Annotated in this window: 58 protein-coding genes, 2 tRNA genes and 1 rRNA gene; 3 read left to right on the forward strand and 58 right to left on the reverse strand. The window is 41.4% G+C overall.

What is annotated here, in order from left to right; genetic code table 11:
- Nucleotides 1-426: 426 nt before the first annotated feature.
- The 16 genes from lysS to spoIIE form a co-directional block, all read right to left on the reverse strand.
- Nucleotides 427-1,920 carry a lysine--tRNA ligase gene (gene lysS, locus ACZ9AO_RS23680; protein ID WP_161798638.1) on the reverse strand — a complete coding sequence of 498 codons (1,494 nt, stop codon included), beginning with the start codon at nt 1,918-1,920 and terminating at the stop codon, nt 427-429.
- A 192-nt stretch (nt 1,921-2,112) separates the two neighbouring features.
- The gene (dusB, locus tag ACZ9AO_RS23685; protein WP_251543753.1) at nt 2,113-3,111 is read right to left on the reverse strand and encodes a tRNA dihydrouridine synthase DusB; all 999 of its coding nucleotides are present in this window, start codon (nt 3,109-3,111) and stop codon (nt 2,113-2,115) included.
- A 24-nt stretch (nt 3,112-3,135) separates the two neighbouring features.
- Nucleotides 3,136-3,348: a helix-turn-helix domain-containing protein gene (locus tag ACZ9AO_RS23690; protein WP_034316283.1), complete on the reverse strand. Its 213-nt coding sequence runs from the start codon at nt 3,346-3,348 to the stop codon at nt 3,136-3,138.
- Nucleotides 3,300-3,827, reverse strand: coding sequence for a 2-amino-4-hydroxy-6-hydroxymethyldihydropteridine diphosphokinase (gene folK / locus ACZ9AO_RS23695; RefSeq protein ID WP_251543752.1), 528 nt, complete (start codon nt 3,825-3,827; stop codon nt 3,300-3,302). The genes ACZ9AO_RS23690 and folK overlap by 49 nt, the downstream gene beginning before the upstream one ends.
- A 2-nt stretch (nt 3,828-3,829) precedes the next feature.
- A complete protein-coding gene (gene folB / locus ACZ9AO_RS23700) occupies nt 3,830-4,189 on the reverse strand; it encodes a dihydroneopterin aldolase (protein WP_034316287.1) in 360 nt (119 codons plus the stop codon).
- Nucleotide 4,190: 1 nt separating this feature from the next.
- The gene (gene folP, locus ACZ9AO_RS23705; RefSeq protein ID WP_476110796.1) at nt 4,191-5,027 is read right to left on the reverse strand and encodes a dihydropteroate synthase; all 837 of its coding nucleotides are present in this window, start codon (nt 5,025-5,027) and stop codon (nt 4,191-4,193) included.
- A gap of 163 nt (nt 5,028-5,190) precedes the next feature.
- Nucleotides 5,191-6,117: a cysteine synthase A gene (gene cysK, locus ACZ9AO_RS23710; RefSeq protein ID WP_048690037.1), complete on the reverse strand. Its 927-nt coding sequence runs from the start codon at nt 6,115-6,117 to the stop codon at nt 5,191-5,193.
- Nucleotides 6,118-6,247: 130 nt separating this feature from the next.
- The gene (locus tag ACZ9AO_RS23715; protein ID WP_476110797.1) at nt 6,248-7,144 is read right to left on the reverse strand and encodes a peptidyl-prolyl cis-trans isomerase; all 897 of its coding nucleotides are present in this window, start codon (nt 7,142-7,144) and stop codon (nt 6,248-6,250) included.
- An 18-nt stretch (nt 7,145-7,162) separates the two neighbouring features.
- A complete protein-coding gene (gene hslO / locus ACZ9AO_RS23720) occupies nt 7,163-8,044 on the reverse strand; it encodes an Hsp33 family molecular chaperone HslO (protein WP_034316295.1) in 882 nt (293 codons plus the stop codon).
- Between the two features lie 26 nt (nt 8,045-8,070).
- A complete protein-coding gene (locus tag ACZ9AO_RS23725; protein WP_048690032.1) occupies nt 8,071-8,850 on the reverse strand; it encodes a type III pantothenate kinase in 780 nt (259 codons plus the stop codon).
- Between the two features lie 166 nt (nt 8,851-9,016).
- On the reverse strand, nt 9,017-11,077 hold the full coding sequence (ftsH, locus tag ACZ9AO_RS23730; protein WP_081088801.1) for an ATP-dependent zinc metalloprotease FtsH: 2,061 nt from the start codon (nt 11,075-11,077) through the stop codon (nt 9,017-9,019).
- A gap of 117 nt (nt 11,078-11,194) precedes the next feature.
- Nucleotides 11,195-11,734 (reverse strand): hypoxanthine phosphoribosyltransferase, encoded by a 540-nt coding sequence (gene hpt, locus ACZ9AO_RS23735; RefSeq protein ID WP_048690059.1) that lies wholly within the window; start codon nt 11,732-11,734, stop codon nt 11,195-11,197.
- Nucleotides 11,735-11,765: 31 nt separating this feature from the next.
- Entirely contained in the window at nt 11,766-13,160 is a 1,395-nt protein-coding gene (gene tilS, locus ACZ9AO_RS23740; RefSeq protein WP_476110800.1) for a tRNA lysidine(34) synthetase TilS, read from the reverse strand.
- Nucleotides 13,161-13,253: 93 nt separating this feature from the next.
- Nucleotides 13,254-14,252 carry a protein kinase domain-containing protein gene (locus ACZ9AO_RS23745; RefSeq protein ID WP_311294575.1) on the reverse strand — a complete coding sequence of 333 codons (999 nt, stop codon included), beginning with the start codon at nt 14,250-14,252 and terminating at the stop codon, nt 13,254-13,256.
- Nucleotides 14,218-14,955, reverse strand: a complete 738-nt coding sequence (locus ACZ9AO_RS23750; protein WP_034316300.1) for a VWA domain-containing protein — start codon at nt 14,953-14,955, stop codon at nt 14,218-14,220. Before ACZ9AO_RS23750 ends, ACZ9AO_RS23745 begins: the two co-directional genes overlap by 35 nt.
- A 191-nt stretch (nt 14,956-15,146) precedes the next feature.
- Nucleotides 15,147-17,621 (reverse strand): stage II sporulation protein E, encoded by a 2,475-nt coding sequence (gene spoIIE, locus ACZ9AO_RS23755; RefSeq protein ID WP_251543744.1) that lies wholly within the window; start codon nt 17,619-17,621, stop codon nt 15,147-15,149.
- Between the two features lie 328 nt (nt 17,622-17,949).
- On the opposite strand from spoIIE, the gene ACZ9AO_RS23760 reads away from it, so the two are divergent.
- Both ACZ9AO_RS23760 and ACZ9AO_RS23765 read left to right on the forward strand, forming a co-directional pair.
- A tRNA-Met gene (locus tag ACZ9AO_RS23760) sits at nt 17,950-18,023 on the forward strand.
- Between the two features lie 20 nt (nt 18,024-18,043).
- Nucleotides 18,044-18,115, forward strand: a tRNA-Glu gene (locus ACZ9AO_RS23765).
- A 165-nt stretch (nt 18,116-18,280) separates the two neighbouring features.
- Here ACZ9AO_RS23765 and ACZ9AO_RS23770 read toward each other — a convergent pair.
- The 30 genes from ACZ9AO_RS23770 to metG form a co-directional block, all read right to left on the reverse strand.
- Nucleotides 18,281-18,736: a S1 domain-containing RNA-binding protein gene (locus tag ACZ9AO_RS23770; protein ID WP_034316303.1), complete on the reverse strand. Its 456-nt coding sequence runs from the start codon at nt 18,734-18,736 to the stop codon at nt 18,281-18,283.
- An 81-nt stretch (nt 18,737-18,817) separates the two neighbouring features.
- Nucleotides 18,818-19,204 carry an FtsB family cell division protein gene (locus ACZ9AO_RS23775; RefSeq protein ID WP_034316305.1) on the reverse strand — a complete coding sequence of 129 codons (387 nt, stop codon included), beginning with the start codon at nt 19,202-19,204 and terminating at the stop codon, nt 18,818-18,820.
- 13 nt (nt 19,205-19,217) lie between these two features.
- Nucleotides 19,218-19,850: a spore cortex biosynthesis protein YabQ gene (gene yabQ / locus ACZ9AO_RS23780; protein ID WP_048690026.1), complete on the reverse strand. Its 633-nt coding sequence runs from the start codon at nt 19,848-19,850 to the stop codon at nt 19,218-19,220.
- Complete coding sequence (gene yabP, locus ACZ9AO_RS23785) at nt 19,847-20,155, reverse strand: sporulation protein YabP (protein WP_476110805.1); 309 nt, start codon at nt 20,153-20,155, stop codon at nt 19,847-19,849. The genes yabQ and yabP overlap by 4 nt, the downstream gene beginning before the upstream one ends.
- Nucleotides 20,156-20,231: 76 nt before the next feature.
- Nucleotides 20,232-20,495 (reverse strand): RNA-binding S4 domain-containing protein, encoded by a 264-nt coding sequence (locus ACZ9AO_RS23790; RefSeq protein WP_034316386.1) that lies wholly within the window; start codon nt 20,493-20,495, stop codon nt 20,232-20,234.
- Between the two features lie 23 nt (nt 20,496-20,518).
- Entirely contained in the window at nt 20,519-21,991 is a 1,473-nt protein-coding gene (gene yabN / locus ACZ9AO_RS23795) for a bifunctional methyltransferase/pyrophosphohydrolase YabN (protein ID WP_251543742.1), read from the reverse strand.
- Nucleotides 21,984-23,606: a putative polysaccharide biosynthesis protein gene (locus ACZ9AO_RS23800; protein WP_476110806.1), complete on the reverse strand. Its 1,623-nt coding sequence runs from the start codon at nt 23,604-23,606 to the stop codon at nt 21,984-21,986. Before ACZ9AO_RS23800 ends, yabN begins: the two co-directional genes overlap by 8 nt.
- A gap of 222 nt (nt 23,607-23,828) precedes the next feature.
- The gene (gene spoVT / locus ACZ9AO_RS23805; RefSeq protein WP_034316314.1) at nt 23,829-24,365 is read right to left on the reverse strand and encodes a stage V sporulation protein T; all 537 of its coding nucleotides are present in this window, start codon (nt 24,363-24,365) and stop codon (nt 23,829-23,831) included.
- Nucleotides 24,366-24,552: 187 nt separating this feature from the next.
- A complete protein-coding gene (mfd, locus tag ACZ9AO_RS23810; RefSeq protein WP_323599549.1) occupies nt 24,553-28,089 on the reverse strand; it encodes a transcription-repair coupling factor in 3,537 nt (1,178 codons plus the stop codon).
- Between the two features lie 155 nt (nt 28,090-28,244).
- On the reverse strand, nt 28,245-28,475 hold the full coding sequence (locus ACZ9AO_RS23815; protein ID WP_034316319.1) for an anti-sigma-F factor Fin family protein: 231 nt from the start codon (nt 28,473-28,475) through the stop codon (nt 28,245-28,247).
- Between the two features lie 105 nt (nt 28,476-28,580).
- Entirely contained in the window at nt 28,581-29,141 is a 561-nt protein-coding gene (pth, locus tag ACZ9AO_RS23820; RefSeq protein ID WP_034316321.1) for an aminoacyl-tRNA hydrolase, read from the reverse strand.
- Between the two features lie 264 nt (nt 29,142-29,405).
- Nucleotides 29,406-30,044 (reverse strand): 50S ribosomal protein L25/general stress protein Ctc, encoded by a 639-nt coding sequence (locus ACZ9AO_RS23825; RefSeq protein WP_476110809.1) that lies wholly within the window; start codon nt 30,042-30,044, stop codon nt 29,406-29,408.
- 161 nt (nt 30,045-30,205) lie between these two features.
- On the reverse strand, nt 30,206-30,958 hold the full coding sequence (locus ACZ9AO_RS23830) for an ATP-binding cassette domain-containing protein (protein WP_476110811.1): 753 nt from the start codon (nt 30,956-30,958) through the stop codon (nt 30,206-30,208).
- Between the two features lie 13 nt (nt 30,959-30,971).
- The gene (ssuC, locus tag ACZ9AO_RS23835; protein WP_251543731.1) at nt 30,972-31,745 is read right to left on the reverse strand and encodes an aliphatic sulfonate ABC transporter permease SsuC; all 774 of its coding nucleotides are present in this window, start codon (nt 31,743-31,745) and stop codon (nt 30,972-30,974) included.
- Complete coding sequence (ssuD, locus tag ACZ9AO_RS23840; protein ID WP_476110813.1) at nt 31,720-32,886, reverse strand: FMNH2-dependent alkanesulfonate monooxygenase; 1,167 nt, start codon at nt 32,884-32,886, stop codon at nt 31,720-31,722. The genes ssuC and ssuD overlap by 26 nt, the downstream gene beginning before the upstream one ends.
- Before the next feature lie 13 nt (nt 32,887-32,899).
- Nucleotides 32,900-33,883: a sulfonate ABC transporter substrate-binding protein gene (locus ACZ9AO_RS23845; RefSeq protein ID WP_476110815.1), complete on the reverse strand. Its 984-nt coding sequence runs from the start codon at nt 33,881-33,883 to the stop codon at nt 32,900-32,902.
- A 307-nt stretch (nt 33,884-34,190) separates the two neighbouring features.
- Nucleotides 34,191-35,144, reverse strand: coding sequence for a ribose-phosphate diphosphokinase (locus ACZ9AO_RS23850; RefSeq protein WP_034316329.1), 954 nt, complete (start codon nt 35,142-35,144; stop codon nt 34,191-34,193).
- Nucleotides 35,145-35,159: 15 nt separating this feature from the next.
- Nucleotides 35,160-36,533: a bifunctional UDP-N-acetylglucosamine diphosphorylase/glucosamine-1-phosphate N-acetyltransferase GlmU gene (gene glmU / locus ACZ9AO_RS23855; protein ID WP_034316331.1), complete on the reverse strand. Its 1,374-nt coding sequence runs from the start codon at nt 36,531-36,533 to the stop codon at nt 35,160-35,162.
- 579 nt (nt 36,534-37,112) lie between these two features.
- The gene (gene spoVG / locus ACZ9AO_RS23860; RefSeq protein WP_034316332.1) at nt 37,113-37,409 is read right to left on the reverse strand and encodes a septation regulator SpoVG; all 297 of its coding nucleotides are present in this window, start codon (nt 37,407-37,409) and stop codon (nt 37,113-37,115) included.
- Between the two features lie 191 nt (nt 37,410-37,600).
- Nucleotides 37,601-37,975, reverse strand: a complete 375-nt coding sequence (locus tag ACZ9AO_RS23865; RefSeq protein ID WP_034316334.1) for a RidA family protein — start codon at nt 37,973-37,975, stop codon at nt 37,601-37,603.
- A gap of 13 nt (nt 37,976-37,988) precedes the next feature.
- Complete coding sequence (gene purR / locus ACZ9AO_RS23870) at nt 37,989-38,813, reverse strand: pur operon repressor (protein WP_048690004.1); 825 nt, start codon at nt 38,811-38,813, stop codon at nt 37,989-37,991.
- A gap of 61 nt (nt 38,814-38,874) precedes the next feature.
- Nucleotides 38,875-39,744, reverse strand: a complete 870-nt coding sequence (gene ispE / locus ACZ9AO_RS23875) for a 4-(cytidine 5'-diphospho)-2-C-methyl-D-erythritol kinase (RefSeq protein ID WP_048690002.1) — start codon at nt 39,742-39,744, stop codon at nt 38,875-38,877.
- 323 nt (nt 39,745-40,067) lie between these two features.
- A complete protein-coding gene (locus ACZ9AO_RS23880) occupies nt 40,068-40,244 on the reverse strand; it encodes a small, acid-soluble spore protein, alpha/beta type (protein WP_034316340.1) in 177 nt (58 codons plus the stop codon).
- Nucleotides 40,245-40,395: 151 nt separating this feature from the next.
- A complete protein-coding gene (gene veg / locus ACZ9AO_RS23885) occupies nt 40,396-40,647 on the reverse strand; it encodes a biofilm formation stimulator Veg (RefSeq protein ID WP_034316343.1) in 252 nt (83 codons plus the stop codon).
- Nucleotides 40,648-40,961: 314 nt separating this feature from the next.
- A complete protein-coding gene (gene yabG / locus ACZ9AO_RS23890; RefSeq protein WP_048689999.1) occupies nt 40,962-41,840 on the reverse strand; it encodes a sporulation peptidase YabG in 879 nt (292 codons plus the stop codon).
- Nucleotides 41,841-42,041: 201 nt separating this feature from the next.
- Nucleotides 42,042-42,920 carry a 16S rRNA (adenine(1518)-N(6)/adenine(1519)-N(6))-dimethyltransferase RsmA gene (gene rsmA / locus ACZ9AO_RS23895; RefSeq protein ID WP_251543725.1) on the reverse strand — a complete coding sequence of 293 codons (879 nt, stop codon included), beginning with the start codon at nt 42,918-42,920 and terminating at the stop codon, nt 42,042-42,044.
- Entirely contained in the window at nt 42,913-43,476 is a 564-nt protein-coding gene (gene rnmV, locus ACZ9AO_RS23900; protein ID WP_048689993.1) for a ribonuclease M5, read from the reverse strand. The genes rsmA and rnmV overlap by 8 nt, the downstream gene beginning before the upstream one ends.
- Nucleotides 43,477-43,730: 254 nt before the next feature.
- The gene (locus ACZ9AO_RS23905) at nt 43,731-44,885 is read right to left on the reverse strand and encodes a ubiquitin-like domain-containing protein (RefSeq protein ID WP_476110820.1); all 1,155 of its coding nucleotides are present in this window, start codon (nt 44,883-44,885) and stop codon (nt 43,731-43,733) included.
- Between the two features lie 279 nt (nt 44,886-45,164).
- Nucleotides 45,165-45,932, reverse strand: coding sequence for a TatD family hydrolase (locus ACZ9AO_RS23910; RefSeq protein ID WP_034316352.1), 768 nt, complete (start codon nt 45,930-45,932; stop codon nt 45,165-45,167).
- A gap of 209 nt (nt 45,933-46,141) precedes the next feature.
- Nucleotides 46,142-48,103: a methionine--tRNA ligase gene (gene metG / locus ACZ9AO_RS23915; RefSeq protein WP_476110822.1), complete on the reverse strand. Its 1,962-nt coding sequence runs from the start codon at nt 48,101-48,103 to the stop codon at nt 46,142-46,144.
- Between the two features lie 618 nt (nt 48,104-48,721).
- Here metG and ACZ9AO_RS23920 point away from each other — a divergent pair.
- A complete protein-coding gene (locus ACZ9AO_RS23920) occupies nt 48,722-49,006 on the forward strand; it encodes an AbrB/MazE/SpoVT family DNA-binding domain-containing protein (RefSeq protein WP_048689982.1) in 285 nt (94 codons plus the stop codon).
- 43 nt (nt 49,007-49,049) lie between these two features.
- Here the strand turns inward: ACZ9AO_RS23920 and rsmI are convergent, their stop codons facing one another.
- The 12 genes from rsmI to rrf all read right to left on the reverse strand — a co-directional run.
- Nucleotides 49,050-49,934 carry a 16S rRNA (cytidine(1402)-2'-O)-methyltransferase gene (gene rsmI, locus ACZ9AO_RS23925; RefSeq protein ID WP_048689979.1) on the reverse strand — a complete coding sequence of 295 codons (885 nt, stop codon included), beginning with the start codon at nt 49,932-49,934 and terminating at the stop codon, nt 49,050-49,052.
- A 1-nt stretch (nt 49,935) separates the two neighbouring features.
- Nucleotides 49,936-50,196 (reverse strand): GIY-YIG nuclease family protein, encoded by a 261-nt coding sequence (locus ACZ9AO_RS23930; protein ID WP_251543715.1) that lies wholly within the window; start codon nt 50,194-50,196, stop codon nt 49,936-49,938.
- A complete protein-coding gene (locus ACZ9AO_RS23935) occupies nt 50,183-50,926 on the reverse strand; it encodes a tRNA1(Val) (adenine(37)-N6)-methyltransferase (RefSeq protein WP_251543713.1) in 744 nt (247 codons plus the stop codon). The genes ACZ9AO_RS23930 and ACZ9AO_RS23935 overlap by 14 nt, the downstream gene beginning before the upstream one ends.
- 178 nt (nt 50,927-51,104) lie before the next feature.
- On the reverse strand, nt 51,105-51,443 hold the full coding sequence (gene yabA / locus ACZ9AO_RS23940) for a DNA replication initiation control protein YabA (protein WP_476110836.1): 339 nt from the start codon (nt 51,441-51,443) through the stop codon (nt 51,105-51,107).
- A gap of 50 nt (nt 51,444-51,493) precedes the next feature.
- Complete coding sequence (locus ACZ9AO_RS23945; RefSeq protein WP_476110826.1) at nt 51,494-52,324, reverse strand: PSP1 domain-containing protein; 831 nt, start codon at nt 52,322-52,324, stop codon at nt 51,494-51,496.
- A gap of 1 nt (nt 52,325) precedes the next feature.
- Nucleotides 52,326-53,330 (reverse strand): DNA polymerase III subunit delta', encoded by a 1,005-nt coding sequence (holB, locus tag ACZ9AO_RS23950; RefSeq protein WP_476110828.1) that lies wholly within the window; start codon nt 53,328-53,330, stop codon nt 52,326-52,328.
- Between the two features lie 8 nt (nt 53,331-53,338).
- Nucleotides 53,339-53,779, reverse strand: coding sequence for a YaaR family protein (locus ACZ9AO_RS23955; protein WP_476110829.1), 441 nt, complete (start codon nt 53,777-53,779; stop codon nt 53,339-53,341).
- A 24-nt stretch (nt 53,780-53,803) separates the two neighbouring features.
- A complete protein-coding gene (locus ACZ9AO_RS23960; RefSeq protein WP_034316369.1) occupies nt 53,804-54,133 on the reverse strand; it encodes a cyclic-di-AMP receptor in 330 nt (109 codons plus the stop codon).
- 85 nt (nt 54,134-54,218) lie between these two features.
- Nucleotides 54,219-54,860, reverse strand: coding sequence for a dTMP kinase (tmk, locus tag ACZ9AO_RS23965; RefSeq protein WP_476110831.1), 642 nt, complete (start codon nt 54,858-54,860; stop codon nt 54,219-54,221).
- Between the two features lie 39 nt (nt 54,861-54,899).
- Nucleotides 54,900-56,354 (reverse strand): aminotransferase class I/II-fold pyridoxal phosphate-dependent enzyme, encoded by a 1,455-nt coding sequence (locus tag ACZ9AO_RS23970; RefSeq protein WP_476110833.1) that lies wholly within the window; start codon nt 56,352-56,354, stop codon nt 54,900-54,902.
- Between the two features lie 239 nt (nt 56,355-56,593).
- Entirely contained in the window at nt 56,594-56,812 is a 219-nt protein-coding gene (locus ACZ9AO_RS23975; RefSeq protein ID WP_081088802.1) for a sigma factor G inhibitor Gin, read from the reverse strand.
- A gap of 210 nt (nt 56,813-57,022) precedes the next feature.
- Nucleotides 57,023-57,123, reverse strand: a 5S ribosomal RNA gene (rrf, locus tag ACZ9AO_RS23980); the annotation flags it as partial.

Consider the following 57,123-nt stretch of genomic DNA (forward strand, 5'->3'; position numbering starts at 1 on the left):
GAAATGTTTGACTTGCTCATTTGCTTTTTTGATAGTGTGTGCTCACTTAAAATTTAACGTTGGCGCTTTGTTTTGTTCAGTTTTCAAAGAGCAATGTCTTTCGGAACAGCTTATTTATAATAACATTTCCTTTACTCTGAGTCAACAACTTTTTTAAAAACTTTTTAAAGTTTGTAATCTGTTTGCAACTCGTTCGTAACGACAGATATAAATATAACACCATTACGTTAACTGTGCAATACCTTTTATAAAGTTTTTTTGAGATAATGTTGTTTTTCTTTCAAACCCCAGAATTCGTACTATATAAAAGATATGAAATTATAATTAAAAAACAAAAACCGAATTGGACTTACCAGGATCAGAGGTTGCCCCCAATGATCCCAGCCATCCGAATTCGGCATGCAATCAAAACTCATTTTACTTATATTAGCGATGTCTCATTAAAGGGAATAGCAGGACGTCACGTATGGAAGGAGAATTGGTCAATAGCATAACCAAACGGTCAACACCAATTCCGAGTCCGCCAGTAGGCGGCATTCCGTACTCTAACGCCTCCAGGAAATCTTCATCCATTTCATGAGCTTCATCATTACCTTGCTCTCGTTCTTTTAATTGAGCTTCAAAGCGTTGACGTTGATCAATCGGGTCATTAAGTTCAGTGAACGCATTTGCATGCTCCCTACCTACAATGAATAACTCAAAACGATCTGTGAAACGGGAATCTTCCGGATTTTTCTTTGCTAAAGGAGAGATTTCCACTGGATGTCCATAGATGAATGTAGGTTGAATTAACTTATCTTCCACCTTTTGTTCAAAGAATTCATTTACGATATGGCCGAATTCCATGGATTCCTTAATTTCAATCCCATTTTCTTTAGCAAGCTGCTGGGCTTCTTCTTTACTCATTTCATTCCAGAAGTCCACACCGGTATATTCTTTTACAGCGTCAACCATGTGAAGTCGTTTCCATTCCGGTTTTAACTCTATCTCATACTCCCCATACTGGATGGTAGTCGTGCCCAGAACTTCCTGAGCAATATGGGCAATCAGGTTTTCCGTTAAACTCATGATATCTTGGTAATCCGCATAAGCCTCGTATAATTCAATCAATGTGAATTCAGGGTTGTGTCTTGTGGATACCCCTTCATTTCTGAAAACCCGGCCAATTTCATAAACTTTCTCCAATCCGCCAACGATCAAGCGTTTTAGATGAAGTTCAATGGCAATCCTTAAATTCAAAGGCATATCCAAAGCATTATGGTGAGTAAGGAATGGGCGTGCAGCTGCTCCACCAGCAACAGAGTGCAATAGCGGCGTCTCCACTTCAAGGTACCCATGATCATCCAAATACCTTCTCATGGCTTGTACAATGCGACTGCGCATGATCAACGTATTTTTGCTTTCCTCATTTGTAATTAAATCGACATAACGTTTTCGGTAACGCTCTTCAACATCCTTTAGGCCATGAAATTTATCAGGCAACGGGCGAAGCGCTTTAGCAAGGAAAACATATTCTTTAGCTTTAATGGAAAGTTCCCCGACTTTAGTTTTGAAAATAACGCCAGTTACTCCTACGATGTCGCCAAGATCCGTTTGATTGAAAATTTGGTAAGAATCTTCACCTATGTTATCTAAACGGACGTAGATTTGGATTTGACCGCTAATATCCTGGATATGGGCAAATCCCGCTTTCCCTTTTCCTCGCTTCGTCATGACACGGCCAGCGATCGTAACTTCAATTTCTTTTTCTTCAAGATCTTCCTTTTCTAATTCACCATAAGCACTGATTATCTCTTGAGTGTTATGTGTGCGCTCGAATCTGCTCCCGAAAGGGTCTTGTCCATTATCCATCATAGCCTGCATTTTATCGCGCCTTACCTGCAGTTGGTCATTCAATTCTTCATGACTCACGAAAATCATCTCCATCTTTATTAATAAATGCTTTATATAATTAATCAGAAATTCTTTTGCATACATATTTATTCTTACATAAAGTTAAGGAATTCAACAGCTTTTTATCATAAAACATTGTTTATGTACATATAAAAACTGCCAGGATTACTGGCAGTTAAGATAAGCGTATTATAGGAAAATAGGAAGGTGATGTCAAATTCAGACCATTTGGATATTTTGTTGCTTCGCTTCCACTTCATCAACAAGTCCATAAAGAAGCGTAACAACATCTTCCCTTGTTTCACAATCATTAATTCCTTTGCGAGCCGTAGCATTCCCTTTAACACCCTTTAAATACCAAGAAGCATGCTTACGCATTTCGCGAACGGCGACATTTTCATTTTTCAACGCAATCAGACGATCCATATGAAGCACGCAAACATCCATCTTTTCACGAACTGAAGGCTCATCCATCAGTTGACCGGTTTCAAGATATTTTACAGTCCGGTAAATCATCCACGGGTTACCTAGAGCTGCACGGCCGATCATGACTCCATCAACACCCGTTTCCTTCAGCATTCTTTCCGCATCCTGTGGAGTTTCCACATCACCGTTACCGATAAGGGGGATATTAATCGATTTCTTCACTTCACGTATGATGTCCCAGTTAGCTTTTCCTTCATACATTTGAACACGTGTTCTGCCATGCATGGAAACAGCTTTACCACCTGCGCGTTCAACAGCCTGAGCATTTTGAATCGCAAAAACGTGTTCATCATCCCAGCCTATGCGCATTTTTACCGTTACCGGCTTTTCAACTGCATCAACCACCGCTGAAACCATCTCATAAATTTTGTTTGGATCGAGAAGCCACTTCGCACCCGCATCACATTTAGTGATTTTAGGGACAGGACAGCCCATGTTGATATCGATGATGTCAGCAGTTGTATTTTTATCTACAAATTGCGCAGCTTCAACCAAAGATTTCTTCTCACCGCCAAAGATTTGCAAACTTAACGGCTTTTCTCTTTCATCTATATAAAGCATATTCATCGTTCTAGCATTTTTAAGAACGATTCCCTTGTCACTGACCATCTCCGCACAAACAAGACCAGCTCCAAATTCCTTGACAGTCAAGCGGAATGCCGAGTTACAGACTCCCGCCATCGGTGCCAGCACTACCTGGTTCTTCATTTCTATATCGCCTATTCTTAACACCTTGTGACCCCCTATAACATTCTTTCATTTATCCTCAGGTGGCTGAAGCTCCTCAATGGAAATATGAAGAATTTCCGCCACTTCCAGTAAAAATGCTTCTGAAGGGTTACGGTTCCCTCGTTCAACTTCTCCCAGCAAGGAAACGGAAACACCTATCTCCCTCGCAAACCCTTCCTGGGTATAACCCTTTAACTTTCGAAAAGCGCGAATACGCCTTCCCCATTTTTCACCTTCCATAATCGAACTCCTTCTTTATCCGAAATCTGTTCAAGCAGGTCGCTCAAAGGTGCATGCATTTGTGGAAGTGATATATCTGGGTCCACTTCCATTAAAGGCACGATAACAAAAGCCCTCTCGTGCATACGAGGGTGCGGGACTGACAGAATCTCTGTCTCAATATTTTCATGATTATATAACAAAATGTCAAGGTCTAAAGTACGAGGACCCCACCTAATTTCCCTTTTTCTCCCTAAATCCTGTTCAATTTTCATACAAGCGTGAAGTAATTGTTCGGCTTCTAAATCGGTTTTCACTTTAAGGACAGCATTTAAAAAACAGTCCTGGTCTTCATATCCTATCGGGTCCGTTTCATAAAATGAGGAGCATGACACCAATTTGATATGCGGGCTTTCAGACAATAATTGGAAAGCCTTTCTGAATGTTTCAAGGCGATCACCTAAATTCGACCCTATTGAAAGGTAAGCAATATTTCTCACAATCAGCGTCCCCTTACAATCTCTATAGCAACCGAATCATAGTGACCCGCTATTGGAGGATCTGGTTTATAAACCTTGACGGTGCATGTCTCGATGGAAGAATATTTATTAAGCAGTTCAGAGGCGATTTTTTCAGCGACAGCTTCCACTAACTTAAAAGGTTCTCCCTCAACAACATTTTTACACACTTCATATAACTCGCCATAGTTGATTGAGTCTTCAAGGTTGTCACTCTTTCCTGCCTTGGCTAAATCAGTCTGGACGATTAAATCCACTTTAAATCGCTGACCAAGCTTCGTTTCTTCCGGAAAAACTCCATGATAACCGTAAAACTCCATTTTATTCACATATATCTTATCCATATCATTCACCTTTTCCTAAAAGAGCATCCATCATCTTTGCAGTCCGTGCCATTTCCTTCACATCATGTACGCGAACCATTTGACAGCCTTGTTGAATGCCATGACAGATTGTGGCGGCCGTTCCTTCCATTCGCTCACTAGGCGGCAGGTCCAGAACATGTCCAATCATGGACTTTCTTGATGTGGCTAACAGAACTGGATAACCTAACGATACCAGCTTATCAAGATTCCTCATCATTTCTAAATTTAACTTTAAATCTTTCGCAAAGCCAATTCCTGGATCGAGTATGATGTTTTCATCCTTGACACCTGCATCCTTCACCAACATGATGCTTTCGAATATATCTTGAAGTACATCCCGAACAAAATGTCCATATTCCATATTACCCCTGTTATGCATCAAGATGATCGGCACCTTATATTCCGCAGCAACCTTCGACATCAAGGAATCGGCTTTACCTCCCCAAATGTCATTTAATATATGGGCTCCTGCTTTTACCGCCGCTTCCGCCACTCTTGATTTATACGTATCGACCGATATTGGAACCTCAATATTACGGGATATGGCCTCTATAATCGGGGCGACTCTCTCTATCTCCTCTTCCTCCGATATCCTCTCATAATTAGGTCGGGTGGACTCTCCGCCTACATCCAATATATCCGCTCCATCGTTGACCATCCGTTCGGCATGCTTCAAAGCAGCATCTATCCGATTATATTTCCCGCCATCCGAAAAGGAGTCCGGGGTAACATTCAAAATCCCCATAATTAAGGTTTTATTGCTGTAATCCAAATCAAATGAACCGCATTTTATTTTTGACGCTCCAGCTAATGACATCCAACGTTCTCCTTCACTTAAAGAAATCTATATATACGAGTTTACCCATTTACACAGGCATAGTGCAAGCTCCATGAAGATTCGGAACACCTCTGCAGACATTACTGCAAAAAGAAAAGCAAAGCCCCTAAGGAACTTCGCTTCTCATTTTTAGCGTCTTGTCTTACTCAAAGTTATATAATGGCGTACTTAAGTAGCGTTCACCATTACTTGGTATGATGGCAAGTACCTTTTTGCCTTTTCCCAGTTTGTCAGCCACTTTAATGGCAGCTGCGATTGCACCTCCAGAAGAAATTCCGCCAAGGATTCCTTCTTCTTTTGCTGCGCGGCGTGCATAATCAAAAGATTCCTCTGTATTGACTTGAATGATTTCGTCATAGAGATCTGTATTCAATATACTTGGAATGAAGCCTGCTCCGATTCCTTGGATTTTATGAGGTCCTGGAGTCCCGCCCGATAATACTGGGGAATCGGCAGGTTCAACAGCGTAAATTTTAATGTCAGGGAATTTCTGACGCAGGACTTCACCGGCACCTGTAATGGTTCCGCCAGTACCGATTCCGGCAACGAATGCATCCAGTCCTTCATCTCCAAAGGCTTCAACGATTTCAGGGCCTGTAGTGTTCCGATGTACTTCAGGGTTGGCTTCATTTTCGAATTGCTGTGGAATGAAGTAACCTTTTTCTTTAGAAAGCTCAGTCGCCTTTGCGATTGCACCCTTCATTCCTTCAGGCCCAGGAGTAAGAACTAATTCTGCGCCATAAGCGCGAAGCAAGTTACGGCGTTCCAAGCTCATCGTCTCCGGCATAACCAGAATTGATTTATAGCCCTTTGCCGCAGCTACCATCGCCAGGCCTATTCCAGTATTTCCGCTTGTAGGTTCAATGATCGTATCACCTGGCTTAAGGGTACCATTTTTTTCTGCCGCTTCGATCATCGCAAGGGCGATACGGTCTTTTACACTGCTGCCTGGGTTAAAGTACTCAAGTTTCAAATAAATATCTGCACTGTTTTCATTTTGAAGCTTGTTTAACTTAACAATAGGTGTTTGTCCAATTAAATCGATTACAGAATTAGCTATACGTGCCATTTTCTCCACTCCCTTATCATTTCAATACCGAGTATGTTTATTGGTTTTATAATTTTAAAGTTACCAGTTTTAATAGTTCATTGTCAATGATTATATACTATATTCTAAATTTTCTCACACAACCATTGACCTACTTTTCTTCCTTCAATCCATAAAACCATTCTACATCAAATTCGTCCCAGAAAATTTTCCCTGAGACCGGTGCCTGAATCTGTTCAAGAGCTATTTGGCGGTGAATCTTGTCTTTAACTTCTTCATATTCATATTGTTTGCCCTCTATTCTTTCATGCAGGTAGAGAACGGCCCAGCCATCCTCCGTTTGGATTGCATCACTCCACTTTTTCACCTTCAATTTCTCAGCAGCGGTAATGTATTCCTTGGATACTTGCTCGTTATCCTGTGATATATAACCCATGTCGCCCCCTTGATTGGCAGTAAATTCATCAAGGGACTTTTCCATCGCCAAGACATCAAAGGAGACACCTTTCTCCAGTTCACGTATGACTTGGTCTGCCTGCTTTTTTGTAGACGTGGTAATATGGGAAATATGGAAAGCAGTAGGGATTTTATAGATATCCTTATTATTATCATAATAATTCCGCATTGCCGTTTTGGAAACCGAAACGTCCCTGGTGAGGAGCTTCTCGAGGAGGAGACTCGACTGAATTTCCTGCCTCAATTGATCGTTACTTTTATTAAGGTTCTGACCGGCAGTCCCATACATCGTTTTCATCATTTTAAGTTCCCGATCTAGCTCTTCATCCGAAATTTTCACTTTGTATTTTTCAGCTGCCTGTTTCACTACCTCTTTATCGACCATTTCCTCAAGTACATCTTCCCCATATCTTTTTTCGAGCTCATTCATCCATGCGTCCCGGGAAATATCCTTCGACCCGACCTTCGCGGCCGTTTCTTCCCCAATGACGGTTTTTGAAATGATTAGTGGTTTTATGACAAAGATAATGATAGTCAATAGGTTCAACAAGGCAAGGCCAGCAATAATTGCCCGAAGCTTGTGTTTTGGCAAACCCTTATCCCCCGTACATTATTTTTTGGTTTCCGCTTCCAGTTCCTCAAGTTGTTCCTTAGAGAATTGGTAGGTCTGATTACAAAAATGACAATGCGCCTCCGCTTGTCCGTCTGTCTCAATAATATCCCGAATCTCAGCCTGCCCCAGGCTGATCAATGCATTCGCTATTCTTTCCCTTGAACATTGACAGGAGAACTGGACATCCACTTTTTCTAATATATTCACATTGCCCTCACCTAAAATTTCGGTTAGGATTTCTTCAGGAGTCATGCCGTTTTGAATCATCTTGGAAACTGGAGTAATCGTGCTTAGTCTTTTTTCGATTTTGGAAATCGTATCATCGGATGTACCCGGCATCAACTGAATGATAAATCCGCCCGCTGCAAGGATTGAATTATCCGGATTTACCAGGACTCCAACCCCCACTGAAGAAGGCACCTGTTCGGAAGTAACAAAGTAATAAGTGAAATCTTCACCCAGTTCTCCCGATACAAGCGGTACTTGCCCTGAAAAGTAATCACGAAGACCAATATCTTTCACAACAGTCAACAATCCATCGGTACCCACTGCTTTCCTGACATCCAGCTTACCTTGCTCATTCAAATCAAAGTGGGTTTGCGGATGAGTGACATACCCGCGGACTTCTCCCTTTGCATTGCTGTCGACCAGGATGGATCCAATTGGACCACCGCCCTCGATTTTAATCGTCAGCTTTTCTTCACCTTTTAACATTCCACCCATCATAACGCCTGCCGTCATAGCCCGTCCAAGGGCAGCCGAAGCAGTAGGCCATGTATAATGGCGTCGCTGAGCTTCTCCTACGGTGTCTGTTGTTGAAACAGCATATGCACGAACCTGTCCTTCATAACCTAACGCCTTTATTAGATAATCCTTCATTTATATTGCTCCTTTCATGCTTTATGTTACTTCTTCACTTGCTCACGATTACGTTTATAAATCAGCTGCAACCCCTTCAAGGTCAAAAATGGCTCCACAACGTCAATAACAGTAGACTCGTTAGCAATTAAGGTAGCCAGTCCACCTGTCGCTATTACCGTTGGTTCTAGATTACTTTGCGCTTTAATTCGATTAACGATTCCTTCTACCTGCCCAACATACCCATACAAAATACCAGCCTGCATGGCGGACACCGTGTTTTTCCCAATAATTCCTTCCGGCCGGCTGATTTCTATTCTCGGAAGTTTGGCTGCCTTTGAATAAAGCGCCTCAGTAGAAATATTTATACCCGGGGCAATGGCTCCGCCCATGTATTGTTTATCCTCATTTATGTAGCAATATGTCGTTGCCGTACCAAAATCCACGATAATGAGAGGGCTTCCATATTCCTGAATGCCAGCAACAGCATTAACGATTCGGTCCGCTCCCACCTCACGGGGATTTTCGTATTTAATATTCAATCCAGTTTTTATTCCAGGTCCAACTATAAGCGGTTTAATTCCAAAGTATTTTTTGCACATGCGTTCAAGTGCAAACATAATTGGCGGAACTACCGAAGAAATAATGATTCCATCAAATTGATCAAACGTAAGACTTTCATGCTGCAGCAAAGACTTTATGATCATTCCATACTCATCTTCTGTCTTATGACGGTTAGTCTCAATTCGCCAATGATATTTTAAAATATCTTCATCGTATACGCCTAATACGGTATTCGTATTCCCAACATCCAATACAAAAATCATCGTTTCATCACTCCGGTAAATTATTCTCCAACATCATACCACACTGTTATTTCCCACGCTATTAGTCGCACTTTTCGAAAGGTATCCCAGGAACTTTATCATAATTAATTTAAGAGTTAAGAAAAGGGTATTTCCGAGGCGGAAATACCCTTTTGAATTTAGTCGATTAAGACTTTTTATTGTCGTCTTCGTTCGGGAAGGAAAGCGGCTGATCTTGAGGTGCACCTTCTTTGATTGGAGGAGTATTCAATCCTTCCTCCGTTATTTCAAGGTCCTCAGGTCCTCTCTTATCCAATGGATCCAATAGGGCCTCTTTTTCTTCCTTCTTCTTATTGATGTTCACCTTGACATTCTCATCAGTGGTTAAATTCCCATTCAGGGCCGTATAATCCCGATCTGGTAATTTACCATTATGGAATAAACCTTTGATTTGTTCCGCATCAAGTGTTTCCACTTCAAGCAGGGTTTTTGCAACCAAATCAAGTTTTTCACGATTTTCAGTAAGGATCTTCTTACATCTTTCGTATGCTTCCTTGATGATACGTTGAATTTCAAGATCGATTTCATATGCTATTGCATCTGAATAGTTTTGATCATTGTTGAAATCGCGGCCTAGGAAGACCTGACCTTGAGAATTACCGAATTGAAGCGGTCCGAGCTTACTCATTCCATATTCCATAACCATGCTACGAGCTATGCCCGTTGCACGCTGGAAGTCGTTATGCGCACCGGTACTCACTTCTCCGAATGTAACTTCTTCGGCTACACGGCCACCCAATAGTCCTACGATTTTATCTTTTAGCTCAGGTTCCGTCATGAAGAAACGATCTTCTTTCGGCAGCATAACTGCATAACCGCCAGCTTGACCACGAGGGACAATCGTAACTTTATGAACGACTTCGGCATCATCCAGAACCAGCCCAATAATGGTATGGCCCGCTTCATGCCACGCTACGATATTTCTTTCCTTTTTGGAAATGACACGGTTTTTCTTGGCAGGTCCTGCGATAACGCGATCCGAAGCTTCATCCAAATCGGACATATCGATCTTCTTCTTATCTTGACGGGCAGCAACAAGAGCCGCTTCATTCAGTAAGTTTTCAAGATCTGCACCAGAAAATCCTGGAGTACGCTGAGCGATCGCTTTCAAATCGACTGTTTCTGCTAATGGTTTATTGCGTGCATGCACTTTCAGCACTTCTTCACGGCCCTTAACATCAGGGCGGCCTACCGTTATTTGACGGTCAAAACGTCCCGGACGCAATAATGCCGGATCCAATACATCAGCACGGTTAGTCGCAGCGATGATTATGATTCCTTCATTACCACCGAAACCATCCATTTCCACTAGTAATTGGTTCAATGTCTGTTCACGTTCATCGTGACCGCCACCTAGACCTGCGCCACGTTGACGACCGACTGCATCAATTTCATCGATGAAGATGATACATGGTGCATTCTTCTTAGCATTTTCAAACAAATCACGAACACGGGATGCACCGACACCCACAAACATTTCAACAAAATCAGAACCACTGATTGAGAAGAAAGGAGTTCCGGCTTCACCAGCTACTGCTCGTGCAAGTAAAGTTTTACCTGTACCAGGAGGCCCAACTAAAAGTACCCCTTTAGGAATACGGGCTCCAAGCTCGGCATATTTGCGAGGATCTTTCAAGAATTCAACGACCTCGACAAGTTCCTGCTTTTCTTCGTCCGCCCCGGCAACATCATTGAAGCGAACTTTTTTCTTATCATCATTATACAATTTCGCCTTACTTTTCCCGAAGTTCATGACGCGGCCACCACCGCCGCCCTGAGCTTGGTTAAGTAAAAAGAAGAAGAGGATAAAAATGATTACAAATGGAATGATGGAAGTGAAAAATGTCACCCAGCCACTTGTTTTTTCTGGAGGTTCCACAGTGATGATGTCCTTATCCAACTTGGTTACGGCATCATTTATCCGACTTTGCGAATATTCACTGAAAGGCACGTACGTCACAAAGAATTTGTTTTCCTCATAACCTTTGAGCTTTCCTGTGATTTCAAATACACTGCTTTCGGGCTGCATCGTCAGTGCAGTAACGTCCCCATTCTCCAAATGCTTATAGAATTCATCTTGGGTCATTTTCTCCGTTGGTTCATTGTTATTATTAAAAATGCTTACAATCCCAATGATGACCAAAAAGATCAGTAAATAAAATATGGTATTACGGAAGATCCGATTCATCCCTTACCTCCTCCCACGGGTAAACAAACTATAGTAAATACTATCATACAAAATTAATGAATTACAATAATTTAACACCGCTGTTTTTATCTGGTCTTCCCTTTCAAACAGGTACGATTAATTCGAGTAAATTTCAGGCTTCAATATGCCAATATACGGGAGATTACGATACTTTTCCGCAAAATCAAGACCATATCCGACAACAAATGCATCCGGAACGATGAACCCGGCATAGTCCGGAGTGATATCCGCTTTCCTGCCTGTTGGTTTATCCAATAAGGTAACGATTTTAATTGATTTTGCTTTGCGATAACGGAAAAGTTCCGCAAGATAGCTAAGAGTCAAACCGCTGTCGATAATATCTTCGATGATTAAAATATCCCGGCCTTCAACGGATGTATCAAGATCCTTGATGATTTTCACTTCACCGGAAGATACAGTGGAGTTACCATAGCTCGAAACATCCATAAAGTCCATTTCAAGATGTGTATCCACACGTTTCAGTAAATCTGACATAAATGGCATGGCGCCTTTCAGCACTCCGATGGCCAACGGGAACTTACCTTGGTAATCAGCTTCAAGCTGCGCACCCAATTCCCTTATTTTCAATTGAAGTTCTTCCTCTGTTATTAAAACTTTTTCAATGTCGTTTTGCATGGTCATTGTAATTATTGCCCCCCATGAAGAATTAAGCTTTTTTATATTCTAAGTAAATTAAAGATTTTTCATCAGAAATTATATCCGGCTCAACATTCGACTTCTTTAAACCAGGCAGCCAAATCGCCGTACCCGTTTGATCGATGATGACCGGCCACACATTTCTTTCTAGCATCGGGATCTTTTCATTAATAAAAATATCCTTTAACTTTTTAGTTCCACCTAATCCCTTGACGGCCATCCGTTCACCTTCATTCCTGGTTCGGACTGTAAGCGGAAACTGAACAGCTGATTCGGGAAGAATAAAAGAATGATTTCCCCTAAGTACCGGAATTTCTTCTTTTATATAGTGCGCTTTAATCTTATATCCATTCGGAAGAATAGTCTCACCGGGAATTTGTAATTTTAGGGAATATTCACGGCTTTTTTGCCGGAAAAATCTAAACGTGCAAGTTTGATATGATTTTTCCGCAATAAGGCCCTCCGGAAGATGCAATTCTGCAGATGGTTGAGGATTCAAAAACAAAACTAAAAGTTGGTCAATATGTAATGCCGAAAGCGATGAAGGTCTCTCCAAATAAAGATAGTTTAATATTAGTTGAATCGCCCTTCTTTGTAAAGGTTTAGGCATCGCAAGAACCTTATCAATCTGAATAACCGCTTGATCTTTATCCTGCTGGATCCAAACCTCGGACATTTTGCTTGAAACCAGGTTCAAAAAAAACTCTTCATCTTCATATAGCTCTTCACTGAATCGTTGAAAATGCTCATGAACCTTTCTATTTTCTTTCTTTAAAAACGGAAGAACTTCATGTCTAAAACGATTTCTTGCATAGACACCCGTTTCATTGCTCGGATCAAACCTTGGTTCAATATCATGGAGGCCTGCATATTCGATTATTTGGCTTTTCGTGATTTCAAGAAAAGGCCTGATCAGATTCCCTGTATGAAAACGTCTCTTTATGGGGATACCCGCTCTTGCCTTGCCTGTCGCCCCTCTTGTTAAACGCATGAGCATCGTTTCTATTTGATCATCTCCATGATGCCCCAGGACAAGCGTGGAGGCTTGATGCTTATCCATGACTTCCTTATAGAAAGCAAAACGCAGCTTTCTTGACGTTATTTGTGAACTTTCCCCCGTCTGCTCCATCTGGGCAGGAACATCGATCCTTTTTCCCTCAAATGTAATGCCCCACCGTTCACAAATATGCTCGACATATTTATAATCCCCATAGGATTCTTCACCACGAAACATATGGTCAACACTTGCTACGATCATCTCGTAATGAAAAAGAGGCTGAATTTCCTTAAGGATATGGAGAAGCACCAGCGAGTCCGGTCCTCCGGAAACGCCTATTAGCAACTTCGAGTTTTCCTTAATCAATTCGTTTCTATAAATGGTGCTCAGAACTTTTTCCTTTAACATACAATCTTCCTTCTTTATGGACAGGCATTAGTTTTATACGATTCAATCATGAAATGGTTTCAACCATTTCACGGCATTCACCTAATAACTATATCATAACAACTGTTCATATATGTAAAGAACATAGAGCATCGATATGATGGCAACCAGCAAAAACGTTTCAAAAAAACCGCCGCTTTTCTTTTTTGATTGGTTTTGGGACCTTCTTGCTTGTCTTGTTGAAGGTTGCGCGGTTTGCTGCTGACCCCTCGCTGTCTGGTTCGGGCCCTTTTTCTTCGAATGATTTTGCTTACTTAGCACAGTGACCAGATCCTCCCGCATTTGGACGGCTGAATCATACTGCCCGCGGAGCGCCTTATCCAACATCTTCCTGTATGGATGCAATTCCTTTTTCTGCTTAATCAAGTCGTTAAGCTGTTTATACCCCTCCCCTTTCTTCTGGAAACGTCCGGGATAGGCAGAATTGATTATAATCATCGCCACAGCGAACAAGTCATATTGCGGATCGGCCTTTCTTGATCCAAGTCCCCAGTATCCCCTGTCAAAGAACTCGGTGAATTCTTTAACAGACCGCCCGATCAAGGTGGTTCCGCCAACATCCACGCACCGAACCTTATAGGCTGGTGATGTCACGATCAAGTTCTCGGGTTTCAAATCACCGAACACCCAGCCATTGGAGTGCAATGCAGACAAGCTTGTTAAAAGCTGAAGCATCAAGACTCCAATCCATGACGACCCTTTCTTATCGATGAAACGCAAAAAATCGTGTCCATGGATATATTCCATGACATAAAAAGGGAGCTGCTTTCCTGTTTTCATGAAATCATCCGCTTCCAAAAAGGAAGGTCCAAGGGTAGACCCCTGGACCTTTGAAAAGGATTTTAGGATATTCATCTCCGAAATAATGGACGTCCCATTATCACTGAGCTTTAAAGCATAATGACGATTTCCGCTTTCAACCAAATAAACGATCCCGTTCGCTCCACACCCCAATTCCTTAATTATTTTGTACTGGTTTTTATTCCATTTTCCAGTGACCAAACTGCCAGGCAGAAGTTTACATTGATTCCTCAAAGTATTGTTCATCATCATGTGATAACAATCCCCTCAATGAACGTTTTTTGTTGAAATGAGTTAAAGCTTCACGAATGGCTGGACCTGTCGGAGTGAGTCCCCCTGTACTAAGCTTAGGAAAAGTTGCCGTCAAGGCTTCGAGGTTCGGGGTCCAATCCAGCAACTTTTCAACGTCATTTCTTTTCCCAGGAAATACGAATACGGAAAAACGGCTGTCACCCATCCTTGCATTCATACTAAGGGAAAGATCTAATAAGGAATCTTTTACTGTAGGCAGTTTATGTTTCATGCTTGCACTGGTGTCAACAAGAATCAGTACTTCGAGCTTGCTTGTTTCCCCAAGCTCATCGACCACCTCCATCACTTCTCCCCGTTTATCCGGCGGAAGATCCTCCATCGTTTTTGAATCTCCGAGTATTTGTTGAAGTTCACGATTGATGACTCCCTGTATCGTTTGAGTCATCGCCTTTTGTGTCACCATCTGGACGGTTTGGGACAACTGCTGCGAATAGACTACTTGACTTACGCCACCTCCTGAACCAGCAATCTTCTCGATTTCCTTAAGTCCCTTTTCATCTATCACATCATTTTCCATTACACCTATGACATTGATGGTTATGCCTTGCTCCCTTGCTAATTCAGCCATGGCAGACGGCTCCTCACCATGATTTGAACATCCGTCGGTTATAAGCAAAATCTGTCTTAATGTTCCTGCTTTCATGTTTTGCTCTCCCTTCCTATCAATTTGTTACCATAATTGACTAAAAAAGGGTAATTTATACGCAATAGACATTACATCAAGTCATATCATGGAGCGGAATGATTGAAAAGAGTTCATCCCTTTACCTTTTATCCTTCTTCCATTTACACCACCTCATTTTGGGTTTTATTTATTTTATATATAAACGGCCTTTACTGGGCCTTTTTGCGTTTTGGGGAAACGGGAATGGATGCCCATTTCGGTGTGTTATGCTTAATTTTCGATGTCACCACTGTCATGTCATCATCTATGATGCCTTTTGTTCGGATGACCTCTTCCAATATTAAATCAGATATTTCCTGCGGATCGTCAGTTTCCATTTCCTTGATTTTTCGTTTTAGCCAGAACTCGATATTTTCAACATGTGAGGGGCCGTCGAACACTCCATCGCTCATCATGATTAATATATCCCCTGCCTTCAGCTCTTCTGATACTACATCAACATCGAAATCCTGGATGATCCCCATAGGGAGGTTACTTGATTCAATTTTTATTATCCTATCCCCCCTTTTAATGAAACTCGGTATCGAACAGATTTTTAAAAACTTAGCCCTTGCGTCCTGAAGATCAATCATTGCCAAATCAAGAGTCGAAAATATTTCATCGGTAGTGCGTAGAGATAATACGGAGTTTACGGATTTAATGGCTATTTTTTCTTCTATTCCCGATTGTAAAAATTTTTGTAGCAGCTTCAATGTTTCTGTACTTTCAAAATGGGCCCTTTCCCCATTTCCCATTCCATCACTAATGGCTATTGCGAATTTGCCGCAGCCAATTTCCATGGTCGTAAAACTATCTCCTGATACAAGCCCTCCCCCCTTGGCAGCATGAGCCACACCCGTTTCGACCGTGAATTTTTTTGCTGACCTAAATATCACCTCACATTGCCCGCTTGGATACGTTGCACACTCTTCTGAATGAACGACTATCGTTTCACCTAAAATGTCAGAAAGCATAGGTGCAATCAACTTTTCACATTCCCCTCTGCCCTGGCAGTATGGGACACTCATCTCTATATCAACATTTCCTTGTTCTAGACTGTATATTTCCACATGGCCTATGTGCAGGCCAAAATCCTGGATGGCTTCCAAAATGGATTCTTCATGTACATGATGATTCTTCCTTTCCCTTTGAATTTCTTTTGCAAAATCATCCATTACTGCCGAAACGCCCCGCAGTTGATCCGCCACTAGCTTCCGACTCTCCTTCACCTGCCTTTTTAATTTTTGGTTAGCTTCAAAATAAGTAAGCTCCTGTGATATCGCCCCGATCACCTGAGGCCCGCGACTGCAATATTTCCCCCATTCTTTCGAAGTTTTTTGGGGGAGCTGACCATTATTTTCACTTAATTGAAGCATAATTTCCTGCATGCCGTCATAGGTTGTATTAAAGTTCTTGGACCAGCATTGTTCCTTTTTAAAACAAAGCTGGCACGTCTTTTCCGTTACATTACTTAAGAAGTAGTCGAATTCTTTCTCATCTTCCTCCAATCTTCCCCTTTCATCCACTTGGGAAAAGCTATTAGAAAGCGCCTCAAATACATGTGAGAATTGCTCCACCCTTTGAGCGGTGACATCCCTCACTTTTCGGGCATACTGCTGCTGTTCATCCGAATTCTCGACTGTTCCCGGTATATGTTTCGCTATTTTGTTGATGATGGATGACGGTGTCAATATAAATAGGGCCACAGCTATAAGTGATTCATAAAGGGTCACCATAATATTATTGGTGCCCTCACCATATAAACCTATCAGTAATGTGGCAATCAAGAGGCCGCTAGCAACCCCTATCTTCCTTCCCTCCTTCAATAGTCCGCCCAGAAGCCCTGAAAATGCGAGAAGGCTCATCTGATATAGACTGGCAATACTTGCCAAGCTGAATATCAATCCAGTAACTACACCTACAGTGGAGCCTATGGCGGCCCCTCCCGCCAGCCCGAAGAGGAGGACCAGGTATCGCGAGAATATATGGTCGAGTGATAAATCGTATATCATCCAGCCGATGGTTCCGGTCATCACCGAAGCCAGCAAGATGATGATGCTGACAATTTCCTCCGTCTTTAATGATTGGGCCTTTGTCCTAACGGTCAGCATCGGGATGGACTGTATGAAGATTAAAGTTAAAATCATCGCGAGTCCCGCCTCTACTCCTACCATCATCAAGTCGTACAGCTGAATCGTTCGAAATACCAGATATTGCTCGGCCAGGTTGACCAGGAATAGTGAAGCGAAGACGTACATCGACATCGTCTTGAATTGTCCTTCCACGGCGGGCTTCTTGATCTTATGAAATAACAGGAGCAGGAACGCCGATGCAAAGATGACTAAACTATTCGAATAGTGAACGGTCAGCCCACCTGCAATCAATCCGAACAATGCCAGTGGAGCCCTATCACGTCTCATGAGAAAAACGGCTGCGAAAAACGGAAGTCCAAATGGTGCCAGCTGCGAAAGAATTAAAGCCCTTCCTAATAAGAAACCGATGATTGCTAAAGAGATACCTTTTTTTATGAATATGTCTTCACTCTTCATTTGCAGTTGTTGGATCCAATTGATGGCCCCTGCCTTCGCTTCTTTTAACTGAACATCTCCAAGAGGTTCCATCATAGGTCTTTCCACTTTTTCCATTTCAACACCCCATTCGTATTAGTGATTTTTATTATAAAGAGGGCTTGTCTATTTTTTTGTCAGAATTTTATAAGCGGATAAGAAAAACGTTCGACGAAATTCTTGTTGAATAATCATTTGTATACAGGTTTTTGTGCCTTTTTTTCCAATACAGAAACGGGTGTTCTTTTTTTTTTTGAAGAAAAGCAAAGTTTTTAGGTTATTTTTGCGGAAAATAACCCGAATAAATAATAAGGAAATGGAAACCGACAAACTTTAATATTTTTGTTGACATTTTTTCTTCACGAATGTAAGATATAACTTGTGCTTCAGTAGCACTTACCATCATGGCGGCGTAGCTCAGCTGGCTAGAGCGTACGGTTCATACCCGTGAGGTCGGGGGTTCGATCCCCTCTGCCGCTATCTTTTATCATGAAACTTACGGCCCGTTGGTCAAGCGGTTAAGACACCGCCCTTTCACGGCGGTAACACGGGTTCGAATCCCGTACGGGTCATCAAATACCAAAAGCGCCTCTGCACACTTATATCAGTAAGTGTACAGAGGCGCTTTTTTTATGTCGTTGATAATAAAAGAAGACAAGCCGGCAAGCTTGCCTTTATCTACACTATGAATAATTTCACAGGAAAAGTTGCTAAACTATTATTTTTCAGCAGCAGTTTTATCCGCGTCTTCCTCCTCGACCTCCCCGCTTCGTTTCGGTGCTACGTTTTAGGGTCGTTAAGCGGTCTTCGCTATCTTTTAAGAATTTAGCCATTTTTTGCTCAAAGTTTTCTTTCGGTTGGAAACCATTACCTTTCGAGCGGAAGTCTTTGGAACGGCTGTCATTCCCTCTACCTTGGCGCGGACGTGGTGTGTATGCAGGTTTTTGCTCAACTTCAGGACGGTCTATCGCTTTTTTTATGGACAAGCCAATCTTGCCATCTTTAACGTTGATGACTTTCACCTCAACTGTATCGCCCACTTTTAAATGATCATTGATATCCTTGACATAGTTATCAGCCACTTCACTGATATGGACAAGACCGGTTGAACCTTGAGGTAGCTCTACAAATGCACCAAAATTAGTTATGCCTGTTACTTTACCTTGTAACTTGCTGCCTACTTCGATTGACATAAAAAAAATGTTCCTCCTTAGAAATGTTAAAAAAATCTCTTCACCCTATATTATAACGAAAGTAAAAAAACAGTGTCAATATTAGTCACTATCTTCCTTCCCTTTTGGAAGGGTAAAAATGATTTCACCCTTTTCAGACAAGAAATAATCCCGTCTTGCTATTTTTGCTATATAATCGTCGTCATTAAGCTTTACGATTTCTTCTTTAAGAAGGGTCTCGTCTTTTTTCAATTCAGCTAACTTTCCCTTCAATTCTTGCTTTTGCTGAACTTTCTCATCCAGTGCAACATTTTGCGTTATGAGGGTGGAAACGGCAAAAATCAAAAAGACAGCGGCGAAAACTGAGTAAAGAGTTAATCTACGCATTAGACCACGCTTCTTTTTTTCTACGGTTTGTACTTTTTTCTCTTGTTGAGCGACGTAGGGATTTTCTATTTTTGCCACTTTCCTTTTACGCAGGCTACTCATTTTTTATCGCTCCTCATTTCTTTTTATTTTTCCATCCATTTAGCGTTCTAAATATAGAATTCTTTATTTTCAATAAAATCCCTTTTCCTTTATTATAAAACTTCCCGACGTTTTTCGTAACAAAAACCGGCAATAAATTCCATATATAAGTCAGAATCCATTTTAATGGTCTCCAGAATATATTCAAAATAAAGAGAAGTATTTTCCCCGCCCATTTTAATAAGGTCAAAACGAACTTACCTATCCCGATGATGATGGCTAATATGGATACTATTACCCATTTTATCGGTAGAAATATCAGCATGTGAACCGAATTCGCTATAAATCTCGCCAACTTTATCACAAGTATTATCAAAAACTCCAAAAAACGTTGATAGAATCCTTTGAAAAGTGCTTGATAAGCTGAAAAACCGCATAATAAGGCCAAAAATAAATAGAGGCGAAACTCTCCCTCATTCACTAAAAACAAAACATAAAAAATAAGGAGACCCTGAATGATCCAGAAAAGGAAGTCATGGATGAATACAATCCACCTTTTCCTTTCTGAACGATTCAGGAACCGGCTATACGTATCCAGGGCAGCTCCAAAGCCACTGCCCATGCCTATCATTGCAAGCAACGTATAAAATTGGATCGTTAAAGTCATTTGAACAACTTGCCAAAGAATCCTTTAGCTTTCTCCCCTGATTGCTCATCTAAATAAACAAGGTCGAAAATCTTTCCCTTAATGGAAACGATGCCTTTATCAACGTCCAAATTCTTCATTTGCAAGTTTTGGCCCCGGATAGATAAGAATCCCATTGACGTTTCGAGCAGAAACTCTTCATTATCAAAGCTTTCAACTTGTTTGACACCGGTAATATCAAGGAAACGGCGGCCTTTCATCGTTACATCATGCTCTTGGGTCGTTCCCTTTGTGTAACCAGCATTCGGATCAATATATTGGCTCATTTCATCATCCCTCACAGTACCACTGATTTTGTACAAGTGTATGTCCGTAAGAGTGGAATTAGAACCAAGCCTGTCCTTACTCCTCCGCTAGCTTTTCTTCCTTTACGATGGTATACATATCTGCAGCCGCTTCTTTTTTCGTCGTTTCTTGAATTTTATCGACACGTACCGTAACAAGCTTTTGACCGAATCTGACTGTCAGCTCATCGCCATCTTTCACATTAGAACTTGCTTTGGCCTGTTGTCCGTTAATCGTGATTCTCCCTTTATCCGCAACCTCTTTCGCAAGTGTGCGGCGCTTGATCAACCTTGAAACCTTTAGGAATTTATCCAATCTCATCGACATTCAAATCTCTCCCTTAATTAAAGTCCTTTAGCTTTTGCTTCATCCCAATATGAATCCAATTCTTCCAATGTATAATCCTCAAATTTTTTGTCTGCCCTTTGAATGCACTCTTCTATATATGTAAAACGCTGGTGGAATTTCTGGTTTGCTTTGTAGACGGCTTCTTCCGCTTGTATGTCATAATAACGTGAAATGTTGACAAGCGCAAAAAAGAGGTCGCCCAGCTCTGATTTTATTCTTTCGGTATCCCTGTTCGGACTTAATATTTCCTCTTCCAATTCCTGCACTTCTTCCCTGACCTTTTTCCAGGCTTCGGAAACCTCATCCCAATCAAATCCAACCTTCGCAGCCCTTTTTTGATACTCTTCGGCCCGAAGTAAGTTTGGCAGCGATTTCTCAATACCATCCAGTATGGATTTCAGAGCTTTTGATTCGCCTCCCTTTTCACCTTCTTTGATTTTTTGCCAGTTCACCAATACATCTTCCTCACCGTTCACTTCAACATCTCCGAATACATGAGGGTGGCGCCGAATCATTTTTGCCGTAATGCCTTCAATCACATCATCTATCGTGAACATGCCCTCATCTTCACCGATTTGTGAATGAAGCATCACCTGAAGCAGGACATCCCCAAGTTCACCAACCATACCCTCATCGTCACCTTCATCGATGGAATCAATCAGCTCATATGCTTCTTCTATTAGATATTTCTTCAAGCTTTCATGAGTTTGTTTCTTATCCCACGGACATCCGTCAGGACCTCTAAGTTCTGCGATGACCCGCCGCAGCTTAGAAAACTCCCTATATCGTAAAGCTTCATCTTTAACGGGCGGAACATAAACACTCGTCAAGTTACTTAACTCCATCTGACGGTCGAGTTCGAAAAGGGCACATTTTGTCACTTTTTCCTGACTGCTGCCTGCCGCAGTTACGATATATACCTCGTAGTCATCCGGTAGCTTTTCCATCAAAGTCAGCTTCACATCGGATGCACTGAATGCGTCATACACCTGTCCGATTATCATATGCTGGGTAATGTGTAAATCATCCGGTGAAAGATCTGTTCCATCCAATAGCTGAAACCCTTCAATTGGATCGATCCTAACAGCCTGAAACAATGGGTCAAGGAAACTTTGCCCGCCTTCGAGCTTAATGGCTATTCCAAGAGCCGGACCCTTTTCAAGCAAAAGCTGTACCGTTTTTTCCGCAACCATCGGATGCCCCGGAACTGCGTATAAAACGGAACGGTTCGAGGCCTCGTCTAATAATGTTTCGGCAATTTCTTCATATACGTCTTCAAATTGGTCGTGCTTTTCATATATCCCGTCAAACGCCGTGAAATTTATTCCTTCCCTTTTCAAATCCCCGATTACCGGATGATCAGCCGTTCTGACGTAGCATTGTTCCGTTTGAACCAATTTTTTATAAATCCCTAATGGAAGCTGCTCTAGATTCCCAGCACCAAGGCCTATTATCGTAATCTCATTCATGATTTCGTATACTCCTATTCGTTATTATAAATCGTTTAAGCTTTGAACCTGCAGGTATAAGTGAAAGTTCTTCTTCACCAAATAAGCCTGCACGAATGGCGGTCATCACAAACACGGCTGCACCGATCCCTACACCGATCAAAGCTTGGATCGTGGCCAACAACCGGCTTTCGCCTGAGGACATCCATTCGAATAAACAATTGAATAAAACAACCGCCGCACCCATGTAAACCGTACTCTTCAGGATTATTAGCACATGCCGCTTTTCAATTAATGTCTTTTTGATATGTACTCTCAATACCACATAAAATAATACCGTCATGATCATATACGCAATTACTGTTGCCGAGGCTGCTCCCGCGATTTTGTAATGGGGCACCAGAACAAGGTTCAAAGCCCACTTGCTGCCCACCCCCACAATCGTGATGATCACCGGCACGAACGAATGACCTAAACTTTGAATCACTGCCGCTTCCGCCATTATGAGGGATGTGAATAAAATCGATAAAGAGAATATTGCTAAAGTAATCGTCCCTTTAACATCAGTGAACAGCATATGATTGACAGGCTTCATCGTCACCACCAGCCCGATCGCAGCAGCGACCCCGATCGTCGCACTTACACGAAGCGCCAATTTGATCTTATTCAATAATTCAAGTTGACTTTTACTCTGAACGAATCCGGATATGACAGGTACAAGCGCCAATGCAAAGGAATTAGCCACGACTGTACCTAGCTGAAGCAAAGGCTGTCCTCGATCATATACCCCTTTCCATTCTTTGGCTTCCCTTTCCCCCATCCCCGTTTCCCTTAGCAGGGAATACAGGTGCAGTGAATCGACAAACTGAAACAAGATAAGGATCAAACCAGTAATGCAAAAGGCCAATCCTTGGAAAACCAGGGCTTTGGAAATTTTGATGAAATTCACCGGTTTGATTCTCATTCGTAAAAAAAGCTTCCATTCTTCTCTTAAAATAACGAAAGCAATAAGCAGTACCAAGCCAGTAATGCCGCCTGTTATCGAACCGAGGACCGCCCCCTTGCCGACAACATAATCAGAGTAGCCCAGATGCATGAATATTGTGGAAAGGACCAGTATCGTCAATACCCGGATGCATTGTTCAGCGACCTGCGAACTTGCCGTCGGTAACATGTCGTTTATTCCTTGAAAATAGCCTCTTAATACAGAAGAAATCGGCATTAATAAATAGGAATAGGCAACGATCCTCAGCAGACCGGCTAAATGTGGATCCTTCATCCATCCTGCAATCCAATCGGCGCCAAGGAATAGTGCAGCAAACATCATGACACTTATCGAACTTAGGACGACGAATGATGTCACCAAGATGTCCTTGACCGCAAAGTTATTTTTGGAAGACTCCCGTTCTGCAATAAGTTTGGATATGACTACCGGAAAGCCGATTGTCGATAATGTAAAAGCAACACCGTAGAAGGGATAAACCTGTTGATAGATATAAAACCCGATGTCACCTGCAATGTTCTGATAAGGTATGCGATAGGCCGCGCTCAAAACTTTTACGATAATCGCTGCAGCGCTCAAAATCAACGCACCTCGAAAAAGTTCATTTGATGTTTTATTAGGCTTTTCAGCCATTCTTTTTCCCCTTTTCACTCATATGTGGTAGTTATTATAGCATAATTCTAGTGGTTATTTTTCAATCCCAGCAATACTGTAAATCATTTTCCATATTCACCTCGAAAAATATTCTCCCCCTCTTTATTTCCGCCCCAATCCGGTTAACCTTTTAGAAAGAGCAAAAAGGACAGCGCGAATGCTGCCCTTTCCATCTTTTAAGATATGAATGCATGTCCAAGGTTACTGTTCCATTTGTCTAGCTAGGAAGCTTGCTGCTGTTTCAACCGATTTCTGTTCCACTTCACCAATGGTGCTGTCTTTAGAGAAAATCAAGACGGCACCAATCGGGTCGCCACTCGCAATGATCGGAGCTGCAGTATAAGATTGGACCTCTTCATCATTGGAATCAACGAATGAGACTTGTCCGTTCGGAGACTCTAAAACAGGATTTCTTTCTTCCATGATCTTTTCAACTAGGTCACTAACACTTTTGTTTAAGTATTCTTTTTTGGAGCCGCCTGCCACCGCAATGTAAGTATCCCTGTCACAAATCATAACTGGGTTTCCAAGGCTATCATATAGTGCTTCTGCATATTCCCTTGCAAAATCGCCTAATTCACTAATTGGAGAGTATTTCTTTAGGATGACTTCACCATCTCTATCCACAAATATTTCCAGTGGATCTCCTTCACGAATACGGAGTGTCCTGCGAATTTCCTTCGGGATGACGACTCTTCCTAAATCATCAATTCGGCGAACGATACCAGTTGCTTTCATCTAATGTTGCCTCACTTTCATCTAATTGATTTGATAAATCCTCATTTTGTAGCAAAATCATCACCAGCTATTGTACTTAGTATTTTTCTAATGGTAAGTTCTATGCATTTTGAAAAAATTTTTCTTTTTGTTGCATTTTTTTACCATGGTACCTAAAAAAATTTCTTCAAGAGGACAATCATCAATTCTAGTTTTTAGTGGCTTGCGTCTCTTTTTTTACATACTGTAAACCCTTGGCCATCTCAAATAAGATATTGAGCCATTTGCTTTGTTCCACGCCTTTTATGTGCAGGACCAGCTTCATTCGATTGCCGTCCATGCCGAAGCCCACCATACGGCCATACTTCGATCCCAGCTCGAACACTTTTTGTCCATCCACATCGCTGCTGACCTTTTCCCTAAGGAGAATGCTGATTTCCTGCTTTAATTGTTTAATGCTTTCAATTCCGGCCTTTTCAGCATATACCTTCATTTCGGCAATCATGAATAAATAGGAAACCTCTTCTGGATACTCTCCGAAACGATCGATCATTTCATCCTGTAATTCTTCCACTTCTTCAAGTGAAGCGATACCTCTGAACCTTTTATACATTTCTATTTTCTGATGTCCATCCATTATGTAGGCATCAGGGATATAAGCATCCACTTCAACGTCAATTTCCAGTGTGTTCTTCTCTTCGGCTGGTTGGTCATTGCGTTTCGCATCCACCGCTTCTTTCAGCATTTGTGAATACAGATCAAAACCAACCGAATCGATGAAGCCATGTTGTTGAGCCCCTAGAATGTTTCCAGCTCCCCTGATGGATAAATCACGCATCGCGATTTTGAACCCTGAACCCAATTCTGTAAATTCCTTAATGGATTGAAGACGCTTTTCTGCCACTTCCGTCAACACTTTATCTTTCCTATAAGTGAAGAATGCATATGCCACCCGATTGGATCGACCTACACGGCCACGCAGCTGATAGAGCTGTGAAAGTCCCATTCTATCCGCTTCATTCACGATAAGCGTATTGACATTCGGGATATCAACACCCGTCTCTATAATGGTTGTACTTACCAAAACATCATATTCGCCTTCCAAAAAGCCGAACATGACAGCTTCCAGTTCTTGCTCTGTCATTTGCCCATGAGCATAGGTAACACGGGCATCGGGCACAAGCATGGAAATTTCTTCTGCTTTTCTTGCTATATCCTCTACCCGATTGTAAAGGAAATAAACCTGACCGCCCCTGGCCAATTCCCGTTCTATCGCCTCCGTTACCAATGAGCCATTATACTCCATGACATAAGTTTGGATCGGAAACCGGTTCTCAGGCGGTGTTTCGATGACGGACAGATCCCTCACGCCCAGCATCGACATATGAAGGGTCCTCGGAATCGGTGTCGCAGTCAAAGTCAGTACATCCACATTAGTTTTTAACCGTTTGATCTTTTCCTTATGTGTAACGCCAAAGCGCTGTTCTTCATCAATGATAAGTAATCCCAAATCGCGGTATACGATATCTTTGGATAAAATCCTATGCGTGCCAACCACAATATCCACCGTGCCGGCCTTCAATCCTTTTATCGTCTCCGTTTGCTGCTTTTTAGTCCGGAAGCGGCTCATATGGCCAATCGAAATCGGATAATCCTGAAAACGCTCCCTTAATGTTTCATAATGCTGCTGGGCAAGGATTGTGGTCGGAACTAGAAACGCAACCTGCTTCCCATCCATTATGGCTTTAAAAGCGGCCCGGATCGCCACCTCTGTCTTCCCATATCCAACATCGCCGCATAATAAACGATCCATAGGCCGTTCCCGTTCCATATCCTTTTTGATTTCGACTATGGAACGTAATTGATCTTCCGTTTCGTTATAAGCGAATGATGTTTCGAATTCCCTCTGCATATCACCATCAGGGGAAAAGGCATAGCCCTTTGCAGCTTCTCTTTCTGCGTATAACTTGATTAAATCATCGGCAATGTTCTCAACGGATGATTGAACCTTGCTTTTGACACGTTTCCATTCCGTTCCGCCTAGCTTATAAAGCTTTGGCTCTTTTCCTTCAGAACCGACATATTTTTGGACAAGATCAATTTGGTCGACAGGAACATACAATTTATCATCCGCTTGATAACGAATATTCAGGTAATCTTTATGGACCCCATTTATTGTAAGGGTTTCAATACCTAAGTATTTACCGATACCGTGGTTAACATGAACGACATAGTCACCGATCTTCAGTTCGGAATAACTCTTGATTCGCTCTGCATTCGATAGTTTCTGTCTCCGTACCGATTTCTTTGACTTCTTATTAAACAATTCCGTTTCCGTAATGATACTGAATTTTTGCATAGGCAATTCAAAGCCGCTATTCAGACTGCCGCGTAAAATCTGTACTTTACCTGGAAGGATGCTGTCAGCATTAAACAGTTCTGCAGCCTCTATATCATAGTCGGCTAAAACCGAATGCAGCTTTTTTACCCGTTCTTCATCCTGTCCAAGTATGACGACTGTATATTTCCCTTTTTTCCAACGTTCCAGTTCAGCTTTGAACACATTCATCTGTCCATGGAAATTTTGCATTTGTTTACTGGCAAAATTCAGGATATTCTGAGGATTCGTATGCGGTACATGCCGTAAAAACAATGAAAGGTATACAAACGGCCTGCTGGATTTCATTATTAATTCCTGCATGGGATGAGCTAATTTAATGTCATGGATTATTTGTCCCTGACTTAAAAGGTCCGTGTACCAGCCAGCCTCTTCCTTTTCCAAAGAATCATTGATTTCCTGGATTCTACTGATTTCATCTAAGAAAACCAAACCATTTACCGGTAAATAATCTATTAAACTAGCTGGATCTTCATATGCCAAACTTAAGTATTTAAAGATTTTGTCGGGTATATTCCCCATTTTCAGCTGTTCAAGTTCATAACTGATCGTTTGGACCAGCTGTTCCTTGGTTTTCTCGTCCTTAAGTTTCTTCAAGCTTTTACTTAATCCGCTCTCGAGCCTAGTTATGATTCTTTCGATATGCTCCGTCTCTAGCAAAGCCTCACTGACGGGACCGATCGTCACTTTCTTGAGTTTTTCGATGGATCGCTGATCTTCACTTGAAAAAGTCCTTATTGAATCTATTTCGGTATCGAATAATTCAATTCGTATTGGATTAGGTTCGGTGATCGGGTAAATATCGATGATACCGCCCCTGATACTGAATTCACCTGGAGAAGCAACCATTTCAGACCGGTTATAACCCATGGCAATGAATTTATTAAGCGTTGATTCAAGCTCGATGTCTTCCCCTAGATTAAACGCTAGCTGATGCCTCTTCCAAATATCCTTTGGAGGAAGCACACGACGCACCCCAGGAATAGGGGCAATGACAATCCCTTTCTTTCCCTCTGCCCAAAAATTCAATGCCTCAACACGTTGGGCCCTTAATTCCGGGCTTGCAACACTCAAATCAGCCGCAATCAATTCATTGGCTGGATATATATATAATTCTTCCTCGGGAATGAAACTTGATAAGTCCTCATGGAATTTTTGTGCTTGCAATAAATTATGGGTAACTAATAAAATAGGCCTATTCGTCTTTTCATATACGGAAGCCAGCAATAGCGATCTCGAGGAACCTGTGAGACCAGAGACGATTTGCTCCTTAAGCCCTTCATCGATGCCGGCTATTAACGAATGAACATCATCTTGTTTGGAGAACAAGTTCTGCAATCCATTCATTTTCTTTCCCCCCCTCTCTTTAACGTGCGAAAAACCATTTGCTGTATTTGAACTTGGCCATCACCAAGATTCTCTTTATTAACGGCAACTTTTTGTGCCCTGGTATTCCAGACAAACGGAAAAATGCTTTGGATTTTGTCCAAAGCCCTCTCCCGCTAATGAATAATATAATCGTTTTCATATAAATCAGGGTTTCTTTGCAGCGATTCATGGCAATCTTCACATATCGCCCTTACATGCATATCCCCTTCAGAATCATAAACGATCATCTCTTGTCGCTCTTCATCGGTAAGTTGATTAAAACCTAACTGCTCCGTACTCAGTGAGTGTGCCTCGATTGAGCCCAGCTTAGTTCCGCAATGTCGGCATCGATAATGGAGAGCCATTTGGTAACCCCCTATTTTTGTAATAGTGTTAGTATGTACAAAAGTAGAGGGTTTTTATTCAGCGAAACAGGAAGATATTATTCTTTACTTATATCTACTCTCTGCTTATTGGTTATATTCGTTCATGACCTGTATAAATGGTTTTTCCAACCAGGCTTCACATGAAGCTGCGCTTTTTTCGATCGTTGCCCCGACATGATCCCATTCTTCAGGCGAAAAACGCCCTAATACATAGTCAGATACCGGAATGCGGCCAATCGGGCGGCCAATGCCTATTCTGATTCGATTGAATTCCTGTGTACCCAAATGGGCAATTGAAGATTTTATCCCGTTATGACCGCCTGCACTTCCTTTTTGACGAAGGCGAAGCTTTCCTGGAGGCAAATCAAGGTCATCATATATTATGACCACATCCGCGATATCCACCTTAAAGAAATGCATGACAGCCGAAATGGATTCTCCTGACAAATTCATATAGGTTAAAGGTTTAAGCAATAAAACTTTTTCTCCCTTTACCATTCCTGAACCATATATCCCCTTATGTTTTGCTTGATCAAGAGGGATCGACCATCTCCTGGATAACTCATCTATTACTTCAAATCCGACGTTATGCCGGGTTTTTTCATATTGTTTACCGGGGTTCCCTAACCCTACAATAATTTTCATGATTCACACTCCGTCATTACGGTTATTTAGGGAGTTACACTGGGACGAAGTTTTTCCAAGATCCATCGACCTTAGAAAAATAGTACCCTAATTTCAAGCTGGACTGCAAGCGACCGGAGAACTAATTAGGTAAAATCCAAATTAAAGGATCCCATTACGAAAAAAAATCTGTCCGATTTAAATGGATGCATCCAGAGATTGAAAAGACGTAACTCGTTAAGAGCTACGCCTATTATATCATGATTCACTTGTTTAATCCCGGCATCATGACTCTGGTGATGCCTTGGTTTCCCTGCCTTCTTCATTTTCAGGGATACCGCCATCCTGCTGTTCGCCCGTACTTATTTCCTCTTCCTGGCGAGGAGCCAAAACAGATGCAACAACTTCTTCACCATCGTGGCCGATTGTAACTTGCTTATTCGTTTGGATATCGGATATGTAGATTGTATCCCCTACCTGAAGTTCGGTAACGTCAACATCGATGGAGTCAGGAATGTCATTAGGTTTAGCCGTGACCGTCACTTCATGAAGAGACTGCTGGAGGACCCCACCGTCTTTCACGCCTTTACAAACACCGACAAGGTGAATGCGAACTTGTGCCTGTAATTGAGCGGACATATCCACAATTAAAAAGTCTGCATGATAAATGGAGTTTTTTAGTGGATCCTTTTGATAGTCAGAGAGCATGACTTTATAACTCTTACCTTCCAAGTCCAAAGAAATGATTCCATTACGGCCTATTTCCTTGATTGTCTTTTGAAGCTCGATATTATTGACGGAAATGGCCGTACTGTCATTTTTATTGCCATATACGATCGCAGGGATTTCGCCGCTTTCCCTCAAATTCCTTAAATTAGAGTGTTTTGAATCCGTACGTTCTTTTGCAGCTAATATATTACTCATACATCCTCCGCCTTCCTAAATATGAATTACAAGTTTCTCTATATTTAACATTTCCCTAAATGGTGAATCATTAAACATGAAAGGTAAAATCCGCTGGGAGCAAGAAGGCGATAAACATATGGTAAACATAGGAATTCTCTGCAAAATCTTTTTTCTCTAATTCAAGCGTGAATCGCTTTTTTTTCCATTTTTCCCTCAACTTGCATCACTCGGTCAAGGATTTGGGCTGCTAGTGATGAGTATTGAATACTATCCTTTTTCCGTGGTCTCGGCAGATTGATTTCCTTATTCATGACGACTTTTCCTTCTTCGATTAATATGACACGGTCGGCAAGCATTACGGCTTCTTCAACGTCATGTGTAACAAGTAAGGCAGTAAAGTCCCTTTTCCTCCATAGTTCTTCAATCAGCCTTTGCATGCCAATTCTCGTCAAAGCATCCAATGCCCCTAACGGCTCATCCAAGAGGAGAATATCAGGTTGGTTAACCAATGCCCTCGCTAATGCAACCCTTTGTTTTTGCCCTCCAGATAAAACGGACGGCCAATCATTTGCTCGATCTGCAAGGCCCACTTGCTCCAGTAATTCCATAGCGTTTGACTTCCAATCCCCTTTCAAGCCTACGCCAATATTTTGAAGGGTTTTTTTCCAAGGAAAAAGCCTGCCATCCTGAAACATCGTCCGTGATGATTTATTTAATCCATTCAATGGTTTTCCATTCACCAGTATCTGCCCGCCCGTCGGCTTTTCCAGTCCTGCCACAAGACGAAGCAAGGTGCTCTTTCCACATCCACTCTTACCGACAATGGCTATGAATTCTCCCTTTTTAAATGTCAGGTCCATCCCCTTTAATACTTCAAACTCCCCAAAATCCTTTCTTACACCCTGCAACTCCAACGAATTTCCATTTTGCATGTTAATGACCTCCTCATTGGTATGACGGATGCCACTTTAAGCATCTTTTTTCAATTATTTTGGCCGCTACGTCCGATATTTTCCCTAATAAGGCATATAAGAGAATACTAAGAACAACAATATCCATCCTCATGAATTCACGGGCATTCATAGCCATATATCCAATTCCGGAATTAGCGGATATTGTTTCTGCGACAATTAATGTGACCCACATGATTCCAAGTGAGAAGCGGATTCCCACCAAAATGGATGGAAAGGCTGCAGGGAGAATCACATTCCAGAATAAAGAAAAACCACTCAACCCATAAACCCTCGCCGCTTCGATTAATCCCTTATCCACCGATTTAACACCATGAAATGTATTTAAATAGATAGGAAATAGAACCCCTAAAGCGACAAGGAAGATTTTCGCTTCTTCATCTATACCAAACCATAGAATCACCAGCGGTATTAAAGCTAAATGCGGAATATTACGCAACATCTGAAGCGAGGTATCGAATAAGGTTTCAGCAATGGATGATAATCCATTTAATAAACCAAGTACAAAACCAATAATCCCGCCTATTAAAAAGCCGATGAAGGCACGCTGAGCACTGATGCCGATATAATCAATAAGTTCACCCGTCCCCAGTAATGCAACACCTGCTTGAAACACTTCAGTCGGGGCAGGCAATATCCGATCCGACAGAATCCCCCACAAGGACAGCAGCTGCCAAGTTACCAAAAGGAGAATGGGCACAAGCCATGATATAAGGTGGAACTTATTGAACTTTTTGTTTAACTTCATCTTCAATTTCACTTCCTTTTGTAGGGTAGTGGTCATTAGCCAATATTTCCCCGAATGGGCTCGTAGCTTTTGAAACGGGTCCTTGCAGCCTCTCAACAGGGAGTAAAGGGAATAATAATTCTGCAACTCTGTACGCTTCTTCAAGATGAGGGTATCCAGATAAAACAAAGGATTCTATTCCGATTTCTTCATATTCCTTCATTCTGGCAGCAACATTTTCTGCACTCCCTACCAGTGCCGTACCGGCGCCCCCGCGCACTAGACCTACTCCTGCCCAAAGGTTAGGGCTGATTTCAAGCGAATCCCTGTTTCCGTTATGGAGCTGCGACATCCGCTTTTGGCCCACTGAATCAAACCTTTCAAAAATCTTTTGTGAATTTTCAATCATTTCATCATCCACATATTTAATGAGTTCTTCCGCTGCCTGCCAAGCTTCTTCTTCCGTTTCTCTTACAATGACATGCATGCGAATGCCGAATCTGACTTCTCGTCCGTACTCTGCTGCTTTTTTACGTACCTTTTCAATTTTTTCAGCCACTTGCACCGGAGGCTCACCCCAAGTCAAGTACACATCAATATGCTTTCCCGATATATCGATGGCTGGATCGGATGAACCTCCGAAATAGAGCGGTGGGTACGGTTTTTGTACAGACGGCAACAGGATATTCCCGCCCTCAACCTTTAGGTGCTTCCCTTCAAAGTCCACTTTATCCCCGGACATTTCCTTTCTCCAGATATCAAGAAATTCATCTGTTTGCCCATAGCGTTCCTTATGATTTAGAAACACGCCATCACCTGCCAATTCGACTGGGTCCCCCCCAGTTACAACATTGATCAAAAGACGGCCATTCGACAGCCGGTCGAAGCTTGAAGCCATACGCGCAGCTAAGGTTGGCGACATTAAACCTGGACGAATCGCAACTAGAAATTTCATTCTTTCCGTTGCGGTAATCAGTGAAGAGCCCACTACCCATGCATCCTCACAAGACCGTCCCGTCGGAAGCAAAGCCCCTTCAAACCCCAAATGATCAACCGCCTGTGCTATTTGTTTTAAATAAGGAAGCGTGATTGCCCTCCCTCCCTTTGTCGATCCTAAATAGCGACTTTCCCCATGCGATGGTAAAAACCAAAATACTTTCATTTTCATTTCCCCCTTATTGTTTTTTAAGATCTGTTGAAGCATCCAGAATATTAATCTTGCTTGGGATTAATTTAAGATTGTAAAACGTATCGGCAATCTTTTGTTGATCATCCAAAACCCCATTGGAAATCTCCTCAAGTCCATATTCTTTTCTATTTAATGTTTTTTCCAATGCCTCCACACTCATTCCAATTTCCGGAGATAGAAACTCAGCGACGTCCCTTGGGTTTTCTTCAATCCATTTATCAACTTTTATCAGTTCTTCTTTGATAATCTTCAAAGCCTCTTCATTCCCGGCAAATGAATCAGTTGCCAAAAAGAATTCCCGATTCGCTACCAGTCCTTCTCCATCCTGAATCGTTTTCGTTTCAAGTTCCAATTCCGCCGCTGATAAAAATGGATCCCATATTACCCAGGCATCGATTTGGTTTCCTTCAAAAGCAGCCCTCGCATCAGCCGGTGGCAAGTAGACGGGCTGAATGTCATCAAGAGTAAGACCTGCTTCCTCTAACGCTTTGACCAATAAATAATGAACATTGGAACCTTTATTCAAGCCAACCTTCTTTCCCTTTAAATCTTTCACATTTTTAATGGGTGAATCCTTTCGTACCACTATAGCCTCTCCTGATGGGTTTGCCGGCTGATTGGCAATATAGACAAGCGGAGCATTGGCTGCTTGTGCAAATATCGGCGGTGCCTCCCCTGTATGCCCAAAATCAATACTGCCGACATTCAAGGCTTCAAGCAGCTGAGGTCCTGCAGGGAATTCAGTCCAATCGACTGTATATCCCACTTCCTTTAAATGTGTTTCCAGCTCCCCTTTTGATTTTAAAATATTTAATGTCCCGAATTTTTGATAACCGATTCGGATGGTCTTATCTGATTCTTTTGCATCAGCACTTGTGGAACTGTTCTTTTCCTGCCCGCATGCACTTACTATTATCAGCATGATGATGCTGAAGATGGACAGCAGCCATATCTTTCGTTTTTTCTTCATATTCTGCACACCCTTCTTAAACTATTTATATAAAAATAAAAGGCTCCTTTTCTTCACCAATAGGACAATAGGGCAAAAAGATGCCTAATGTTCAATGGTAAGTGAAAAGGAGCCTTCGGTAGTCCGATCGGCGTTAACCAGTAGGAACGTACAGTTTTTCATTCCATGAATATGAATTGTATTTTGTATGGTTATTTTATTATTACTATTCTCATCTGTCAACTAAGAATTAAATATTTTCTGAAACTTTTAAACAAAAACACGGCGAGCCCGAAAAGGCCCGCCGTGTTTTCGTTTTATTTTGTTATCAATCGAATAATGTACTGACTGATTGTTCCTCATGCACACGAATGATTGCCTCTGCAATCAAAGGTGCTACAGAAAGACCAACAATTTTATCGATTTTCTTATCTTCAGATAGGGCAATCGAGTTAGTCACGACCAATTCCTTGATTGTTGAATTTTGAATCCTTTCGATGGCAGGACCTGAAAGGACTGGGTGTGTACAACAAGCGTACACTGCTTTAGCACCATTCTCCACAAGGGCATTGGCCGCTAATGTAATAGTTCCTGCAGTATCGATGATGTCATCAATCAGTATTGCTGTCTTCCCTTCAATATTACCAATGATGTTCATGACTTCAGCCACGTTCGGTCTTGGGCGGCGCTTATCGATAATGGCGATCGGTGCTTTTAGGCGATCGGCCATTTTACGGGCACGTGTTACACCACCATGATCTGGGGAAACGATGACGATATCACTTAAATCTTTTTCCTTGAAGAAATCAGCTAAAATCGGAACGGCAACAAGGTGATCGATCAGAATATCGAAGAAACCTTGAATTTGAGGTGCGTGAAGATCTAATGTGATTACACGGTGGGCACCAGCCGTTTCTAAAAGATTTGCTACAAGTTTAGCTGTAATTGGTTCACGCGCACGCGCTTTGCGATCTTGGCGGGCATAACCGTAATATGGCATTACAATATTGATCGTTTTAGCTGAAGCACGTTTAAGAGCATCGATCATAATTAAAAGTTCCATTAAATTTTCATTGACTGGTTGGCTTGTTGATTGGATTACGAATACATCACAGCCACGGATACTTTCTTCAATATTAATTTGAACTTCACCGTCACTGAAACTTGTTACGCTACATTTTCCAAGTTCAACACCGATTGCTGCAGCAATTTCCTGAGCTAAATCGAAGTTTGAATTTAAAGAGAATACTTTTAAATTAGGATCTAAATACTGATTTGACATGATGACCTCCGTCGGTTATTTATTAAATTTCAAATTCTTGACATAATCTTCTTTGTTAACTTGACGAGCCCGGGCAACGGATAGGGCTTGCTGCGGTACATCTTGCGTGATGGTTGAACCAGCAGCTACATATGCCCCTTCTCCTACTGTCACAGGTGCAACCAGATTAGAATTGCAGCCTATGAAGACATTGTCTTCAATCTTCGTCAAATATTTATTTTTCCCGTCGTAATTCACGGTAATAGATCCACAGCCTATATTAACATTCTCCCCAACCTCTGCATCACCAATATAACTCAAATGTGAGGCCTTGCTTCCTTTGCCAAAAACGGTCTTTTTAATTTCGACAAAATTACCGATCTTAACGGAATCCTTAATATCTGATTGAGGTCTAACATGTGCGAATGGACCGATTTTAACAAAACTTCCAATACTGCTTTCGTGCACAACCGATTGGAGGACTTCCGTTCCATCACCAATTTCACAATTACTGATTTCCGTATTCGGGCCAATCAAGCAGTCCTGCCCGATGATACTTTTTCCTTTAATGAATGACCCAGGGTTAATGACTGTATCCTGTCCGATTTGCACATCCGCTTCAATGAAAGTTGTAAGCGGGTCGATGATCGTTACACCGTTCCTCATATGCTTTTCATTGATGCGTTTCCGTAAAATTTGCTCAGCCTGCGATAAAGCCACACGGTCATTCACACCCAATGTCTCCTCGAATTCACTGGATTGGAAAGCAGTCACCACTTCGCCTTCTTCTTTTAAGATTTCAATAACATCCGGTAAGTAATATTCTCCCTGGACATTTTCATTCGAAACCTTTTTCAGCGCGCTGAATAATGCTTGGTTGTCGAAGCAATATGTACCGGTATTTATTTCCTTAACATATCTTTCTTCTTCCGAAGCATCCTTATGCTCGACGATTTTTTCTACAAGTCCGCCTTCACCGCGAAGGACCCTTCCATAGCCAGCAGGGTTATCTGCATATGCTGTTAAGATTGTTGCTTTCGCCTGACTTTGCTCATGTAAGGCTATAAGCTCTTTCATTGTTTCCGCTTTAATCAGAGGCGTATCACCGCAAATAACAAGGGTCGTGCCACTTTTTGCGGATAAAACGCTTTCCGCTTGCATTACAGCATGTGCCGTACCTAATTGCTGTTCTTGTAAGGCATACTTGCATGAATCACCAAGTTGCTCTTGAACCTTTTCAGCACCATGGCCGATGACTGTTACAATATCTTCTATTTGAAGTTGATTGACTTGATCGATAACATGTTGTACCATTGGTTTCCCGCAAACAGGGTGCAAAACCTTATAAAGCTTAGATTTCATCCTAGTACCTTGCCCAGCGGCCAATATTATTGCATAGCGATTACTCATAACAGGCCTCCATTTTCACCTTTTTATCCACTAAAAATATTATCTCAAATAGTGATTCTTTTCAAGGTAACAATTAAAAGTACATATAATTGTCAACCAATCGGGTGAAAAATTTCCGTTATCCGACAGCTTACAAATGTCAGCATTGGACCTTGGAGCATTATTTGACATCATGAAATGAATGATATATGCCCGATCAATGTACAGAAACATGTTTCCTCCCCTTTATCCCAAAACTCCGCCACGACCGCGCCATGCCCTATGTACAAGCCATCTGGCAGCACTGCACCCGTTGTTAACTCCCATTCCGAGATCAGGTTACCGATTCATGTCATTAGAGAAATCCCCTTACAGGAATTTCAATTTCCGGTTGATCAAAAAGGTTTTAAAAATAAAAAGGATGGGTACTTAAACTTTAGATAACACCGTAAGTTTTACAATTCATTTAAGCAAATATCTGTATGATGAGCGGATAAGTTCTAAACTTTTCTGTTTTTGAATAAATAAAAAAGAGCACTACTTATGAAGTAGGCTCTAGATGCACGAATTATAAATTTAAAGTTTAAAAGTAAGGTTATTTTAAGAAGCACCTGCTCCAGCTTCCTCTAATTCAGTTTCAAGTTCTCCCAATCGATGATATTCTGTCAAGACAGCTTCTTGAATTTTCCCGCGTGTCGAGGAATTGATTGGATGAGCGATATCCCGGAATTCTCCATCTGGAGTTCGTTTACTTGGCATTGCTACAAATAAACCATTGTTTCCGTCGATCACACGAATATCATGAACCACAAATTCATTATCCAATGTAATTGATGCGATAGCTCTCATACGACCATCCGTATTCACACGGCGTAATCTTACGTCAGTTACTTCCATTTAAGCTCACCATCCCTTTTTGTTGTTGTTAAAACTTAAAGTACATATTCAACAAAAAAACGTGAACTCCTTCTATTATCTGTAATTTTTTTAGAAAATTCAGCCTAGTTTTTAAAAACATTAAAAATCACCCATATATTACAGGAAAATTACCCATTACGAATGCCCCTTAAAAATAAAAAAACGCCCGTTTATTTAACGAGCGCTACCACTTCTATTTCCACTAGTGCATCTTTAGGAAGGCGAGCAACCTCTACACAAGAGCGGGCAGGTTTGTGAGCAGAAAAATATTCTCCGTATATTTCATTAATCGAACCGAAATCGTCCATACTTTTAATGAATACTGTAGCTTTAATGACAGTTTCCAATGAAGCCCCAGCTTCTTTCAATACGGCTTGGAGATTCTTAAAGACCTGGTGTGTTTGTTCCTTGACATCCCCTGTCACCATCTCACCAGAAGCAGTAAGCGGGATCTGTCCAGAACTGAAAAATAACGTATCCACGATCACGCCTTGTGAATATGGTCCGATCGCTGCCGGTGCTTCATCAGTATGTATCGTTTTCATGAAATCATTCCCCCTATTCCTTTTTCGTAAAATAATTCCCACGACTGACCTTGATTTTCTTGTCTCTTTCGACCACCTGTGTCAACTTGATTAAAGAAACATAGTCCTCGACAAGGCACTCCTCCGTATGCTCGGATTCGACCAGCACCGCAATTCCGGCAACTGTTGCCTTAAATTCATCCAATAGACTGACCATACCGTTAATGGTACCTCCAGCCTTCATGAAATCGTCTACAATCAATACATTCGAACCCTCAACCAAGCTTCTCTTAGAGAGTACCATAGTCTGGATCCTCTTTGAAGAGCCAGAAACATAATTGATGCTCACTGTAGAACCTTCCGTTACTTTATTATTCCTACTTACAATGACAACTGGAACATTCAAATAATTTGCCACGGCGTATGCTAATGATATCCCTTTGGTTGCCATCGTCATGATGACTGAGACATTTTTCTTGGCATACATTGAAGCGATTATCCTTCCAACCTTATTCACGGTTTGCGGATGTCCTAATATGTCTGTCATATATAGATAACCGCCAGGAAGTAGCCTTTCGGGACTAGCGATCGTATCGCATAATCCGTCAATGAAGGCATTGACCTCTTCTTCCTTGATGGAAACAATATATTTCACTCCACCGGCCGCACCTGGAACGGTTGTTAAAGAACCTATCCCCCGTTGTTCAAAAGTATCTTTGATGATGGTCAAATCTTCACTGATCGAGGACTTTGCCGAACTATATCTTTCAGCAAAATAAGTCAGCGAAACTAATTCCCCTGGATGTTCTAATAAATAATTGGTCATATCGACTAGCCTCTCGCTGCGACGAAATTTCATTGAGACACCCCCTTTGTGAATTCCGAATATTATATTGCAACTATACCACTAATGTACGTTTCTATTCAAGATTGTTTCGATCACCCAACAAACGGACCGCATAGACCTGATCACAGAATCCACGAAGACCATTGTAAATCCTCTGCATGCGCGAATCATGTTCCACCAAACCAAAAACGGTCGGACCGCTTCCGCTCATCAAGACCGAATCTGCTCCAAATGTCTTCATTTGATCTTTAATGTTCGCAACCTCCGGGTATAACTGCAATGTCACTTGTTCAAGAACATTCCCCAACCCTTCACATACATCGTGATAATTGTTTTCCATAATAGCCGAAATCATTCCAGGTACATCCGGATGCTCCATTTTTGAAGTTTGGAGCCTTTTGTATATATCGGCAGTCGAAACGCCGATCGTCGGTTTGGCCAAGATGACCCAGCACTTTGGCGGTGCAGGAAGATGCGTGATTTTTTCCCCGCGCCCTCTGGCCAATGCCGTACCTCCATATACACAAAATGAAACATCAGAGCCAATTTCAGCTCCGATTTCCGCAAGTTCATCCATGGAAAGACCAAGCTTCCACAGTCTATTTAAGCCTCTTAAAGTTGCTGCGGCATCACTGCTGCCACCAGCAAGTCCTGCGGCTACAGGTATATTTTTCTCTATAGTTATGGAAACACCTTTATTGATTCCAAAACGTTCCTTTAGAATAAATGCAGCTTGATAAGCCAAATTCCGATGATCATCCGGAACAAATCGATTATGGGATAGAATTTGAATATGATTTCCCTTTATTTCCTTTAGTTCAATTCTATCGGCAAGGTCGACTGTCGTCATGATCATTTCCACCTCATGATACCCATCAGGCCGTTTGAAAAGCACATCCAAAGCCAAATTAATTTTAGCCGGGGCTTTTTCCATAAGCTTCAATATGTCCACCTACTTTAACGTTCTTAAAAGTTCTTGTCCTATTCTATCATATTTGTTTATATTCTAAAGGTTTTTTCATCGTAATTTCAATGTAATGAAGCTAAGATTGGCCCTTAGAGGAGAATAGACACATGTAGGCACATTGGGGAGCAGCCACTTCCTGCATCCCAAAAGACTTGCTACATATCCATATAGCATTCACCGATACATAAAAAAACCAGACTCCTTAACTACAATGTAAGCAAAAATGAATAGAGCTATACATTGTATAAAGAGTCCGGCTTCCATCAACATGACGGCATGATACAATTAAGTGTTTTATCTTACTCTTTGTTCACCAATTGACGTTGTGCTTTTTCGATAGCAAGTTTTACCATGTTTCCTGCGTCCCTGGCCCGGATTCCTCCCCAGCCTTCTTTCTGGACAACATCGTAAAATCCAAGTTCCTTAGCCAATTCCTCTTTAAGATCATTTGACATAATCCCTTTTTTCCTGCTCAAGCGAAGCAACCCCTTTCACATGCCGTCACACGCCTAGTGTTTGCAACAAACGCTATTTCATTACATCCTTTTTAAGCCTTTATTGGGACTCACAGGATATTTTATGCAAAACAAAAAGCAGCAAACAAAATTGTTAGCTGCCTCGTCTAAGTTACATCTCTTGTTGTTTGTTTAAAAATGTTAGTTCTACGGTTTCCGTTAAAACATCCGCATAGCTGTAAGATACTCTTTCAAACGCATTTTCATCTTGGTCGAGCTCAATTACAAAAACAGCCGGATAAGTTTCCGCCAAAGTTCCAAATCGTTCTACAGTCTTTCTTCTTCCACCGTTTGCTTTTAAGAGCAATCTTTTACCCAGGTTTGAATCAAGTGCAGTTTTAATATCAGCTAGAGTTTTTGGCATTTTCGGTCCACCTCACTAAGTTAAGTATATCACAATTTACAAATATACGCAAACAAAATAATAAATTATATCAGCACTTAAAAATGTAGTCAATATATTTTTATCTGAAATTCGGCAAAATCGCGAACAATTTTATTATATCCTGGGAAATGAAAAATTATGTAAACGAACTATTCCATTATTTATTAAGCCGAATTTTCGTAATTAAATCATTGCCTACGAACATTGCTCCACAAATAACCCATTTTTTTGTGAGGATATCCGAATTCTCCCCCTACCAAAAGCAAGCTGCATTCTTTCAAAATGCAGCTCGTTCATTCTTCCTGAAATGGCTTGAAAGGCAACCCGGTCCGTAACACCCCTTTTGTCTCAATTCCTCCCAGTCCCTTCTCTCCCGTTAATGTATTCCGAAGGACATCCCATACATGAATATGATCGGAAAATGGCGTAAAGCTTATCTTTCCGACGATATATACCGGATCAAGAGCATGTATATTAACACGGGAAGGAGAACTTGCGAAATTTGCCCCCGCTTGGATCAGCGATTCAAAATGCGACTGACAAGCCCCGGCAAATATAATCAGTTGGTCTAAATGAGAAACCCTCCTTCGCGCTTCTCTAACTGTCTGTACAAAATCCTTTGAGTGACGGTAAGCATTAATATCGGACATCGGTCCTTTTGATTTTGAATAGGCATCATGTCCGGTGACAACAAGAATGTCCGGCCGATAATGATCCAGCAAACCCCCGATCCTTTGGGGCATTTCCTTTTCATTGCAATAGATGCCATTTACCGGAATACCGAATTTCTGATATAGATCCATGCATTTCCTCAAGTAAGATGCATCCCCATCAACATGGAGCACCCTCCCTGGTATTTGGAAATATTCACCGCTATACCGATAGCCGTTACTGGATTGATAGCCGTTTTTTTGTTGTTGCAGCTCTAGATCTTGCGTTAATAAGCGGTCAGATTGTTCTTGTAGTACCTCATTCGACCTTTGTCGATCATTTCTTTCATTATCATTAATAATCATTAAATCTTGAAAAGGTGCATCTGCAATCAGTCGGATATCTTCCCCATAAAGAATAGCTTCACGCCTTCCGTCAATATCACGGATATCAATTACCCGGAACAACACGTCGCATTTATAAGAAACCCGACCAACAATATCGTTTATTTGAATATTCATGGCCCCACCCCATGAGAAGACTTATTTTCAGCCCGCCCTAGTTTATTTTCATTCTTAAGTTATGCGAACCAATCTTGAATGGTGAAAGGTGGATATTGATTACATTTTCGGGTATGTTCCATCATGATGGGCCAATTTCAAAATAAAAAAAGCCGGAAGCTGGGAGTGACCCCATTCCGACTTGAATCTTTCACGTTTTCTTTATTTGAAATTCGGCAATAACGCATCACTTAAGCGGCCAAATTCTTTGATGCTCAGTGTTTCGCCCCGTCTGGAAGGTTCCACTTCCGCGGCTTCGAGAGCGGCAAGTATGTGTTCCTTTTTCGATTTACCATCTGGCATCTGACTGGTTAAGTTATTTAAAATCGTTTTCCGACGCTGTGCAAAGCACGCCCGGGTCACAGTGAATAGGAAATCCTCATCCAGGACCTCGACGATTGGCTTCACGCGCCTAGTAAGGCGGATTACAGCTGAATCAACATTAGGCTGAGGCATGAATACCGTTTTTGGTACGATCATCACTGTTTCGGCTTCTGTATAATATTGAATGGCAATGGATAAAGAACCATATTCCTTTGTCCCAGGTTTTGCGGCAATTCGGTCAGCCACTTCTTTTTGCAGCATGCACACGATGCCTCTAATGGGCAAGTCCTCGGACAATAGCTTTAAAATGATTGGCGTCGTGACATAGTATGGCAGGTTTGCAACAACCATCAAGTCCGAGAATCCAGCAAATTCATCCTCGATGACCTTCTTGACATCAGCCTTAAGAACATCCCCGTGAATGATGTTTACATTGTTATAGGGAGACAGTGTATCCGATAAGATGGGCAGTAGACGCTGATCAATCTCAAAGGCCGCAACCTTTTTGCTGCTTTTCGCCAGTTGTTCCGTCAATGCCCCGATTCCCGGCCCAATTTCGATGGCGCCGCTTTCCTCTGTCAAATTGGCATGTTCGACAATACGTTTCAAGATATTCGTATCGATTAAAAAGTTTTGGCCTAAGCTCTTTTTAAAGGAGAATCCGTACTTCTTTAATATTTCTTTCGTTCTGACAGGGGTTGCAATATCCTTATTCATTTTTTTCCTCCTGAATTATCTGTACCATCGCTTTCTCAAAAGCCTCAGTTGATATTTGGAACATTTTTAGTCTCTTATATAACTGTTTACCATTGGTAAACCCGATTTTTAACATAGATCCAAGTTTTTCCCTTCGTTCCTTGGCACCGGATCCCCCGATTAAACCTGCATCTATTAAATCCTGCTGTGAAATCTCTTCCGAAGCCTCTTCGTCCATTATTTGGGCATCCTTTAAAGCATTACGAATTGCCTCAGGAGAAGCATGTTCCACACCAATTCCTCTACCTGACTTAGGAAGGGCTTCCTTCTTCGTTAAAAAGGCGTGTTTACACCCTTTTACTTGTTCTGAAATGATATTCCTGATTTTTTGACCAGGAAAATCAGGGTCAGTGAAAATGATGGCTCCACGTGTCTTTTGTGCAAGCCTCACCTGTTCAATACAGGACTCATTCACCGCTGATCCGTTGGTTTCTATTGTATCAGCATTAACAGCCCTTTTTATCGCCACCGTATCGTCTTTTCCTTCTACAACAATAATTTCTTTAATCTTTTTCATGGTTTCCTCCATACAGAAAAGCGCAAGCGCTTTGATTAGCTCTTGGATAAACGTAACCGGTCCCCCGTAAAAAACTTTTTTGGGTAGAGAATCCAGTCTAGATCATTTATGAAAGTTCACACGCATATATTGAAATCTTATGGAATGGCGAGACGTCTATCTTATTAAAACAGTTTTACATGGGGTTTTTCAACAAATGGAAAATAAAACGCAAAAAACAGGAGACGAATTCATCTCCTGCGAGAGAAACCTTATTAGTCCAATACGCGAATCTTTACTCTCTTTACACCCCAGCGATAGGCATCATTTTTTGAAGAAAAGAAGACGTCAATCCTATTTCCCTTTATTGCTCCGCCTTTATCAGCTGCTACAGCATAGCCATATCCCTCTACATATACTTTCGACCCCATGGGAATCACGCTTGGATCGACAGCAATGATTTTCGCACCCGGATTACTCTTTAGATCTACTCCTGTGGACGTGACTCCGGAACAGCCCTTACAACTGGCAGTATAAGCTGTTGAAGATACGTATATTTCTTTTCCACTTGAAGAACTAACGTTAGTTACTCCCCGTGATGCCTGCGCAACGGTCGTTCGAGTTCCGACCGTTACAACTTTATCCTGCTTTTTATTAACTACTTTTTCTGAAAGTAATTCTCTTTTGACCTCTTTGCCATTTTCTTTAACAACTTCATATTTCTTGGAAACGAGTCCATCTTTTCCTTCTTTGACAATTTTCTCTTTCCCTTTTGATAAAGAGTCATCTTTTTTAGTTATGACTGCAAAGTCAACTGGTTCTTCCACTACATCGGTGACTTTTTCAATTCGAACTACGTTTACCGTATTCTCAGCTTTAACTTTTTCGGTTAATTCTGGCTCAACTCGATCCAAATCATTGAGTTTTACTCCTTGTTGCTTTAAAAAGTCAGCGACAGTAGTCGAAGTTGACCATACCTGCTTTTCGTATCCACCTACCACTAATTTCAGTGAAAAGGCTTTGTCTATGGCAACTTCCATATTCGCTTTCAGCTTCGTACTTTTTGAAGGGGCGATCTTATCCTGTTCCTTCACACTTAGATTTTGGTCCCTTAAAAGTTCATCTACCGTATCTGCGGTGGACCAGACTTCCTTCTTCTTACCATCCTGTACCATGACGATTTTTTGTGCAGGCTTCCAAACCACCTCCAAATCATCATCAACCTTTGTGGTTCTTGATGGGTGGACATAATCTGCGGCTTGAACGTTAATTTCTAAATCTTCCAACATATCATTTACAGTAGCCGCGTGTGTACGCACTACCTCTTTTTTTCCATCTAGCATGATTGTTACTGTATCCTTTGTTCCTTGATATATAAGTATTCCCAATGCTGTAGAAACAAGAATAGCACTGCAAATGGCCATTGCCATTCTCTTCTTCCCAAAAGGTTTGGGAATAAGGTTTTTCATAGTTTTTAATAGAATGAAAAACTCCTCCTTCCTCCCGGTGATTATATAGACTTAGTTATCAAGCTGTCAACCCATTCACTTCTCATTCAGGAAATTACTACCTATTATGCATATTCCATAATGAAAAGGAAAGGGCGACTTCTCGACATAATAAGCCTATAGTTGGAGTGAAATTTGTAGAAACCTTAAAAAATTGCGATTTTAGCTAGCAAACCCCGGGAGATATTGTAAAAAAAAATGTCAGTTAATGCCGAATAATTTCTTGGCATTTTCCGTTGTTGCCTGGGAAACTTCCTCTATTGTAAGTTGTTTGATTTCTGCAATTTGTTCAGCGACAAGTTTCACATATGAAGGTTCATTACGCTTCCCTCTATAAGGATGGGGAGCCAAGTATGGACAATCGGTCTCAATCAGTAAACGGTCTAAAGGTACGGCTGCTGCCACTTCCTTTGGTTTTTTGGCATTCTTGAAGGTCACAGGGCCTCCCAATGAAATATAAAAATTCATATTGATGCACTCCAAAGCCGTTTCTGCACTTCCGCTAAAGCAATGCATGATGCCCCCAACCCTTGATGCCTCTTCTTCCTTCAGTATGTTCACGATATCCGCGGTCGCTTCCCGATTATGGATGATAATGGGCAGCCCCACCTTTTTGGCCAATCGAATCTGCTTCCTGAACACCTCCATTTGAACATCTTTCGGAGATTTATCCCAATGATAATCCAGGCCCATCTCCCCAATGGCCACAACCTTTGGATGATTGGATAATTCCTCGATCCATTGTAAGTCATCTTCTGTCATATCTATAGCATCCACAGGATGCCATCCGACTGCGGCATACATGAAATCATAAGTTTCTATTAATTCCATTGCCCTTATAATGGTAGGCCGGTCAAAACCAACGACTACCATATTATCGACCCCTGCTTCCTTAGCTCTTTCTATTACGTCTTCGAGATCCTCGTTGAATTGTTCCGCATTAACATGTACATGTGTGTCAAATAACATTATTTTTCTTCCTTTCTAGCACTATTTTATAAAAAAATGAAAGTTTTATGTTTCACATTTAGGTAACAAACAGATTACAAAAGAGGCTGTATGCGCAATTAATAAATGTAGAACCAAAAACTAAACCTATATTACGTTACTTTTTCCAAAAGCATAAAGAAAAAAACATAAAAATGTTTCATATGAAACACCTTTATGTTTTCATCCGTTTATTTCACCTTTGAACCATTTGGAATCGATGAATCTATTGTAGCGACTGAGAGCACATCATCCTGGCTTCCCGCCAAAATCATTCCTTGAGAGAGCTCGCCACGAAGTTTAACAGGTTTCAAATTCGTGACGCATATCACTTTTTTGCCTACTAAATCTTCTGGTTTATAGTGCTGTGCAATGCCTGATACGACTTGCCGCTTCTCATAACCCAAATCAAGCTGAAGTTTAAGAAGCTTATCCGCCTTCTTTACAGGCTCAACTGCCATTACCTCAGCAACACGCAGCTCCACTTTTGTAAAGTCATCAATAGTGATTTCATCAACCTCGGGAATCGTCTCTTCCACTTTTTCCTCGTCCTTAGGGGCATCCCCCTGCATTTGTTCTTTAATATATAAAACTTCCTCTTCCATATCCAAACGAGGGAAGATCGGGTCTCCCTTCAAGACTTTTGTTTCAGCAGGAATTTGACCGAACTCCGCTAAACTGTCCCAGGATTTTAACACATCATCTTTGATGCTAAGCTGAGCAAAGATCTTTTCCGGTGTTTGCGTCAAGAACGGTTTCAAAAGGATTGCCGTCCTGCGTAATGATTCCGCCAAATGAACCATGACACTGGCAAGGTCTTCTTTCTTTGATTCATCTTTAGCAAGAGTCCATGGCTGGGTCTCATCAATGAATTTATTAGTTCTGCTCACGAGTTGCCAAATGGATGTCAGTGCAACTGAAAATTCCATATTTTCCATTGCTTCCTCATACTTGCCAACCGTTTCTTGATTCATTTCAAGCAAAGCTTTTTCGAATTCACCATTGGATCCTTCATAATTTGGAATCACACCATCAAAATATTTATTGACCATTGCAACTGTCCGATTTAATAAATTCCCTAAATCATTGGCCAGGTCAAAATTGATCCGTTCCACAAACCCTTCCGGTGTAAATACCCCATCGGAACCAAATGGTACTTCACGCAATAAATAGTAGCGTAAAGAATCCAAACCGTAACGATCGATCAATGTAACGGGATCCACTACATTTCCTTTTGATTTGGACATTTTACCATCTTTCATGAGAAGCCATCCGTGGGCGAAGACTTTCTTTGGAAGCGGCACGTCAAGAGCCATTAACATGATCGGCCAATAAATTGTATGGAAACGAACGATTTCCTTTCCGACCAGATGTACATCGGCCGGCCAATAATTCAAGTATTTAGAATCATTGTCCGTTCCATACCCTAATGCCGTTATATAATTGGTCAGAGCATCAATCCATACATAAATGACATGCTTTGGATCTCCCGGCACCTTGATGCCCCAATCGAAAGTAGTACGTGAAACGGCCAGATCTTCCAATCCAGGCTTGATGAAGTTATTGATCATTTCGTTTTTGCGGGATTCCGGCTGAATGAAATCCGGGTTTTCCTCATAAAACTTAAGTAACCGATCCGCATATTTACTCATCTTAAAGAAATAAGATTCCTCTTTCACCTTTTCAACAGGCCTGCCGCAATCAGGACAGTTTCCATTGCTCTCTTCGACTTGACGTTCCGTGAAGAAAGATTCGCAAGGTGTACAATATAATCCTTCATATTGGTCTAAATATATATCACCCTGGTCCAATAACCTTTTGAAAATCTTGGCTACGACCTCTTTATGGCGATCTTCCGTCGTCCTGATGAAATCATCATATGAAATATCAAGCTTTTCCCAGAGTTCTTTGATCCCTGATACGATATTATCTACATATTGCTGTGGAGTGATTCCTTCCTCAGCCGCTTTACGCTGGATTTTTTGACCATGTTCATCAGTTCCTGTTAAATACATGACATCGAAGCCACGCATCCTTTTATAACGAGCCATGGCATCCCCTGCCACTGTCGTATACGCATGCCCTATATGTAAATTGCCACTCGGATAATATATGGGTGTCGTGATATAGAATGTTTTTAATTTATCTTGCACTTCGTTCCCTCCTCATCATTTGAAAAACCGGCAATGGGACTGGCCCAAGCCAAAAGAATATATTTAAGCTATTATCTCTATTTTAACGCTATATACAATTCTGTGCGACAATAATCACTAATCTAATCATCATGTTAATAGAATAAAAAAATACTAAGTAGACTCAACTTAAAAATAAGGGTACTTCCCTTCTGTCAGCATTACCTCTTACCTGAACAAAATATACCTAAATTTCTTTTTTTGTGCAACAACTCACATATTCGCAAACTTTTTCAGAAAATTATCCTTAATTCAGAACTTTTGTTTTGAAACTAAAATATATTTAATCATATAATAGGGAAGTATGTTTTCATATGCATACTTTGTCGAAATCTGGTGAAGTGAGCAGTTCTTTGTATCCTGCATTTCTTTACTTTTAAAGGCATAACCGATTTTTTCCCTTTAAAAGCCATTTTGTTACACGAAGTGGACCCTGCTATTTCTTACAAAAAAATGAAAATAAATCATTGACGAATTTGGGAATGGCTGGTATTATAAATTTATAAAAAAATTTGTCGAATAATGGCGAAAAAAATAGAAATAGGGTACTAGATTGTAACTGAGAGGAGAATTTTTTAAATGAAATCTACAGGTATTGTTCGTAAAGTTGATGAGTTAGGCCGGGTGGTTATTCCAATCGAACTTCGTCGTACATTGGGTATCGCTGAGAAAGACGCTCTTGAAATCTATGTGGATGATGAGCGCATCATCTTGAAAAAATACAAACCAAACATGACTTGCCAAGTTACAGGTGAAGTTTCCGATAACAACCTTACACTTGCCAATGGCAAATTGATTCTTAGTCGTGAAGGCGCAGAATTACTTATTCAAGAAATTCAACAAAACTTCACTGCTTCTAAATAAATGATAAAAAAACTTCCGTTCTTCGGAAGTTTTTTTATGCTCATTATTCTTGTATATCAATGTGAAACGCTTGATATACATCGCGTTTTTGCATATTGCGATCTTTTGCGACCTGCTTGATTGCGTCCTTTGAAGTGAACTGCTTGGTTTCTATATAATGATTAACATGGCCGACGATATCAAGGTCCATCCACCAAGCCTCTTCCGATTCATCCTCCGACCATTGCCCGCCTTCTATTATTAAACAGAACTCACCGCGAATTTCGGATTCCACCGCCCATGTCAAGGCCTCACTCACAGTCCCTCGAATGAACTCTTCAAATTTCTTGGTTAACTCCCGGCATAATACTATACGACGGTCACCTAAAATTTCATGCATATGTTTCAATGTTTCTTTCAATCGATGTGGCGATTCATAAACGATCCAAGTTGATTCCATTTTTTTTAATTTTTCCAGTTCCTGCTTTTTTTCTTTTGCTCCCCGTTGCAGAAAACCGTAGAAGTAAAAAGGCTGGGGAACCAGTCCAGATGCGATCAATGCAGTTAATGCAGCATTTGCCCCCGGCAACGGAATGACTTTAAACTGTTCGGCAATGGCATCTTTGACCAGTTCATATCCCGGGTCGGATATCGTCGGCAAGCCAGCATCACTTACCAATGCGATGACCTCTCCAGATCGAAGCCTCTCAAGCATTTGCTTCCCGCTATATTCCTTATTATGTTCATGGTAGCTGACGATAGGTGTCGAAATTTCAAAGTAGTTGCATAATTTCTTCGTATTTCGCGTGTCCTCAGCAGCAATGACATCCGCTTCCTTTAAGATTCTTAAAGCCCGGAAACTCATATCCTCAAGGTTTCCTATCGGTGTAGGAACCAGATATAGAGCCGGCTCCAATCCTTCTTTTTCAAAACTCTTTTGCTGCCACATATCATGTATCCTCCTTTGCCATCCACTTTTCCTTTTGTTTTCTTGTAAATTGCTTAAATTTATATTCAGCCTGCATGGCCAATGTCCGTGTTTCGAATATTTCATGATAAATCAGTTCAACCGGTGTCCGGCCACGTGTATACTTAGCGCCCCTGCCTTGATTATGAACATCAATCCTACGGTGCAAATCATTGGTATACCCAGCATAATAACTGCCGTCCCTGCACTTTAAAACATAAAAATAATGCTTATTCCTCTCCATATAGAATCCTTCTGATTTCGGGATTATACTCATTTTGATCATTATATACAACAAGCGGGGGAAGAATCTTTAAATCAGGGTTGCCGTCCTTTATCCCTTCTATAAGAATCGTATTCGATTCTTTTGAACTCTTAGGATAAACGAATTGCAGTCGCTTCGGTTCAATTCTGTACATCCTCATGAAATGCAGGATATCCATCAGACGGCCCGGTCTATGAACGAATGCGGCTTTCCCACCTTGACGCAGCAATTGGCTTGAAACACGCATGACATCCTCAAGATTACACATGATTTCATGTCGGGCAATTGCAAAGTGCTCATTTTTGTTAATTTCCTCGATGGATGGCGTCGGGAAATAGGGTGGATTGCAAGTAACGACGTCATATTTGCTATACCCTATCTGCTTTGGAATTTCTTTTATATCTCCATGAATCATCTCGATTTGGGAGGTTACGCCATTATAGTCCATGCTCCTCTGGGCCATGTCATATAACCGCTCTTGAATTTCAACACCGGTAATTGTCCCTTTCGTTCTTGTACTCAGCAGCAAAGGTATGACCCCATTGCCTGAGCAAAGATCGACGATTTTCCCTTTTTGGATCGGTACATTCACGAACCTTGATAATAAAACGGCATCTAATGAAAAAGAGAACACCGATGGGCTCTGAATGATCCTTAAATTCTCAGCCAAAAGATAATCCAGGCGCTCATCTCCATTAAGTTCTACCATTGCTGTTACCCTCCTAATCATGTATGGAAAAAGCATGTTTAGGGACCATGCTTCTATGTTACTGTCGTACAAAAAAGGGGCCTGACTCATAGTATGCGTCAGACCCCGAATCACTATATATTGTAAACGGTCTATCTATCACGTAAAAGAGATGGAACATCTTTTATATTTTCCATTATCACTTCTTGTTTAAAAAAGATAAACAGAACAGGCAATCCCCTTCTTTTCGTAAACTGCCAAAATGCAGATTGCAAATATGAAAGCCCTCTTGATAGATACGGGCTAAGTTATCATAGCCTTCCCCGATATCCATAACCTTTTCCGCACTTGGAATACGGTTTTTCACTTTTTGTTTGACCTTAACTGCAGCAGGCGCACTTTCGACTTCCACAAGGCCCAACCGATGGCGCAAATGCTCGTTTTCCAGCTTGATCGACTGATTTTCCTCAAGTATTTCAGCTAAGTTCTGCTTCAATTCTCCAAGCTGCTTATATAATTGGCCTATCTGGGTTTCCATATTGGTCACCGACTCAAAAATATCTTTCTTATCCACGCTCTCCCACCACCTTAATAATCTGTGGCTTGAATAGAAACGGCTCCCTCTTTTAGAATCTCATCTAGAGTATACTCTAATACTCTTTCTTGCCCGATTAGTTCAATCTGAAGTACGCGTTCTAGAATATTAAGCCCCACTACCTTGCCTTTGCCACCAGGCGTATTAATCATTTCACCTAAATCAGGAAGCATTTCCTTCGCACTTTCATACTCATCATTTTCATATTTCAGACAGCACATCAATCGACCGCATAAACCTGAGATTTTTGTAGGGTTTAATGATAAATTCTGATCCTTCGCCATTTTGATGGAAACCGGTTCAAAATCTCCAAGAAATGTGGAGCAACAAAGCATTCTGCCACAAGGTCCTATGCCACCAAGCATCTTTGCCTCATCCCTTACCCCGATTTGGCGCAGTTCTATGCGAGTTCTGAATATGGCAGCTAAATCTTTAACTAAATCACGGAAATCCACGCGACCATCCGCTGTAAAATAAAACACGACTTTATTTCTGTCGAAAGTATATGACACATCAACCAGCTTCATATCCAGCTTATGTTCCACAACCTTTTGACAACATATAGTGTAAGCCTCTTCTGCAGCCACCTTATTCTCGTCTACAATCAACTTATCTTTTGCATCAGCGACCCGAAGTACTTTTTTCAATGGCAGGACAACATCGTTTTCATCTACTTGTTTACGGGCTGTAACGACTTTACCGAATTCAACACCGCGGACAGTCTCCACTATTACAAAATCGTCCTTAGGAATTGCGAATTCACCCGGATCGAAGTAGTATATTTTGCCCGCCTTTTTAAAACGGACACCTACAACATCATACAAATCATGATCCCTCCTGCAAATTCAGCACAAGCTGTTCCATCAACAGCTGTGGATTCGTGTTGGACATCAGCTTCCTTTTTGCTTCCAAAATGCAACCCATATGTTCAGCAAGGCGTCTTGGGGAAAGATGAAGAGCGTGAGTTTCAAATTCCTTCAGTTTATTTTGGAACACAACGAAGTCCTTTTTGTCCAACTGAATGTATAATAAATCCTTATATATAAGAAGTAACAAATCAAGACCTCTGTCAACCTGTTCTCTTTCTTTAAAGTGTGTGAACCAATCCGTCTGAAGGTACAGCATTGCCTTCAAGGAATTAAGTTTTAACACTTCATATAATTTTACCACTATTTTTTGAGCTTGTACAAACCATTCATCATGGCTAAGCTCGATTCCAGCTTCCACATTCTGTGTGATGTGGGCAATAACCGAGGCCAGCTGTGGTTCTAACTCCTGTTCTATCAGCTTCCGTTTCACATTCTCCGGAGATAATGGCTTGAACGAAATCACTTGGCACCTTGATAATATAGTCGGCAGAATCCTCTGAAGCTGTTCGGTCATCAATATTGCTACCGTATCAGCCAAAGGTTCTTCTAAAAATTTCAATAGACTGTTGGCTGCCCCCACAGACATTTTGTCAGCATCGGCAATCATATAAACCTTCCGATCTGCCTCTACGCTCTTTTTCGAAAATTCTTCCTGAAGCCCCTTGATTTGCTCTTTCTTTATTGAGAGACCGTCCTTTTCTATCAAATGGACATCAGGATGATTCCCACTTGAAATCCGTTTGCAATTCCGACAAAGTTCGCATGGCTCATAACCTGCTGTCGGGGCTTCACATAGTAAGCTTTTGGCAAAGGCATAGCTTATCTCTTGCTTACCTGTCCCTTTTTCCCCTTCAAATAAATACGCATGAGCCACCCTGTTTTTCGTTATGCTATTTTGCAGCATCGTCATTACCTGCGGCTGAATTTCACTCATGTCCTGCCATGTTTTATCCAAAACCATCAACTCACTTAAGTATATAAATTAATCAGAAGACCTTTAATCTCGCCTATCATTTCCAATATTTCAAGCGAACTCTTCTCTTTATTAAGAATTTCCTCGCTTAACTCAACTAATTTTGCATCTATCGTTTCCACGGTTTTCAATGGCCGGCTCTGTCCATATTCATTCCAGCTCGTTGATTGCTTCAGTTCCAGTCCATATTCAACCGCTTCTTTAACAAACCGTTTCACCAATGCTTTATATTTTGCCAATTCCCTAAAAGTACGTGACCTTACTAAACGCTGACCCGCCCCTTCGATATCGCCTATCAAACGGTTTAATGTTTGGATTTGCATCTTTTGATCCTGTGTCTGGACCATTTGTTGGAATCTTCCATTTCCGGTTTGGAATTTTTTGGCATCCTGTCGCGATTTATCCAGCTTAATAGGGATATCATGGTTGATTTTCATAATGAACCTCCCTGAAACTAACCGTTAAAATTGTAAAAAGTTTTCAACCGGCAGAACAAAAATGGTCGCACCGCCCACTTGAATCTCCACTGGGTAAGGTACATATGACTCGGCATTCCCGCCCATCGGTGAAACCGGTGATACTAATTGGGATCGTGACTGACAATTCTGTTTGATGATCTGGATGGCTTGGTCAACACGTTCATCCTCTGTTCCAATCATAAAAGTCGTATTACCTGATTTTAAAAACCCGCCAGTGCTGGCTAACTTGGTCGTTCCGAAATTATTTTCCACTAATTGATTCAGCAGGCGATGACTATCCTTGTCTTGAACGACAGCAATGATCATTTTCATTCTCATCATCCTCCGGTTACTCTGAATTTTTACTAACTACATTATATCAAATAGTATTGGTTGAATAATATGGAAACCTATATAATCAGTTTCCCGCTTTCGCTAAAAAATCCAATAGGCTGGCTTTCGATTCCTCAAAGACTTCATCTATTGTCCGGCCTGCATCCACGATAATGAAACGTTCTTTCCATCTATTTATAATGAACTGATACCCTTCACAAACTTTTTTATGAAAGTCGAGTGCTTCAAGATCCAGCCGGTTCACTTCCCGTTCCCCATTGGACTGGATGCGTCTCAATCCCTCTTCTGGGTCGATATCAAAAAAGAGCGTGGCATCTGGCATCATATCTCCAATTGCAAATTTATTGATATTGTAAACTTCTTCTATATCCAAACCCCTTGCATGACCCTGATAGGCTAATGAGCTATCTATAAACCGGTCACAGAGGACAAGTCCCCCTCGTTCCAGCTCAGGCATGACCACTTCCACTAAATGCTGACGCCTTGCTGCTGCGTATAATAAAGCCTCTGTCCTCGAGTCCATGGCTGTATTATCTTTATTAAGGATCACTTCCCTAATTTGCTCCGAAATGGGAACTCCCCCTGGCTCACGGGTTAATAGAACTTGATAGCCTTCTTGTTGCAGAGCCTTGCCAAGCATTTGGGTAATGGTTGTTTTCCCGGCACCCTCAGGCCCTTCCATTGTTATAAAAATACCACGTTTCATCGATGTACCTCCAAGGTTCTTTGTATGTAGTATATCATTTTAACCAGTCTGCCCGCTTTCATAAACGATTAATTCTCCGTTTGAAAGGGAGGAACCACCATGAAACCTTGATCCCATTTCCAGCAGTCTCCGCAAATTGGATATATGTTCAGGAGTAATCATTTCCCCGGACATAATTAAAGGGATGCCCGGCGGATAAGGAATGACCATCTCGGCGGATACCTCTCCGACTGCTTTCCGTAATTCGACAGATCTTGCTTTGCTATGCTTCATGACGGAGTAGGGCATTTCAAGCCCTGTCATTGACCTTCCATCAGGCCAGAGGACCCGAAGATCCGCTTCCTTGTTTCCAGTTCTGTCTTGAGTGGCACTTTTTATAGTTTGTATGATTTCATGAAAAGGAAAATCGGTACCCATTTTTAATAAGGGTAAAATCATTAATAAATTATCAGGATCAGCCAACTCCGTAAAAATGCCTTCGGCTTCACATAGCTGCTGTAACTCAAATCCGCTTAAACCATTTGTTGATTGAATGACTACTTTTAACGGGTCTGCCAAGGTGCCTGGCGGCGCCTCCAGAACCCTTACTGTCTGCAGGGCACCTAATTCTCCTCTGAAGTCCGATATCTTTTCAATAAGGAATTTTTTATCTTCTGATGTAAAAGCGGCTAAGTAGGCCCTGGCTAAGTCGAGCGAACCCATAATTGGGTAAGATGGACTGCTGGACTGAAGCATTTGTAAATAGAATGATGCTTGATCGACATCAATTAAGGATGAATTCACATGAAGAAATGACCCCATCGTCATGGCTGGCAGTGTTTTATGCGCTGAATGGACAACGGCATCTGCCCCTGCCGAAATGGCCGACTTGGGAAACGGACTTCCTAACTGAAAATGAGCGCCATGTGCCTCGTCCACCAGCACAGGAATCCCCTTTTGATGTGCGAGTCTTACCATTTCCGTCAAGTCTTCACCAATTCCATAATAATTAGGATAGGTAACAATGATGGCTTTTGCATCTGGATGTACACTCAAGGCTTCTTCAATTAAATTTGATCCCACACCGCCGGCAATGCCCCATTTCTCATAATAGTCCGGTTGCAAAAAAATCGGTTGTACATTCGCTAACATCAATCCATGTAAAATTGATTTATGGCAGTTTCTTTGGACAAGGACCTTATCACCTTCCCTGCAGGCAGCAAGAATCATGGCAATGTTGCCTACGGTTGACCCATTAACGAGAAAATAACTCCGCTTTACCCCATATAGATCAGCGAGTAGTTGCTCGGACTTTAGAATGGCGCCCTCTGGAGCATGCAGGTCATCTAAACCGCTTATTTCCGTGGCATCAATACCAAGCAGGGGGGTGTATAAGGCTTGGCCCTTTTTATTAAACACCCATCCATTTTTATGCCCTGGGACATGCAGGGATATGGAGCTTTTTTTATGAAAAGCACTCATTGCATCGAACAATGGTGTCTGTGATTGATTCATTTTTCTCTTCCCTCATATCATAGTATTTTTTCATTTTATCAAATAAGTATAATTTTATCTCATATTACGCCGACAGAAAGGCAATTATGCATCTCTGAACAGTCTGTTTGGAGGGAACATACGGCAACATGGGAGCATGTTGCCAAGCATTCTTCTAAAGTACCAAAAAAAGAATCAGAGACTAAAGAAACACACATTTCTTTTATCTCTGATTCTTTAACTTCCCACAAACTATTTTTTCATGATAATATTTCAGGATTAGTGATTTTTCTTAATTTCTTTAAGTAATATTGGTACTTGGGATCGTTCGTATCCGTCCCGATCATATCCCTTTCGCATTCCTCACAAATAAAAGTCGTATATAGATGTATACCCATCCCTTTTACTTGTTCACAAACCGCGCACGTTTCCCCTGCCGTTGTTTTGGTTGTTGTTGTCCCCAACATCTCCACCTCCATACCTGCATTCTCCCCAAAAACCATTGTTCGCATACATTGATTTAAATAGTTTAAGAGAACCCGGGGATGCTTTTAACAATGTATGATGAAGAATTTCAATACGTGTATGTCTTCATAAAAGTTTCCATAATTGATAATCCCTTTATATCCAATGATTTTTCTTTGCATTAAGCAAAAAAAGACCAGCCGGATGGCTGATCTTTTTAAATGGCTTGACGGCGTCCTACTCTCACAGGGGGAAACCCCCAACTACCATCGGCGCTGAAGAGCTTAACTGCCGTGTTCGGAATGGGAACGGGTGTGACCTCTTC

Source organism: Peribacillus sp. TE19612, from assembly GCF_056279465.1.

Excerpts from the sequence above, each read along its gene's own strand:
- veg (WP_034316343.1), bottom strand. The coding sequence starts at position 40,647 with ATGCCAAAAACTCTAGCTGATATTAAAACTGCACTTGATTCAAACCTG.
- rsmI (WP_048689979.1), bottom strand. The coding sequence starts at position 49,934 with ATGTGGCAGCAAAAGAGTTTTGAAAAAGAAGGATTGGAGCCGGCTCTA.
- ACZ9AO_RS23935 (WP_251543713.1), bottom strand. The coding sequence starts at position 50,926 with ATGGTAGAACTTAATGGAGATGAGCGCCTGGATTATCTTTTGGCTGAG.
- folP (WP_476110796.1), bottom strand. The coding sequence starts at position 5,027 with ATGTCATTAGCTGGAGCGTCAAAAATAAAATGCGGTTCATTTGATTTG.
- ACZ9AO_RS23850 (WP_034316329.1), bottom strand. The coding sequence starts at position 35,144 with ATGTCAAATCAGTATTTAGATCCTAATTTAAAAGTATTCTCTTTAAAT.
- ACZ9AO_RS23960 (WP_034316369.1), bottom strand. The coding sequence starts at position 54,133 with ATGAAAATGATCATTGCTGTCGTTCAAGACAAGGATAGTCATCGCCTG.
- ACZ9AO_RS23830 (WP_476110811.1), bottom strand. The coding sequence starts at position 30,958 with ATGCAAAATGGAAATTCGTTGGAGTTGCAGGGTGTAAGAAAGGATTTT.
- mfd (WP_323599549.1), bottom strand. The coding sequence starts at position 28,089 with ATGAATGGATTGCAGAACTTGTTCTCCAAACAAGATGATGTTCATTCG.
- folB (WP_034316287.1), bottom strand. The coding sequence starts at position 4,189 with ATGGATAAGATATATGTGAATAAAATGGAGTTTTACGGTTATCATGGA.
- ssuD (WP_476110813.1), bottom strand. The coding sequence starts at position 32,886 with ATGAAAGTATTTTGGTTTTTACCATCGCATGGGGAAAGTCGCTATTTA.
- spoIIE (WP_251543744.1), bottom strand. The coding sequence starts at position 17,621 with ATGGAAAAAGTGGAAAGACCTATGATGGAACCTCTTGGAGATGTTCAG.
- yabQ (WP_048690026.1), bottom strand. The coding sequence starts at position 19,850 with ATGACTTTAACGATCCAATTTTATACGTTGCTTGCAATGATAGGCATG.
- yabA (WP_476110836.1), bottom strand. The coding sequence starts at position 51,443 with ATGGAAACCCAGATAGGCCAATTATATAAGCAGCTTGGAGAATTGAAG.
- purR (WP_048690004.1), bottom strand. The coding sequence starts at position 38,813 with ATGAAATTTCGTCGCAGCGAGAGGCTAGTCGATATGACCAATTATTTA.
- ACZ9AO_RS23955 (WP_476110829.1), bottom strand. The coding sequence starts at position 53,779 with ATGAAAATCAACCATGATATCCCTATTAAGCTGGATAAATCGCGACAG.
- ssuC (WP_251543731.1), bottom strand. The coding sequence starts at position 31,745 with ATGAAGTTAAACAAAAAGTTCAATAAGTTCCACCTTATATCATGGCTT.
- tilS (WP_476110800.1), bottom strand. The coding sequence starts at position 13,160 with ATGTTAAAGGAAAAAGTTCTGAGCACCATTTATAGAAACGAATTGATT.
- hslO (WP_034316295.1), bottom strand. The coding sequence starts at position 8,044 with ATGAAGGATTATCTAATAAAGGCGTTAGGTTATGAAGGACAGGTTCGT.
- rnmV (WP_048689993.1), bottom strand. The coding sequence starts at position 43,476 with ATGAAAAAGATTAAAGAAATTATTGTTGTAGAAGGAAAAGACGATACG.
- cysK (WP_048690037.1), bottom strand. The coding sequence starts at position 6,117 with ATGGCACGTATAGCTAATTCTGTAATCGATTTAATTGGACAAACACCT.
- ACZ9AO_RS23770 (WP_034316303.1), bottom strand. The coding sequence starts at position 18,736 with ATGTCAATCGAAGTAGGCAGCAAGTTACAAGGTAAAGTAACAGGCATA.
- yabN (WP_251543742.1), bottom strand. The coding sequence starts at position 21,991 with ATGAATGAGATTACGATAATAGGCCTTGGTGCTGGGAATCTAGAGCAG.
- glmU (WP_034316331.1), bottom strand. The coding sequence starts at position 36,533 with ATGAGTAATCGCTATGCAATAATATTGGCCGCTGGGCAAGGTACTAGG.
- ACZ9AO_RS23690 (WP_034316283.1), bottom strand. The coding sequence starts at position 3,348 with ATGGAAGGTGAAAAATGGGGAAGGCGTATTCGCGCTTTTCGAAAGTTA.
- ACZ9AO_RS23790 (WP_034316386.1), bottom strand. The coding sequence starts at position 20,495 with ATGAGATTGGATAAATTCCTAAAGGTTTCAAGGTTGATCAAGCGCCGC.
- spoVT (WP_034316314.1), bottom strand. The coding sequence starts at position 24,365 with ATGAAAGCAACTGGTATCGTTCGCCGAATTGATGATTTAGGAAGAGTC.
- ACZ9AO_RS23865 (WP_034316334.1), bottom strand. The coding sequence starts at position 37,975 with ATGAAAACGATACATACTGATGAAGCACCGGCAGCGATCGGACCATAT.
- ACZ9AO_RS23800 (WP_476110806.1), bottom strand. The coding sequence starts at position 23,606 with ATGGCTGAAAAGCCTAATAAAACATCAAATGAACTTTTTCGAGGTGCG.
- ACZ9AO_RS23920 (WP_048689982.1), top strand. The coding sequence starts at position 48,722 with ATGAAATCTACAGGTATTGTTCGTAAAGTTGATGAGTTAGGCCGGGTG.
- ACZ9AO_RS23725 (WP_048690032.1), bottom strand. The coding sequence starts at position 8,850 with ATGATTTTTGTATTGGATGTTGGGAATACGAATACCGTATTAGGCGTA.
- ACZ9AO_RS23845 (WP_476110815.1), bottom strand. The coding sequence starts at position 33,883 with ATGAAGAAAAAACGAAAGATATGGCTGCTGTCCATCTTCAGCATCATC.
- ACZ9AO_RS23930 (WP_251543715.1), bottom strand. The coding sequence starts at position 50,196 with ATGGAGAGGAATAAGCATTATTTTTATGTTTTAAAGTGCAGGGACGGC.
- lysS (WP_161798638.1), bottom strand. The coding sequence starts at position 1,920 with ATGATTTTCGTGAGTCATGAAGAATTGAATGACCAACTGCAGGTAAGG.
- ACZ9AO_RS23970 (WP_476110833.1), bottom strand. The coding sequence starts at position 56,354 with ATGAATCAATCACAGACACCATTGTTCGATGCAATGAGTGCTTTTCAT.
- spoVG (WP_034316332.1), bottom strand. The coding sequence starts at position 37,409 with ATGGAAGTAACTGACGTAAGATTACGCCGTGTGAATACGGATGGTCGT.
- ACZ9AO_RS23825 (WP_476110809.1), bottom strand. The coding sequence starts at position 30,044 with ATGAGTAATATATTAGCTGCAAAAGAACGTACGGATTCAAAACACTCT.
- ACZ9AO_RS23975 (WP_081088802.1), bottom strand. The coding sequence starts at position 56,812 with ATGGAGGTGGAGATGTTGGGGACAACAACAACCAAAACAACGGCAGGG.
- ACZ9AO_RS23815 (WP_034316319.1), bottom strand. The coding sequence starts at position 28,475 with ATGGCTCTCCATTATCGATGCCGACATTGCGGAACTAAGCTGGGCTCA.
- yabG (WP_048689999.1), bottom strand. The coding sequence starts at position 41,840 with ATGAATATTCAAATAAACGATATTGTTGGTCGGGTTTCTTATAAATGC.
- ACZ9AO_RS23745 (WP_311294575.1), bottom strand. The coding sequence starts at position 14,252 with ATGATGATGAACAATACTTTGAGGAATCAATGTAAACTTCTGCCTGGC.
- ACZ9AO_RS23910 (WP_034316352.1), bottom strand. The coding sequence starts at position 45,932 with ATGTTATTTGACACACATGTACATGTTAATGCGGAACAATTCAACGAG.
- ACZ9AO_RS23775 (WP_034316305.1), bottom strand. The coding sequence starts at position 19,204 with ATGAGTAGCCTGCGTAAAAGGAAAGTGGCAAAAATAGAAAATCCCTAC.
- ftsH (WP_081088801.1), bottom strand. The coding sequence starts at position 11,077 with ATGAATCGGATCTTCCGTAATACCATATTTTATTTACTGATCTTTTTG.
- ACZ9AO_RS23750 (WP_034316300.1), bottom strand. The coding sequence starts at position 14,955 with ATGAAAGCAGGAACATTAAGACAGATTTTGCTTATAACCGACGGATGT.
- ACZ9AO_RS23905 (WP_476110820.1), bottom strand. The coding sequence starts at position 44,885 with ATGGCAATGGCCATTTGCAGTGCTATTCTTGTTTCTACAGCATTGGGA.
- hpt (WP_048690059.1), bottom strand. The coding sequence starts at position 11,734 with ATGCAAAACGACATTGAAAAAGTTTTAATAACAGAGGAAGAACTTCAA.
- tmk (WP_476110831.1), bottom strand. The coding sequence starts at position 54,860 with ATGAAACGTGGTATTTTTATAACAATGGAAGGGCCTGAGGGTGCCGGG.
- pth (WP_034316321.1), bottom strand. The coding sequence starts at position 29,141 with ATGAAAATTATTGTAGGGTTAGGGAACCCCGGTAAACAATATGAAAAA.
- holB (WP_476110828.1), bottom strand. The coding sequence starts at position 53,330 with ATGGTTTTGGATAAAACATGGCAGGACATGAGTGAAATTCAGCCGCAG.
- yabP (WP_476110805.1), bottom strand. The coding sequence starts at position 20,155 with ATGAGCCAATATATTGATCCGAATGCTGGTTACACAAAGGGAACGACC.
- rsmA (WP_251543725.1), bottom strand. The coding sequence starts at position 42,920 with ATGAATAAGGATATTGCAACCCCTGTCAGAACGAAAGAAATATTAAAG.